Annotated in this window: 47 protein-coding genes, 2 tRNA genes and 3 pseudogenes; 28 read left to right on the top strand and 24 right to left on the bottom strand. The window is 66.7% G+C overall.

The features are described 5' to 3' along the window. Positions 1-184: 184 nt before the first annotated feature. Positions 185-1,219: an IS110 family RNA-guided transposase gene (locus MBELCI_RS08465; protein ID WP_021693779.1), complete on the top strand. Its 1,035-nt coding sequence runs from the start codon at positions 185-187 to the stop codon at positions 1,217-1,219. Positions 1,220-1,668: 449 nt separating this feature from the next. Here MBELCI_RS08465 and MBELCI_RS08460 read toward each other — a convergent pair whose 3' ends face one another. From MBELCI_RS08460 to MBELCI_RS08450, 4 genes are all read right to left on the bottom strand, one after another. Then, positions 1,669-2,472 carry a TRAP transporter large permease subunit gene (locus tag MBELCI_RS08460; RefSeq protein WP_021693778.1) on the bottom strand — a complete coding sequence of 268 codons (804 nt, stop codon included), beginning with the start codon at positions 2,470-2,472 and terminating at the stop codon, positions 1,669-1,671. Between the two features lie 62 nt (positions 2,473-2,534). Then, positions 2,535-2,852 carry an NAD-dependent epimerase/dehydratase family protein gene (locus MBELCI_RS20380; RefSeq protein WP_021693777.1) on the bottom strand — a complete coding sequence of 106 codons (318 nt, stop codon included), beginning with the start codon at positions 2,850-2,852 and terminating at the stop codon, positions 2,535-2,537. 191 nt (positions 2,853-3,043) lie between these two features. Further along, positions 3,044-3,982, bottom strand: coding sequence for an MYG1 family protein (locus MBELCI_RS08455; protein WP_021693776.1), 939 nt, complete (start codon positions 3,980-3,982; stop codon positions 3,044-3,046). A gap of 152 nt (positions 3,983-4,134) precedes the next feature. Further along, complete coding sequence (locus MBELCI_RS08450; protein ID WP_021693775.1) at positions 4,135-4,446, bottom strand: ETC complex I subunit; 312 nt, start codon at positions 4,444-4,446, stop codon at positions 4,135-4,137. A 132-nt stretch (positions 4,447-4,578) separates the two neighbouring features. Here MBELCI_RS08450 and uvrB point away from each other — a divergent pair, with 132 nt between their 5' ends. Continuing rightward, entirely contained in the window at positions 4,579-6,786 is a 2,208-nt protein-coding gene (uvrB, locus tag MBELCI_RS08445; protein WP_021693774.1) for an excinuclease ABC subunit UvrB, read from the top strand. Between the two features lie 13 nt (positions 6,787-6,799). Here the strand turns inward: uvrB and MBELCI_RS08440 are convergent, their stop codons facing one another. Further along, positions 6,800-7,072 carry a hypothetical protein gene (locus tag MBELCI_RS08440; protein ID WP_045319887.1) on the bottom strand — a complete coding sequence of 91 codons (273 nt, stop codon included), beginning with the start codon at positions 7,070-7,072 and terminating at the stop codon, positions 6,800-6,802. Positions 7,073-7,188: 116 nt separating this feature from the next. Between MBELCI_RS08440 and MBELCI_RS08435 the strand changes: the two genes are divergently transcribed. The 4 genes from MBELCI_RS08435 (at position 7,189) to MBELCI_RS08420 (ending at position 9,043) form a co-directional block, all read left to right on the top strand. Next, positions 7,189-7,704 carry a YdcF family protein gene (locus MBELCI_RS08435; RefSeq protein WP_021693772.1) on the top strand — a complete coding sequence of 172 codons (516 nt, stop codon included), beginning with the start codon at positions 7,189-7,191 and terminating at the stop codon, positions 7,702-7,704. 45 nt (positions 7,705-7,749) lie between these two features. Next, entirely contained in the window at positions 7,750-8,424 is a 675-nt protein-coding gene (locus MBELCI_RS08430; protein WP_021693771.1) for a hypothetical protein, read from the top strand. A 37-nt stretch (positions 8,425-8,461) separates the two neighbouring features. After that, positions 8,462-8,932, top strand: a complete 471-nt coding sequence (locus MBELCI_RS08425) for a pyridoxamine 5'-phosphate oxidase family protein (protein WP_021693770.1) — start codon at positions 8,462-8,464, stop codon at positions 8,930-8,932. A gap of 35 nt (positions 8,933-8,967) precedes the next feature. Beyond that, positions 8,968-9,043: transfer RNA gene (locus MBELCI_RS08420), tRNA-Ala, on the top strand. Positions 9,044-9,121: 78 nt separating this feature from the next. On the opposite strand, the gene MBELCI_RS08415 is transcribed toward MBELCI_RS08420, so the two are convergent. The 5 genes from MBELCI_RS08415 to MBELCI_RS08395 all read right to left on the bottom strand — a co-directional run bounded on the left by MBELCI_RS08415 (position 9,122) and on the right by MBELCI_RS08395 (position 14,500). Continuing rightward, on the bottom strand, positions 9,122-9,370 hold the full coding sequence (locus MBELCI_RS08415) for a hypothetical protein (protein ID WP_021693769.1): 249 nt from the start codon (positions 9,368-9,370) through the stop codon (positions 9,122-9,124). Positions 9,371-9,462: 92 nt separating this feature from the next. After that, positions 9,463-9,789 (bottom strand): hypothetical protein, encoded by a 327-nt coding sequence (locus MBELCI_RS08410; RefSeq protein WP_045319884.1) that lies wholly within the window; start codon positions 9,787-9,789, stop codon positions 9,463-9,465. 86 nt (positions 9,790-9,875) lie between these two features. Continuing rightward, on the bottom strand, positions 9,876-12,152 hold the full coding sequence (locus MBELCI_RS08405) for a glycosyl hydrolase family 28-related protein (protein WP_021693767.1): 2,277 nt from the start codon (positions 12,150-12,152) through the stop codon (positions 9,876-9,878). 215 nt (positions 12,153-12,367) lie between these two features. Continuing rightward, positions 12,368-12,778 (bottom strand): DUF4864 domain-containing protein, encoded by a 411-nt coding sequence (locus MBELCI_RS08400; RefSeq protein ID WP_021693766.1) that lies wholly within the window; start codon positions 12,776-12,778, stop codon positions 12,368-12,370. A 141-nt stretch (positions 12,779-12,919) separates the two neighbouring features. Then, on the bottom strand, positions 12,920-14,500 hold the full coding sequence (locus MBELCI_RS08395; RefSeq protein WP_045319883.1) for a lysine--tRNA ligase: 1,581 nt from the start codon (positions 14,498-14,500) through the stop codon (positions 12,920-12,922). 89 nt (positions 14,501-14,589) lie between these two features. Here MBELCI_RS08395 and MBELCI_RS08390 point away from each other — a divergent pair, with 89 nt between their 5' ends. Both MBELCI_RS08390 and MBELCI_RS08385 read left to right on the top strand, forming a co-directional pair. Continuing rightward, complete coding sequence (locus MBELCI_RS08390; protein WP_045319882.1) at positions 14,590-15,006, top strand: tellurite resistance TerB family protein; 417 nt, start codon at positions 14,590-14,592, stop codon at positions 15,004-15,006. Positions 15,007-15,086: 80 nt separating this feature from the next. After that, positions 15,087-15,266 (top strand): PLDc N-terminal domain-containing protein, encoded by a 180-nt coding sequence (locus MBELCI_RS08385; protein ID WP_021693764.1) that lies wholly within the window; start codon positions 15,087-15,089, stop codon positions 15,264-15,266. Between the two features lie 2 nt (positions 15,267-15,268). Here the strand turns inward: MBELCI_RS08385 and dacB are convergent, their stop codons facing one another. Genes dacB through MBELCI_RS08370 form a run of 3 tightly spaced genes read right to left on the bottom strand, consistent with a single transcriptional unit; the run spans position 15,269 to position 18,293 of the window. Next, complete coding sequence (dacB, locus tag MBELCI_RS08380) at positions 15,269-16,840, bottom strand: D-alanyl-D-alanine carboxypeptidase/D-alanyl-D-alanine endopeptidase (protein WP_235047597.1); 1,572 nt, start codon at positions 16,838-16,840, stop codon at positions 15,269-15,271. An 11-nt stretch (positions 16,841-16,851) separates the two neighbouring features. Then, positions 16,852-17,478, bottom strand: coding sequence for a nicotinate-nucleotide adenylyltransferase (locus MBELCI_RS08375; RefSeq protein ID WP_021693762.1), 627 nt, complete (start codon positions 17,476-17,478; stop codon positions 16,852-16,854). Continuing rightward, positions 17,475-18,293, bottom strand: a complete 819-nt coding sequence (locus MBELCI_RS08370) for a TolB family protein (RefSeq protein ID WP_021693761.1) — start codon at positions 18,291-18,293, stop codon at positions 17,475-17,477. The genes MBELCI_RS08375 and MBELCI_RS08370 overlap by 4 nt, the downstream gene beginning before the upstream one ends. Before the next feature lie 240 nt (positions 18,294-18,533). Here MBELCI_RS08370 and MBELCI_RS08365 point away from each other — a divergent pair, with 240 nt between their 5' ends. Next, on the top strand, positions 18,534-18,740 hold the full coding sequence (locus MBELCI_RS08365) for a cold-shock protein (RefSeq protein WP_021693760.1): 207 nt from the start codon (positions 18,534-18,536) through the stop codon (positions 18,738-18,740). 102 nt (positions 18,741-18,842) lie between these two features. On the opposite strand, the gene MBELCI_RS08360 is transcribed toward MBELCI_RS08365, so the two are convergent. Together MBELCI_RS08360 and MBELCI_RS08355 are read right to left on the bottom strand one after the other, a co-directional pair. Continuing rightward, positions 18,843-19,046, bottom strand: coding sequence for a dodecin family protein (locus tag MBELCI_RS08360; protein ID WP_021693759.1), 204 nt, complete (start codon positions 19,044-19,046; stop codon positions 18,843-18,845). Positions 19,047-19,079: 33 nt separating this feature from the next. Next, positions 19,080-19,769, bottom strand: a complete 690-nt coding sequence (locus MBELCI_RS08355) for an arylesterase (RefSeq protein WP_021693758.1) — start codon at positions 19,767-19,769, stop codon at positions 19,080-19,082. A gap of 52 nt (positions 19,770-19,821) precedes the next feature. Between MBELCI_RS08355 and MBELCI_RS08350 the strand changes: the two genes are divergently transcribed. Continuing rightward, positions 19,822-20,493, top strand: a complete 672-nt coding sequence (locus tag MBELCI_RS08350) for an ABC transporter ATP-binding protein (RefSeq protein ID WP_021693757.1) — start codon at positions 19,822-19,824, stop codon at positions 20,491-20,493. After that, positions 20,490-23,012 (top strand): annotated as a pseudogene (locus tag MBELCI_RS08345) (ABC transporter permease). Before MBELCI_RS08350 ends, MBELCI_RS08345 begins: the two are co-directional and overlap by 4 nt. A gap of 32 nt (positions 23,013-23,044) precedes the next feature. Here the strand turns inward: MBELCI_RS08345 and MBELCI_RS08340 are convergent. Both MBELCI_RS08340 and gltX read right to left on the bottom strand, forming a co-directional pair. After that, a complete protein-coding gene (locus tag MBELCI_RS08340) occupies positions 23,045-23,935 on the bottom strand; it encodes an NAD(P)/FAD-dependent oxidoreductase (protein WP_021693755.1) in 891 nt (296 codons plus the stop codon). 88 nt (positions 23,936-24,023) lie between these two features. Next, a complete protein-coding gene (gene gltX, locus MBELCI_RS08335) occupies positions 24,024-25,343 on the bottom strand; it encodes a glutamate--tRNA ligase (protein WP_021693754.1) in 1,320 nt (439 codons plus the stop codon). A gap of 61 nt (positions 25,344-25,404) precedes the next feature. Here gltX and MBELCI_RS08330 point away from each other — a divergent pair, with 61 nt between their 5' ends. Further along, the gene (locus MBELCI_RS08330) at positions 25,405-25,824 is read left to right on the top strand and encodes a metallopeptidase family protein (protein ID WP_021693753.1); all 420 of its coding nucleotides are present in this window, start codon (positions 25,405-25,407) and stop codon (positions 25,822-25,824) included. Between the two features lie 85 nt (positions 25,825-25,909). Further along, positions 25,910-26,839, top strand: a complete 930-nt coding sequence (locus MBELCI_RS08325) for an MBL fold metallo-hydrolase (RefSeq protein WP_021693752.1) — start codon at positions 25,910-25,912, stop codon at positions 26,837-26,839. Here the strand turns inward: MBELCI_RS08325 and MBELCI_RS08320 are convergent. Both MBELCI_RS08320 and MBELCI_RS08315 read right to left on the bottom strand, forming a co-directional pair. Then, complete coding sequence (locus tag MBELCI_RS08320; protein WP_021693751.1) at positions 26,821-28,302, bottom strand: MFS transporter; 1,482 nt, start codon at positions 28,300-28,302, stop codon at positions 26,821-26,823. The genes MBELCI_RS08325 and MBELCI_RS08320 overlap by 19 nt on opposite strands. Before the next feature lie 26 nt (positions 28,303-28,328). Beyond that, a complete protein-coding gene (locus MBELCI_RS08315; protein WP_045319880.1) occupies positions 28,329-28,757 on the bottom strand; it encodes a DUF1801 domain-containing protein in 429 nt (142 codons plus the stop codon). 248 nt (positions 28,758-29,005) lie between these two features. Between MBELCI_RS08315 and MBELCI_RS08310 the strand changes: the two genes are divergently transcribed. Continuing rightward, positions 29,006-30,715: an MORN repeat-containing protein gene (locus tag MBELCI_RS08310; RefSeq protein ID WP_021693748.1), complete on the top strand. Its 1,710-nt coding sequence runs from the start codon at positions 29,006-29,008 to the stop codon at positions 30,713-30,715. Between the two features lie 4 nt (positions 30,716-30,719). Here MBELCI_RS08310 and MBELCI_RS08305 read toward each other — a convergent pair whose 3' ends face one another. Beyond that, the gene (locus MBELCI_RS08305; RefSeq protein ID WP_045319879.1) at positions 30,720-31,385 is read right to left on the bottom strand and encodes an SDR family NAD(P)-dependent oxidoreductase; all 666 of its coding nucleotides are present in this window, start codon (positions 31,383-31,385) and stop codon (positions 30,720-30,722) included. After that, a complete protein-coding gene (locus MBELCI_RS08300) occupies positions 31,375-32,088 on the bottom strand; it encodes an SDR family oxidoreductase (protein WP_021693746.1) in 714 nt (237 codons plus the stop codon). Before MBELCI_RS08300 ends, MBELCI_RS08305 begins: the two co-directional genes overlap by 11 nt. Positions 32,089-32,179: 91 nt before the next feature. Here MBELCI_RS08300 and MBELCI_RS08295 point away from each other — a divergent pair, with 91 nt between their 5' ends. The 8 genes and pseudogenes from MBELCI_RS08295 (at position 32,180) to MBELCI_RS08260 (ending at position 41,541) form a co-directional block, all read left to right on the top strand. Next, the gene (locus MBELCI_RS08295) at positions 32,180-32,980 is read left to right on the top strand and encodes a glutathione S-transferase family protein (protein WP_021693745.1); all 801 of its coding nucleotides are present in this window, start codon (positions 32,180-32,182) and stop codon (positions 32,978-32,980) included. Positions 32,981-33,172: 192 nt separating this feature from the next. Continuing rightward, a complete protein-coding gene (locus tag MBELCI_RS08290; protein ID WP_021693744.1) occupies positions 33,173-34,756 on the top strand; it encodes a 2-isopropylmalate synthase in 1,584 nt (527 codons plus the stop codon). A gap of 188 nt (positions 34,757-34,944) precedes the next feature. Continuing rightward, on the top strand, positions 34,945-35,982 hold the full coding sequence (locus tag MBELCI_RS08285; protein WP_021693743.1) for a rod shape-determining protein: 1,038 nt from the start codon (positions 34,945-34,947) through the stop codon (positions 35,980-35,982). Positions 35,983-36,056: 74 nt separating this feature from the next. Continuing rightward, entirely contained in the window at positions 36,057-37,010 is a 954-nt protein-coding gene (gene mreC / locus MBELCI_RS08280; RefSeq protein WP_021693742.1) for a rod shape-determining protein MreC, read from the top strand. Next, positions 37,003-37,536 carry a hypothetical protein gene (locus MBELCI_RS08275; RefSeq protein WP_045319878.1) on the top strand — a complete coding sequence of 178 codons (534 nt, stop codon included), beginning with the start codon at positions 37,003-37,005 and terminating at the stop codon, positions 37,534-37,536. The genes mreC and MBELCI_RS08275 overlap by 8 nt, the downstream gene beginning before the upstream one ends. Then, positions 37,533-39,472, top strand: a pseudogene (mrdA, locus tag MBELCI_RS08270) (penicillin-binding protein 2). The gene MBELCI_RS08275 and the pseudogene mrdA overlap by 4 nt, the downstream one beginning before the upstream one ends. Before the next feature lies 1 nt (position 39,473). Then, positions 39,474-40,613 carry a rod shape-determining protein RodA gene (gene rodA / locus MBELCI_RS08265; protein ID WP_021693738.1) on the top strand — a complete coding sequence of 380 codons (1,140 nt, stop codon included), beginning with the start codon at positions 39,474-39,476 and terminating at the stop codon, positions 40,611-40,613. Then, positions 40,594-41,541 (top strand): 2-hydroxyacid dehydrogenase, encoded by a 948-nt coding sequence (locus MBELCI_RS08260; RefSeq protein ID WP_235047596.1) that lies wholly within the window; start codon positions 40,594-40,596, stop codon positions 41,539-41,541. Before rodA ends, MBELCI_RS08260 begins: the two co-directional genes overlap by 20 nt. Before the next feature lie 553 nt (positions 41,542-42,094). Here the strand turns inward: MBELCI_RS08260 and MBELCI_RS21555 are convergent. After that, positions 42,095-42,343, bottom strand: a pseudogene (locus MBELCI_RS21555) (SseB family protein); the annotation flags it as partial. 36 nt (positions 42,344-42,379) lie between these two features. Beyond that, entirely contained in the window at positions 42,380-42,967 is a 588-nt protein-coding gene (locus MBELCI_RS08255; RefSeq protein WP_045319877.1) for a uracil-DNA glycosylase family protein, read from the bottom strand. Positions 42,968-43,308: 341 nt separating this feature from the next. Here MBELCI_RS08255 and MBELCI_RS08250 point away from each other — a divergent pair, with 341 nt between their 5' ends. The 6 genes from MBELCI_RS08250 (at position 43,309) to MBELCI_RS08225 (ending at position 50,343) form a co-directional block, all read left to right on the top strand. After that, positions 43,309-43,962: an ABC transporter ATP-binding protein gene (locus MBELCI_RS08250; protein ID WP_021693735.1), complete on the top strand. Its 654-nt coding sequence runs from the start codon at positions 43,309-43,311 to the stop codon at positions 43,960-43,962. Next, a complete protein-coding gene (locus MBELCI_RS08245) occupies positions 43,946-45,697 on the top strand; it encodes a KpsE/RkpR family capsule polysaccharide export protein (protein ID WP_235047595.1) in 1,752 nt (583 codons plus the stop codon). Before MBELCI_RS08250 ends, MBELCI_RS08245 begins: the two co-directional genes overlap by 17 nt. A 77-nt stretch (positions 45,698-45,774) precedes the next feature. Beyond that, positions 45,775-46,608: a 3-deoxy-8-phosphooctulonate synthase gene (kdsA, locus tag MBELCI_RS08240; protein ID WP_021693733.1), complete on the top strand. Its 834-nt coding sequence runs from the start codon at positions 45,775-45,777 to the stop codon at positions 46,606-46,608. Between the two features lie 141 nt (positions 46,609-46,749). Further along, positions 46,750-46,824: transfer RNA gene (locus MBELCI_RS08235), tRNA-Gln, on the top strand. 131 nt (positions 46,825-46,955) lie between these two features. Then, entirely contained in the window at positions 46,956-48,905 is a 1,950-nt protein-coding gene (locus tag MBELCI_RS08230) for a site-specific integrase (protein ID WP_021693732.1), read from the top strand. A 370-nt stretch (positions 48,906-49,275) separates the two neighbouring features. Then, positions 49,276-50,343: a DUF262 domain-containing protein gene (locus MBELCI_RS08225; protein ID WP_045319875.1), complete on the top strand. Its 1,068-nt coding sequence runs from the start codon at positions 49,276-49,278 to the stop codon at positions 50,341-50,343. A 777-nt stretch (positions 50,344-51,120) separates the two neighbouring features. Here MBELCI_RS08225 and MBELCI_RS08220 read toward each other — a convergent pair. Continuing rightward, positions 51,121-51,600, bottom strand: coding sequence for a VOC family protein (locus tag MBELCI_RS08220; RefSeq protein WP_021693731.1), 480 nt, complete (start codon positions 51,598-51,600; stop codon positions 51,121-51,123). Between the last annotated feature and the right edge of the window lie 86 nt (positions 51,601-51,686).

Here is a 51,686-nt window from a genome sequence, read left to right as displayed (position 1 = left end):
CCATTTTCAGCCATAGCTCCGTTGAATGTCTACCAAACAGAACTGGCAGCTAGACTTGGCCCGGTTTCCCAAATTTTCCGAAAGACTGACTGGCATTCGGCCCAGAGCATCGGTAATTGGGCTGCCTCACCGGCGAGGTTGAGCTCCCGTTAGGATCGAAAGATCCGAATGAAGGGAGTGACTGATGGATTACTATGCTGGACTGGACGTGTCGCTGCGCAGCTGCGCGCTGTGCATCGTCGACGAGAAGGGATCGGTCCGCCTCGAGCGTGAGCTGCCCTGTGAAATTGAAGCGATTGCCGGCGCCTTGGCGGATTTCCCCAATCCGGTGGCCAGGGTCGGTTTCGAAGCGGGGACGATGAGCCAGCACCTCTACTTCGGACTTCGGGACCGGGGTTTCGATGTTGTCTGCATGGAAGCGCGGCAGGTCAATGCGGCCCTCTCGGCCATGCGCAACAAGACGGATCGCAACGACGCGCGAGGCATCGCCCAGGTCCTGCGGACCGGCTGGTTCAGCCCGGTCCATATGAAGAGCCGGGAGTCGCACGGTGTCCGCGCCCTCCTGAGCACGCGGCGCGCGTTGCTCTCCAAGACCATCGACCTTGCAAACGAGGTCCGGGGGCTGCTGAAGATCTTCGGCATCCGCCTGCCGTCCAGCGTCAGCCACGGGCGCTTCGACGAGGTCGCACGCGGCCTGGTGGAGATGGACGAGGTCCTGGCCCATGCGATGCTGCCTTTGCTCGACGCCCGCCGGGCGCTCTACGACCAGTTCCTTGAACTGGACCGCCGGGTGAAGCGGGCGGCGAGCCGCGACGAGGTCTGCCTGCGAATGATGACGGTGCCCGGGGTCGGGCCGATCGCGGCTCTGACGTTCAAGGCGGCGGTCGACGATCCGGCACGGTTCAGGAAGTCGCGGACCGTTGCCGCACACTTCGGATTGACGCCGAGGCGATATCAGTCCGGAGAAACAGACAACCCGGGCCGCATCTCGAAGGCTGGTGATCGCGACGTCCGATCGACGCTCTATGCGGCCGCCAATGCGCTCCTCATGCGGACCATGGCCGGTTCCCGGATCAAGTCATGGGGCATGCGCCTGATGCGCACCAAGGGCCGGCGCCGCGCTGTCGTCGCCGTGGCTCGCAAGCTTGCGGTCATCCTCCATCGCCTCTGGATCGATGGGACCCAGTTCCGTCCGACCGTCGAGGAGGCTGCAACATGATCTGACACCCTCTCGATGGACCGACGGGATCGTCCTCACCGGACGAGGTTCGTGGATGAAGCCGAAAATGTCTGCTGCGCCAACAAAGCGCGTCTCAAAGCAAGGCTCTCCACTGCCGATCCGACGAATGCTTGCAGCGGCGCTCGAGCGACCAGACTGCGAAGAGAAGCGTGACCCGGATGAGCGACATCGATCCCAGGATGCAAGGAAGAGGAGCTTGACCCACACGCCCAATTAGAGAAGCGACATCGATCCCAGGATGCAAGGAAGAGGAGCTTGACCCACACGCCCAATTAGAGAAGCTGACCTTCGGCTGATCGCAAATGCCGCGGAGCGGCATTCGCAAAGCGGACCTCCACGCCTTGCGGCATCGGGCCGCGCAACCCCCAGGGACCCATTCAGAACAACCAGAGGCGCCGGCAGGACCGAACCAGCCGACGCCGAGGTCTTCAACCCTTGCCGTGGGCGAGGTCCGTGAGCTTCAGCACGTTGCGCTGGAACAGGAACAGCCCGCCACCAATGCTCAGCCCGATGAGATCGGTGACCAGCCCGGCATCGAGCATTCCGAGCGCCCCGCAGGTCAGCAGTGCCCGTGCTATCCAGCCGATCCGGCCGAAGAACCAGCCGATGATCCCGGACGACAGCAGGTAGATGCCGAACAGCGCCGAGATCGTCACATGGATGGTGTCGAGCCAACCGCCCTGCATCAGCAGAGCGTCCGAGAAGAAGAACATGTAGGGCACCACGAAAGCCGCGAGGCCAATGCGGAAGCTCTCGACGCTGGTCTTCATCGGGTCCGACTGTGCAAGCGCCGCGCCGGCATAGGCGGCGAGCGCCACCGGCGGCGTGATCGCCGACATCACCGCGAAGTAGAAGATGAAGAAATGCGCGGTCAGCGGCTCCACCCCGAGGTTGATGAGGCCCGGCGCAATGACCGAGGCCGCCACCGCGTAGGCGGCGGTGGTGGGCATGCCCATGCCGAGGATGATCGCGACAATCATCGAGAACATCATCGCCAGAAGCTGCGATTGATCGGCGATTCCGAGGAGCAGCGCTGAGAAGCGCGTGCCGATGCCGGTCAGCGCGATGACCCCGACGATGATCCCGGACGCCGCGCAGACCGCGACGAGCTGGAGCACCATGCGCGCGCCGATGTCGAGTGCGTGAAAGAGCTGCTTCGGCCCCATGCGGTTCGGCGTGAGCCAGAACACCACGGCGGCGGTGATCATCGCCAGCGTGCCGCAGCGGATCACCTAGTAGCCGAGAAAGAGCGCCCAGATCAGCACCACAATCGGCGCGAAGAGATAGGCCTGCTTCAACAGCGCGTCGAGCTTGGGCAGCGCCGACGGTAGGTCTCGCAGTCCGGCTCGATCAGGATGCGCGGCAGGGCAGCGAAATGCACGATAGCATCGTAGCGCGGCACCGTTGCGAGTTCGAGTTCGTCGAGCCCGGCCAGCGCGCTCAGAGCGTTGAACACCTGCCCGCTATCGGTCAGCTCGACGCGCAAATTATCGACATCAGGCAAGTCGAGCGGCACGCGGTCGGCGTTGACCACCCGATGCCCGCGCTCGAGCAGGTAGGGGATGACGTGACGCCCGGCCTTGCCGGAGCCGCCCGTAAAGAAGATCCGCATGCCAGTCTCTTATCTGTTGCACCTGCGCGCAGAATAAAGAGCCGCCCCGATGAAACAAGCACACAGAGACGTTTGAGGTAGACCGGAAACAAGCCTGATCTGGCGCCGAAGCGGCCGTTCGTGTTGCGCGCAGCGAGCGGCCGCTTACCGACCTTCTTGGCCAAACCCCAGTTGCAGCCCCGTCCGCGCCACTATGGCGCCGCGTTGGCTTTCGAAACCTCAGCCACCGCCAGTTCCGCCATCGCCACGATCGCATCGCGGCTGTTGGCCACGGCGATGAAACGGCCATTGTGGCAGAACTTCGCGCCCGGCACACCCGATGCGGCTTCCAGCGCCTCATCGGTCAGCCCAGCCCAAGCGGCAGGCAGGTCGGCGCGGGTCGCGAAGGTGTCGTCGCCGGTGCGGATCGTGGTCAGGGCCCAGTCGCTGCCGCGCGGGTGAACCACGAAAAGCAAGTGATCGGCACCCGCCGCCTCGACCCCGGCGCGGAAGGGCATACCCATAGGCAGCTCCAGAATGCGTCCCTCACCTGCCGCCTTGATCGCGGCCAGCACCATCGCCTCGGCGCGGTATTTTGCAGCCGAGCGGCGGATACGGGCTTCGACGAAGGCCCGCGCGACCGGCACGGCGGCGGCGAAGGCGCGGTCGTCGGCCCCCTCTTCGCGGTCGTCAAAGGCGGGTTTCAGGCTTTCAAGCAGCGCCGGCAGCGTCAGTCCCGAGAACAGCGGCCCCGCGGCGGAGGCGTCCACCGCGCCGTTGTCGATCAGATCGACGGGCAGCACGAAACCCCGGTCAAACGAGGCGTGGATCTTCTCGGCATCATGCTCGGGGACATCGAGTGCGCGCAGGTAGTCGCGCCCGTATTGTGCCCAGATCAGGCCAAAGGAGCTGTAGGGCTGGCCGTCCTCGCGCAGCGGGTTGGGCTTCTGGTGGTGATCGAAGATCCGCGCCTCGGCGTCGTACTGACCGCCCACGTCGTAGATGATCCGCCCCTCGCCGGGGGTGATCCAGGCCTTGTCACGGCTGCGCACCAGTTCGGCATCAGCGAACAGACGGGTCAGGATGACCGAGGACAGGAGTTCATCGGCGTGAAAGCCGCCCGAATGGGTGACGAGGTGGGTGATGGTCATGGCTGATCCTTGAAACGAAACGGGCGGCCGTCAGGCCGCCCTTGCTAGAAGTCCATGGCATCCGATCCGATCGGACACTCGACATTGCGTCTAACGACCTCTTCGCCGGATCTCGACCGCGAAACCGCCTCAACTTGAGTCGAATTTACAAATCAGTGCGTCCACGCCCCGCGCCGGGTGGTCGAGAAGTTCTCGCCATAGCCGCCGGGGCGGATGTTGTGCTTGCGCACATGCGGCTCCTGCACGATCGCGTCGAGCCCGTGTTTTTCGGCATAGGCCAGCGCCGCCTCGCGGCTGTCGAAATACATCCGCACCTGGCTTTGGGTGTCGGTCGAGCTGGTCCAACCCATCAGCGGGTCGATCTCGCGCTTGGAGGCCGGCGCGAATTCGAGGATCCAGGCCTCGGTCTTGGCGGTGCCGGACTGGGTGGCTGTCCGGGCGGGTCGGTAGATCCGTGCGCGCATCTGATGGTCCCTTCTCATCTGCTCGGCGTTATCGGCAAAACGGCGTCGCCATGCAAGGCGGCAAAGACGCCGCACCCCTCTTGCACAGGAACGAAAAGAGGCCAGATTGGTTCGGTCCCGAGGAGTCCGCCGATGCACAACAACTCGCCCCAGCAGATGCCGATGCTGCACGCCCCCGCGCCGGATGTGAAGGCGCGCGACAAGCTTGAAGGCGGCAAGCGGTTCCGCATGCAGACCGACTTCTCGGCGGCGGGCGACCAGCCCACCGCCATCGTCGAGCTTGCGGGCGGCATCAGTTCGGGCGAGCGCGATCAGGTGCTTCTGGGCGCCACCGGCACCGGCAAGACCTTCACCATGGCCCGCGTGATCGAGGAGACGCAGCGCCCGGCGATCATCCTTGCGCCCAACAAGACCCTCGCGGCGCAGCTCTATGGCGAATTCAAGGGGTTCTTCCCCGACAACGCGGTCGAATATTTCGTCTCGTATTACGACTACTATCAGCCCGAAGCCTACGTGCCGCGATCGGACACCTTCATCGAGAAGGAAAGCCAGATCAACGAACAGATCGACCGGATGCGCCACTCGGCCACCCGCGCGCTTCTCGAGCGCGACGACGTGATCATCGTGGCCTCGGTCTCGTGCATCTACGGCATCGGGAGCGTCGAAACCTATGGCGCGATGACGGTCGACCTGCACAAGGGCAAGACTTACGAGCAGCGTGCCGTGATGGCCGATCTCGTGGCGCAGCAGTACCGGCGCAACGACGCGGCCTTCGCGCGCGGCTCGTTCCGGGTGCGAGGCGACAGCCTCGAGGTCTGGCCCGCCCACCTCGAGGATCGAGCGTGGCGGCTGTCCTTCTTTGGCGACGAGTTGGAGTGCATCACCGAGTTCGACCCTCTCACCGGGTCGAAAACCGACGAGTTCGACCGCATCCGCATCTATGCCAACAGCCACTACGTCACCCCGCGCCCGACGATGAATCAGGCGGTGAAGGGCATCAAGGAAGAGCTGCGCATCCGGCTCGAGCAGCTTCAGGGCGAGGGCAAGCTGCTGGAAGCCCAGCGGTTGGAGCAGCGCACGCATTTCGATCTCGAAATGCTGGAGGCCACCGGCGTGTGCAACGGCATCGAGAACTACTCGCGCTATCTCACGGGGCGCGCGCCGGGCGAGCCACCGCCCACCCTGTTCGAGTTCATCCCCGACAACGCCATCGTCTTCGCCGACGAAAGCCACGTCTCGGTCCCGCAGATCGGCGGCATGTACAAGGGTGACTTCCGGCGCAAGATGACGCTGGCCGAGCACGGCTTCCGCCTGCCGTCCTGCATGGACAACCGCCCCCTCAAGTTCGAGGAATGGGACGCGATGCGGCCGCAGTCGATCTTCGTGTCGGCCACGCCTTCGGCTTGGGAGCTCGATCAGGCGGGCGGCGTCTTCACCGAACAGGTGATCCGCCCCACCGGCCTGCTCGACCCGCAGATCGAGATCCGGCCGGTGAAGACGCAGGTGGACGACCTTCTGGACGAGATCCGGCGCGTCACGGCCAAGGGCTACCGCACGCTGTGCACCACGTTGACCAAGCGCATGGCCGAGGACCTGACCGAATACCTGCACGAGCAGGGCATCAAGGTGCGCTACATGCATTCCGACATCGACACGATAGAGCGGATCGAGATCCTGCGCGACCTGCGGCTCGGGGCCTTCGACGTGCTGATCGGGATCAACCTGCTGCGCGAGGGGCTCGACATCCCCGAATGCGGGCTGGTGGCGATCCTCGACGCCGACAAGGAGGGCTTCCTGCGCTCCGAAACCTCGCTCGTGCAGACGATCGGCCGAGCGGCGCGCAACGTCGACGGCCGGGTCATCATGTATGCCGACCGGATCACCGGCTCCATGGAGCGCGCCATGGCCGAGACCGAGCGGCGCCGCGAGAAGCAGATCGCCTACAACATCGAACACGGCATCACGCCCGAGACCGTGAAGAAGAACGTCGATGACATCCTCGCCGGTCTCTACAAGGGCGACGTCGACATGAACCGGGTCACCGCCAAGGTCGACAAGCCGATGGCGGGGGCGAACCTGCAAGCGGTGCTCGACGGTCTCAAGACCGACATGCGCAAGGCCGCCGAAAACCTCGAATTCGAGGAGGCGGCGCGCCTGCGCGACGAGGTGAAGCGGCTGGAGGCGGTGGATCTGATGGTGTCGGACGATCCCATGGCGCGCCAGCAGGCGGTCGAGCGGGCCTCGGAGGCGGCGGTGAAGTCGTCTGGACGCTCCACCGCCGGCAAGCCCGGTCAGCGCGGCGGCAACGTGGATCGCAAGAAGAACCGCAAGCCCCGCTAGGTGGCGCGTGAGCCTATTTGGCGATCGCGCGCACCAGCGCCAGCACCAGCGCCGCGCCGATCAACGCCACGAGGATGACCAGCAGCAGCCCCCCGGCGGCCAGAACGGTCACGCCCAGCGCGGCCAGAACGAAAGGCGTGGCCATCGCTGCCAATGCGCCGACGATCATGTAGAGCGCCCGCCTGCGCCCGCCCGAAAGCAGGCTTGCGAACCAGCCCACGGCGAGGCCCACAAGCGCCAGTATGACCAACGCCGCGATGCCGATGCCTTGCAGAAGTTCTGCCATCATCCGTCTCCAATTGTTGCGCCAAGCCTAGCGCGGCAACGCGCGTGGGAAAGGCCCGGTCTGCCGGGCGGGATCATGGCGCCGCTAGCTGGCCCGCAGGAACAGGACCGTCCCCGATGACCGACCCGACGACAACTAAGACCTCCGATGAAACCACCGCCGCGCTGATCCTCGGTGCCGCCGTCTGGGAGGGCGGACCTTCGCCGACGCTGTGGCGGCGCACGCTGCAGGGCGCTGCGCTATGGCACATGGGCGAGGTGTCGCATCTCGTGCCCTGCGGCGGGCTGGGGCGGCATCCGCCGAGCGAGGGCGAGGCGATGCGCCGACTGCTCGTCGAGGCGGGCGTGCCGGACGAGGCGATCCACCCCGAGACCGCCTCGCGCGACACGCTCGAAAACATCCGTCTCGCCCTGCCGATCCTTGCCCGGCTCGGCACGGACCGGGTCGTGGTGGTGACCGACGCGCCCCACCTGCCCCGCGCCCTGCTGGTGGCGCGCAGGCACGGGCTCGAGGCGCGCGGCAGCGCCCCGCAGGGCGGCGCACGTCGGGCGGCGCAGCTGCGCCTCGCTCTACGCGAGATCCCCGCCTATGCCGCCTATCTGTGGCGGCTGCGGTCGTTAACCCGCCGTTAACTGCCCACCCTCAGCCTTGGGAATGGCTGTTCGGGGGAAGGGCCGATGTCGCGCATCCTCGTCCTGTTGCTCTGCCTGCGGCTCGCCTTGGGCGCGGGACCGGTCTGGGCGGGGGCATGGCCGCGCGACGAGGGCGAGACATTCCTGTCCTTCGGCGGCAACGTGGCGCTCTTCGGCGGTGCGATGCGGCCTGTGCATTACGACCCGATGTTCTATGCCGAACACGGCCTGACCGCGCGGCTCACCCTGGGCATCGACGGCTACACCGCAGATGCGGGCACCGCCGGAAGTCTCTTTGCATGGCTGCGCCTGCCTTGGCGCCCGGGCGATGGCGACGATGTCTGGGCGGTGTCGACCGGGCTCGGCGCGACGCTGCTGCCCGACGGCACCCACGAGGCGACGACGCGGCTCGGGCTGCATTGGGGACGCGGGCTCGAAAGCGGCTGGCTGGCGCTCGACGCCCAAGGGCAGCTCGGCGTGACCCGGCTGTCGCATCAGGCCAAGATCGAAGCCACGTGGGGCCACAAGATCACCCCGCTCTGGACCGGCCTGTTTCAGGGGCAGGCAGGCTACGGGCTGTCTGGCGACCTTTACGCCAAGCTCGGCGCATCGGTCATATGGCACACGACCGAGACGTTCGACCTGCGGCTCGGCCTCACCCGCGCGATGACCGGCGACCGCGGCGGCGGGCTGACGCTCGAAAGCTGGTGGCGCTTCTGATCTTGCCTGCGCCGCCGCGCCGCGACAGGCTGGTACCATGAACGATCCGATCCGACCCACCGATGACGGCGCCCGCAAGCAGGCGGCGCGGCTCTTGGCGCAGGCGCGCCACGGCGTGCTCGGCGTGCAGGGTGACGGGCCGCCGAGGCTGAGCCGGGTGGCGCTCTTGCCCGATGGCGCGGACCTGCTCATGCTGGTGTCGGATCTGTCGCGGCACACGCGGGCTCTCGCTACCGACCCCCGCTGCGCCCTGCTGATCGGTGAGCCGGGCCCCGGCGATCCGCTCGCCGCCGCGCGGCTGTCGCTGGAGCTTCGGGCCGAGGCGGCCGACAAGGCGGCGCATCGCGCGGCGTGGATCGCATGGCATCCGCAGGCAGCGCTCTATTACGATTTCACCGATTTCCGGCTGCTGCGGCTGAAGGTGCAGGGCGGGTTTCTGGTCGGCGGGTTCGGCCGGGCTTTCGCCCTGTCGCGCGCCGATCTCGAAAATCCCCGCCCCACCGCTTGACACATGCGCGACGAAAGGCCAGATACGCGCGCAGTGGGGTCGTAGCTCAGTTGGGAGAGCGCGTCGTTCGCAATGACGAGGTCAGGGGTTCGATCCCCCTCGACTCCACCAACTTTCTTCCCTCAGGCAAACGAAACCGGCGCCGCAGCTTGCGCCACGACGCCGATGCGTTCGCACGGCCCGATCGGATCAGACCGGCATCGCCTTGTCCCGGGCACCGGAATTGGCGATACTCTGCGCCGCCTTGCGGGCAAAGTCGTTGCCGACCATCGCCGCGTCGCCTGCCTCATTGGCGAGATCGGCGCCCTCTTCGGCCATTTCGCGGGCCTTGGGGAGAAGCGCGTTCATTGCCGACATCTGCATGTCGAACGCGGCGCTCCACATCTTGAAGCCTGCCTGCCACATCTGGAGCGGCATGGTGATATAGCGGTTGTCCATCGCTTGGACCTTTCCAGGGGTGAGTGTGCCGCCACAACCCCCGGATGCGGCGCCGCGTTCCGGCGCGGACGCCGTCCCGGCGGAAACCAGCGTCAGCCGCCCATCTTCAGGAAATTTGGGCCACGCTTCGCCAGACGCTTGTTGTTCAAGGCGGTGCGGCGCTGCAGCGGCAGCATCGTGGCCATCGCGACCTGATCGGGGCGCTTGCCCGACATCATGGCCCGGTTGCCCGCGACCATCGCCTCGGCGAAGGCCGGGCCCTTCTCGTCGACCATGCGGGTATTTTCGGTGCCGGTGACGGCCCACAGGCCCGCCATGCCCATGATGCGGTAGGCCATTACCGCTTGGGTTTCGGCCATCAGGGTCCAGAATGTCACGGATGTTCGAACGAGTTCGGCCGGTGTCGCGATCGAGTTCATCATCGTCTCCACAGGAGGGGGCCCGGGGTGGGAGGGCTACCTGCATGGACGCGCGAACCCCCTTTCGGGTTCCGCGCCGCTCTGCGTCATGCAGGCTGATCCATGCGCACGCGGCAGCGCATCCGTCCCGAAACCGGCCGGTCCCAGATGATGCGGAAGCTGCGCCTGTCGCCGCCATGCTCGGGGTCGATCCACGGGTTCGCATAGACCGCATTCCCTGACGCGTCCTCGACCTTGCCTTCGGGAAGCGCCGCCTCCACCACCCGCGCGCGCCCCTCGAACGGCAGATGCGGCGCGGTGCCGACGACCCAGATCCGGGTTGCCGAATTCTCGGCATGGCTCAGGCTCGCGGGATTGCGCGCCGGGGCGTTGATGCCATGAAAGGCGTTGGATTCGAAGGTGATGTCGCGCATCCGCCCGTAATCGAGGTCGGCAAAGCTGGTGTCGACATGCTCGACCCGGTCGATGTTGCCGTTGAAGGTCCGGAACACGTTGCCGGTCACGTGCAGCCCGTGGATGTAGTGGCCCGGCCCGCGCGGCTTGATCACCAGCCAGTTGAACCAGCGCGCCGCATCGGTGCAGATGAAGATGTTGCCGGTGATGGTGAGGCCGCCGAAGCTGAACTGCGCGCCGCGCGCGGGGCTCTCGTCGTGCTCGTTGCTCCATTCGATGAAATTGTTGTCGATGTAGTTGCCGACGATCAGCGAGGCCGGGTTGGGTCGGGTCAGGATGATGCCGCCCTTGCGCACCCCGTCGGATTCCGAATCGCCATGGAACCAGTGGTTGTTCGAGATCAGGTTGCCGGTGCCCGCCAGCACGCAGAAATGCTCGAACAGCACGATCCGGCTGTCGCGGATCTTCACGTCGTTGGCGTTGGCGTTGAAGCACAGGGTTTTCCGCTGCTCCACCGGCAGGCCCTGCTCGTTCGACAGGAACTGGCAGCGGTCGATCATCATCCCCTGACAGCCGCCGCCATGCGAGGTCAGGCCGCGGTCCCGCGGCTTGGTCACGAAGCAGTCGCGCAAATGAAAGGCGAGACCGGCGGGCGGCAGGATGATCCCCGAGGCGATGCCGTTGCACTGGAATTCGATGTCGTCGAAGACGAACTGGCTCAGATCCCTGAACCCCGAGAAGTCGATCAGGTAGCGAAACCGGGTAAAGGTGAAGGGCTGGACCCCTTCGGCGTCATAGAGCGGCTGGCTCAGAACGACCCGGCGGTTGGCGACATCGACCGATTTGACATAGACTTCGCGCCCGACCCCGTTTCCGGTCACGAGGCTGCCCGGCGCGATCGAACCCGCATTGCTCACATTGTCGAGCCGGTAGGGCGTGGCGGCGGCATAGCTGGCGTTCGACGTCACCTTCGCGGGCGTCCAAGCCGCGCCGTCGATGGGCTGGAACTGACCGTTGCGCACCACGCGGCGGGTGGCGAAGGTCTCGCGGTCGGGCACGGCGGCGGCCATGTCGAAGGGTTTCGTGAGGCCGATGCGCCGCCCCTCGAGATCGAGCGACTCGTGGTCCGAAAAACTCAAGAGTGCTTGAAACGCCTTGGTGAAGGCCAGCTCCTCGTTGCCGAGCGCGTCGAGATAGGCGCCAAAGCGGAAATCGCGCTGCAGGATCAGCTTGGTCCCGCCCACCGGCGCGACGGTGCCGACAAAGCGTACATGGCTGCGGAAGGTGACGTCGCTGGTGATGCGAAAGCGCCCCTCCGGCACCAGAACCATGCGCCCCTCCGCCGCCGCGTCGGCGGCCTCGAAGGCGGCGGCATCATTGCCGGTGCCGTCGCCGCGCGCGCCGTAATCGCGCACATCGACCACGCCCGCGAAATCGGCCGCGAAAAGATGCGTGACTTCCTCGACCGCGATGTCGTCGACGCGCACCACCCCGCCCGAGGGGCCGGTGAGATCGATCCCGACATGGCCGTAGCCCGCCCCCGGCCACACCAGATCGACCCCGTCGCGCAGCCCCGGCCCGATGATGGCGCGGACCTCGACCACATCGCCATAAGCGGTAAGCTCGGTGACGGGCGCGGTTTCGTCCACCCCGCCCAGATGCGCGCCCGTCTCGCGCCCGGCCCAGGCCGCGATCCGCACCCCCGGAAGCGGCCCCGACACCGCCTTCACCCTCGCGGTGACGCGGATGTAGAGGCCGGGCCGCACCGGCGTCTCGCCCATGTAGCGCAGCTTTTGCACCGAGGCGGTCTTGAGGATTTCGAGCGCGCCGCCGAAATCCTGATCGGCGGGCACGAAGACGCCGCTGCCCGATTGCGCATAGGTGTCGGAGCCGGGTGTTCCGTCGCCGCTCGACCAGACATCGAGACCTGCGGAAAACGATGTCGGCATCAAGCTTTCGGTGATCGGCATGGCATGGGCCCCTGTCGCTGTGGGGCGGACCGGGGGCGACGCGGCCCCCCCGCCCGTCACCGCCCCGGCCCGCCCGGTCCTTGTCCGGGCCATGGCTCCGGACTGGCGACATCAATAGCGGGCGGGCATGAAGAATCGGCCATTGCAGCGTGCGCAAGGCAGGGCCGCGCGCAACGCCCCCCGACGAGACCTCGCATCAGGTCCCGCGCAGGGCCTCAGACGCCGACCTGCGGCCCCGCGACGAGCGACACGCCGTCGATGCGCCAGCCCTGCGGCGTCTCGATCATCTTGTATTCAAGGACATGCGGCACGCCACGCGCGTCGCGCAGCATCACCCGCTGCCACCAGACATCGCCCTGTTCGCGCAGATCGAGATAGCGCGCGCCGGAATTGTCCCAGACCATCGGGTAGCCCTGTTCGACCATGGCGCCAAAGCTCGCGGCGTTGCCGAACATGCGCCGGATCGTCCGGCTGGCATGATCGAAGGCCCCGTCGAGATCGCGCGCGATGAAATCCGCAAGTTGATCGTCGATCACCGCCGCGATGGCGGGGCCTTCCCTCTCCTGCGCCCCGGCGCCCCCCGACAGCGCGGCCGACAGCAACAGGGCCGTGAATGCGATACGCATGATCCGTCCTCCTCGGTCTCTCCGGGAAGCTACGGCATCGCGGCCCGTTCGGTTTCACCCGCGCTCTCGCGGGATCGGCGCTTGGGGTGCAACCGGCGGGAAAGACGCCTCTTTCCCGCCATCACGTTGTGGAGAGCCGGTTCAGGCGACCAGATCGCCCGCCAGTGCCCGGTCGATCAGGGCCACCGTGTTCTCGACGCCGTAGAGCGCGATGAACCCGCCGAAGCGCGGGCCTTCGGAGGCACCGAGCAGCACCTCGTAGAGCGCCTTGAACCAGTCGCGCATCGGATCGAACTTGCGCTCGCGGGCAACTGCGAAGACCACCGATTGCAGCCCGTCGGCATCCGCTCCGCCCGCCCATGCGGCAAGCCGCGCGCGCAAGTCCTCGAGCGCCGCGCGCTCCTCCTCGGTGGGGGCGCGGTAGGTCTTGCCCGGCTTCACCCGATCCTCGTAGTAGCGGATCGCGAAGCCCGCCGCGTCGTCGAGGCCGGGATGCGTCTCGGGGCTGGCCTCTGGCGCGTAGCGGCGGATGAAGCCCCACAGCGTGTCCTTGTCTTCGGCGCCAGACACCGAGACCAGATTCAGAAGCATCTGGAACGGCACCACCATGTCCGAGGCAGGCACGTCGCCCTGATGGATGTGATAGACCGGGTTGGCAAGCTGCGCCTTGAGATCCTGACCGGGATAGGCGCGCAACTGCTGGTGGTATTCATCCACCATCTTGGGGATGACGTCGAAATGCATCCGCTTTGCGGTCTTGGGCTTGAGATACATGAAGTAGCTCAGGCTGTCGGTCGAGGCATAGCTCAGCCACTCGTCCATCGTGAGGCCGTTGCCCTTGGACTTGGAGATCTTCTGGCCCTGATCGTCGAGGAACAGCTCATAGGTGAAGTGATGCGGCGCGCGACCGCCCAGCACCTTGCAGATGCCGTCGTAGATCGGCGTGTTGGTCGAATGGTCCTTGCCATACATCTCGAAATCGACGCCGAGCGCGGCCCAGCGCGCACCGAAATCGGGCTTCCACTGCAGCTTCACGTTGCCGCCCGTCACCGGCAGCGTCCATTCGCGCCCCTCCTCGTCGTCGAAGGTGACGGTGTGCTCTTTCGCATCGACATGCTTCATCGGCACATAAAGCACGCGGCCCGTCTCGGGGTGGATCGGCAGGAAGCACGAATAGGTCTCGCGCCGCTCGTCGCGCAAGCTCTTCAGCATGATCGCCATGATGTCGTCATAGCGCTCGGTGGCGAGCTTGAGCGTGTCGTCGAACTTGCCCGCCCGGTAGAACTCGGTCGCCGAGACGAACTCGTAATCAAAGCCGAAGGTGTCGAGAAACCGGCGCAGCATGGCATTGTTGTGCCCGCCGAAACTATCATGCGTGCCGAAGGGATCGGGAACGCTCGTCAGCGGCCGCTGCAGGTTCTCGTGCATCATCTCCTGCTGCGGCACGTTTTCGGGCACCTTGCGCATGCCGTCGAGATCGTCCGAGAAGCAGACGAGCCGCGTCGGGATGTCCGAGATCACCTCGAAGGCACGGCGGATCATCGTGGTGCGCAGCACCTCGCCGAAGGTGCCGATATGCGGCAGGCCCGACGGCCCGTAGCCGGTTTCGAACAGCACGTGGCCCTTCTCGGGGTCCTTGCCGCCAAGACGTTTGAGCAGCGCGCGCGCCTCTTCGAAGGGCCAGGCCTTGCTCTGCATCGCCGCGTCGCGCATCTCGGACATCGTGTCACCTCTTGGGAATGATCCGGCTCTCCTATTGCGGGGGGGTCACGGCGTCAATAAATTGGCCCCGAATGCAAGGAGCCCGACCCATGAGCGACACCCCTTCCCTGACCGCGCAGGATGCGCTGGTGGCGCTGATGATCGCCGTCTCGGCCTCGGACGAAACCATCCGCACCTCCGAACTCGTTAAGATTTCGAACATGGTGAACCACCTGCCGGTGTTCTCCGATTACGGCGACGACCTGTCGGGCATCTCGAACACCGTGTTCGACCTGCTCGAACAGGAGGACGGTCTCGACGCACTGTTCGGCCTCATCCGCGCGGCACTGCCCGAGCGGTTGTTCGAGACAGCCTATGCGCTGGCCTGCGACGTGGCCGCCGCCGATGGCAACGTCACCGAGGGCGAGGGGCGGATGCTCGAGGAGATCCGCTACGAGTTGGCGATCGACCGGCTGCACGCAGCGGCAATCGAGCGCGGCGCGCGGGCGCGGCACCTCACCGTCTGAGCGCCGTCTTCGCACTCCACCCTTGGACCCCGAGGCCCCCGCCGGGCGTTCATGACGCATAGCCATGAAAGGGCCGCGTCATGCGCATCTTCGGACTGATCGTCTTCCTGCTCGATCTCTACGCCATCTGGAACGTCGTCACCTCCTCTGCCTCTACGGGCAAGAAGGTGATCTGGACCCTCGCCATCCTGATCCTGCCGGTGCTCGGCCTGATCGTGTGGTTCTTCATGGGGCCGCGGGGACGCAAGATCAGGACCTGAGCCTAGTTGGTGGCGTTCTGTTCCGCTTCATAGGCGATGCCCCAGCGCTGCAGCAGCCTCTGCTGCAGCCACTTGGCGCGGCCGTTGTAGCTGCGCGCGCCCTCGGGGCGCTCTTCCTCGTCATCCTGCGAATCGATGCGCCGCTCCACGTCGCCCGAGAAGATCGCGAAGGCGATGTCGCGCCCGCCCATCGTGCGCTCGTAACCCGCCAATGCGCTGACGAAGTTGAGCGTGCCGGTCTTGGCCACCACGACGCCCGGCGGTGTCGCCAGCGCCTCGCCGCGCGGGCCATAGAGGCGGATCGACTTCAGAAGCGGCCTGAGCGCCTCGCGCGCCTGCGGCGTGGCGAGGATCTTGCCCATCTGCATGGCGCTGATCCGGCTCCCGCCGCCCAGACCCGAATGATCCACGAGATAGGGCGCGGCCCCGAACCGCGCCTCGACCCAGTTCGACATCGCCCGCCCCGATCCCGGCAGGTCGGTGACGCTGGTGCCGCGCCTGACGCTGGCGGCAAGGCCGATCTGCTCGGCGGTGAGATTGGTCGAATAGAGAAGCATGTCACGGATGAGCCGGGTCAGGTCGGTGCTCTGGTGGCGCACCAGCACCGTGCCCTGCGGCGCGGCGACCGCCTCGGACACCGCGCCCAGATCGATCCCCTGCGCCTCGGCCAGCTTTGCGAAGACCTGCCCGGCATAAAGTGCGGGCCGCCGCACCGGCAGCCATCGCGACCCGCTGTCGCCGAGATAGCGCCGTCCCACGGTCCAGACGTCGACACCCTTCTCCTGCGCATAGGTGTAGACCGGCGTGCCGCGATCCACCGCCTCGATTCGCGCCATCGCGACCTCGGGGCGGCTGTCGGTGCCGCGCGCATCGAGCGTCAGCTCGTAGCCCGTGCCGCGCCGCACCCATGAGAAATAGATGCGGTTGTAGTTGAGATTGAGCCCGCCCACGGACGGGTTGTAGCCCAGATGCGCCATCTGCACCGGGTCGATCTGCGCCTGCTGCGGCACCGCCCCGCCCCAGACGACGAGACCGCCCGTGACGCCACGCACGCCCGCCGCCTTCAGCTCGAGCGCCATGCCGTCCAGCGCATCGGTATCGAGCGTCGGATCGCCCGACCCCGCGAGCACGAGGTCGCCCTGCACGATGCCGTTCTCGACGGGGCCCGTGGCCATGAGGGTCGTGTCGAAGCGGAAATCCCCGCCCAGCGCATCGAGCGCATAAAGCGCCGTGATCGACTTGGCCACGCTGGCGGGCGGCAGGCGGGTATAGGCGTCGTGCTGATCGAGGATCTCGCCCGAACGCGCATCGAGCGCAACAAAGGAGGTGCGCCCGCCGAGCCGGGCCTCCTCGACGAAGCGGGCGGTGGAATCGCGCAGCCGCGGGCGCATCCCCGAAGGGCGCGCATCAAGCGCCGCGGCCGCTCCGGGGCGGGCCTGCGGGCGCAGCGCGGTGAGCGGCGCCTGCGCCATCGCGGCGGAGGCGGTCAGGGAAAGGCCGCCCAGAAGCAGGCCGCGTCGGGTCAGTCGTGCATTCATACCCGATAGATAGAGCGCGCGGGCGGTTGGGGGCAACGCCCCGCGCCTTACGGTTTTGCAAGTTTTCGACCCGATGACGGCCAATCGCCCCCCGCGCGGATCGCCGTCGAGGAGACGGCCGACATCGGCAGGTTGACGAAGCACCACGCGGGCGCCTGCGAGCGGGCCAGCGCCTCGGCCGAGCCCATCGGCAGTTGCGCCGCACGGTAAACCCGCGCCGCACGTGACAGCCGCGCCGACAGCCGGTCGCCGGGCCGCGCGAAGACCCCCATCGGCACCGTCTCGACGATGCGGTGCCAATCCTGCCAGCGATGCAGCTGCACAAGATTGTCGGCGCCCATCAGCCAGATGAAATCGATGCCCGGATAGCGCGCGGTGAGCCGGGCTATGGTCTGGGCGGTATAGCGCGTGCCGAGCCGCGCCTCGATGTCGGTGACCTGTATCCGGGGATGCCGCGCCACGGCCTCGGCCTGCGCGATGCGCTGCGGCATCGGCGCGGGGCGGCGCGCCTTGAGCGGGTTGCCGGGGCTCACCATCCACCACACGCGGTCGAGCCGGAACCGGCGGATCGCCTCGAGCGTGATCGCCATGTGCCCTTCATGCGCCGGATCGAACGACCCGCCCAGAAGGCCGATGGCCTGCCCCGCCCGTGCCCGCGGCCATCCCGTGCTCATGCCGGGTAGCGGATGAAGGCAAAGCCCGAGCCGTCCGGCGCCCAGCACGGCACGTTCAGACTCCCCTGCCCGCCGCGAAACCGCGCGATCTCGCGCCCCGCGCCGCCCGTTTGCGGCATCAGCCACAGCGCCACGTCGCGATCGGCGGGATGGCCCTCGGTGCCCGGCGGATAGCGCAGATGCACGACATGGCGGCCATCGGGCGACGGATGCGGAAACCAGTCGACGCCCGGACCGTCGGTCATCCGCTCCTCACCCGTGCCGTCGGGCCGGATGCGCCAGATGTCCACCGCGCCGTCCCGCTCACCGTTGAACCAGATCCACGTGCCATCGCTCGAGAAATCCGGCCCGTCGGCGTGATCGAAGGCATCGGTCACGCAACGCTCCTCGCCGGTCTCGACATCGGTGAGGTAGATCCCCACCGGCCCGCCACCCCGCGCTCCGGCATGGACGACCTGCCGCCCGTCCGGGCTCCAGCCATGCATCCATGATGGCACGGCCCGGGTGACGCGGCGCGGCGTCCCGCCCGCGACCGGCACGAGATAGACGCAGGAGGCGCCGGTCTCGACCTTGTCGGAGATCGCGACATGCCCGCCATCGGGCGACGGCGCATGGTCGTTGTTGAGCTGCGTGGCAAAGCCGGTATCCACGGGCGCAAGCCGGTCCGCCTCCGGGCCGAGCCGCCACAGCCGCCCTTCGGCATTGAGCAAGAGCGCGCCGTCGGCGCACCAGTTCGGTGCCTCGACGCGGCCCTCGCAGGTCAGGCGCACGGATATCGCGCCATCATGCCGCCAGACGCAGATCTCACTCTTCATCGCGCTCCCCCCCCCGGTGCTGCCGGACGCGCCGCGCGGTTCAGGCAAGGAGCTGCCGAACCGCGTCCGACAGGCCCGAATGCGAATTGATTTTCTGGCTGATTCGGGTTAACTGGACAAGGCGACGTTACCTCTATCGACTACTGTCTCCTTTACCGGCCTCAGTCCCTCGATCAGCACTGACAGAGCCGCAGACCGCCGCAATTCCGCGCGCGGAGACTTGTTAAGGAAGACAGCACGATGGCTACCGGCACCGTGAAATGGTTCAACACCACCAAAGGCTTCGGCTTCATTGCCCCCGATGGCGGCAGCAAGGACGTGTTCGTCCACATTTCCGCCGTTGAGCGCTCGGGCCTGACCGGCCTGGCCGACAACCAGAAGGTCAGCTTCGACATCGAAGCCGGCCGCGATGGCCGTGAATCGGCCGTGAACCTCAAGCCGATGTAAAACGAAGGGGCGCGCCTCGCGCCCCGTCGCACAGGTTTCGGGACGGGCACGACCTCTGGCGGGTCGTGCCCGTTTTCGTCTCGGGCCGTTTTCGTGTCGGGTTCAGTCCGCGAGAATGAAGGTGACCCGCATCGCCACGCGATACTCGGTGATCCGCCCGTTCTCGACCGCCACCTTCTGTTCGGACACCCAAGCCCCGGTGATGCCCTGAAGCGTCTCCGAGGCCCGCGCGATCCCGTTCTTCACGGCCTCGTCGAAGCTGTTCGGCGATGCGGCGATGATTTCCGTGACCTTTGCGACAGACATGGCGTGATCCTCCCTGTTGCGATGACAGGGAATCTAGCGCGCGGCGGCCTGCGATCCATCGCCCCGCAGCGCGTCGGCCCTCACCTCTTCGGCCAGATCCAGCACCCAAGGCCCCAAGGCCTCGACGATCACCGCTACCCCTTCGGCGTTGGGATGGATGCCGTCGGATTGCAGATAGGCCCGCCGCGCCGCATCCACGCCCTGCCCGTCCTGCAGCGCCGAGAAGAAGTCGGGATAGAGCGGCACGTCATGCGTCTCGGCCAGCGTTTCATAAGCGCCGTCGAAGGCCTGCGCGTAATCCGCGCCATAGTTCGGCCCCGCCGCGATCCCGACCAGGAGCGCCTCGACCCCCGCCGCATCGGCCTTGTCGAGGATACCGTCGAGATTGTCGCGCAGCGCCTCAGGCGCCAGCCCACGCAGGAAATCATTGCCGCCCAGCGCCACGATCATCGCATCGACTTCGGGCGTCAGGGTCCAGTCGGTGCGTGCGAGCCCGCCCGCCGAGGTGTCGCCCGACACGCCGGCATTGATCAGCCGGATCTGCGCGCCTTCGGCGTCGAGCCATTCCTGAAGCTGCGGCACCAGCCCCTCGCCCTGCGGCAGCCCGTAGCCCGCCGTCAGGCTGTCGCCCAGCGCCGCGATGACGACTTCCTCCGTCTGGGCGGCGACCGGGGCGGCAAGCGCGGCTGCGGCGAAGAGCAGCGGCAGCAACGGGTTGCGCATCCCCGCTCTCAGGCCATATCGCTCGGAGCGTGTGCGAAGGAAGGCTCCCCCCATGACCGATCCCGTTCTCTCTCTGACCGATGCCGAGCTGACGCTCTCGGGCAATGCGGGGCCGGTGGAGATCCTGCACGGCATCACGCTCGACGTGACATCCGGCGAAACGCTGGGGCTGGTGGGTCCGAGTGGATCTGGCAAGTCGTCGCTCCTCATGCTCATGGGCGGTCTCGAGCGCGCCACCGGCGGCACCGTCGCGGCGCTGGGCCACGATCTCACCGCGCTGGACGAGGACGCTCTGGCCCGGTTCCGCCGTGACAATATGGGGGTGGTGTTCCAGTCCTTCCACCTGATCCCGACGATGACAGCGCTGGAAAATGTCGCGATCCCGCTGGAACTGGCGGGCGCGCGCGACGCGCATGAGCGCGCCGAGGCGCAATTGGTCGCCGTGGGCCTCGGCCACCGCGCCGGGCACTACCCCGGTCAGCTCTCGGGCGGCGAGCAGCAGCGCGTGGCGCTGGCGCGCGCCACCGCGCCGCATCCCAAGATCCTTCTGGCCGACGAGCCCACCGGCAACCTCGACGCCGCCAACGGCGCGCAGATCATGGACCTGCTGTTCGACCTGCGGGACCGGCATGGTGCGACGCTGGTCATGGTGACCCATGCGCCCGAACTGGCCGAGCGCTGCGACCGGGTGGTGCGTCTGACCGACGGGCGGATCTCGGCATGAGCGCGCGCCTCGCCGCCCGCCTCGCCCGGCGCGAGCTGCGCGGCGGCTTGCGCGGCTTCCGGATCTTTCTGGCCTGCCTCGCGCTGGGCGTCGCCGCCATCGCCGCCGTCGGCATGGTGCGCTCGGCGATCCAGTCGGGGCTGGAGCGCGAAAGCGCCGCGATGCTCGGAGGCGACGCCGAGATCGAACTGACCTACCGCTATGCCAATGACGAGGAGCGCGCATGGATGCGCGCCACCGCCTCGACCGTGTCGGAAGTCGTCGATTTCCGCGGCATGGCGGTGGTCGAGCGCAACGGCGAGACCGAGCGTGGCCTGACCCAGATCCGCGCCGTGGACGACGCCTACCCGCTGGTGGGTCAGGTCCGGCTGGAGCCAGAAATGCCGCTCGACCGGGCCTTTGCGGGGGCGGACGGCCTGCCCGGCATCGTCATGGAGCGCGCGCTGAGCGACCGATTGGCCCTCGCTCCGGGGGACCGGGTGCGGCTCGGCATGCAGGAATTCGTGCTGATGGCGGTGCTGGCGCGCTATCCCGACAGCGCGGCGGGCGGCTTCGGCCTCGGGCCGCGCAGCCTCGTTCTGGCGCGCGACCTCGAAGCTCGGGGCTCCTGGCCGAGGGCACGCTGTTTTCTTCGCATTACCGGCTCGACCTGCCCGGGGGCGCCGATCTGCAATCGCTTGAGGACGAGGCCGAGACGCGGTTCGAGGGCAGCGGCCTGCGCTGGCGCGACGCGCGGCGCGGCGCTGGCGGCACCGAGCGTTTCGTGGACCGGCTCGGCTCGTTTCTGGTGCTGATCGGTCTGTCCGGCCTCGCCGTGGGCGGTGTCGGCATTTCGGCGGCGGTGCGCGCCTATCTCGCGGGCAAGACCGAGACCATCGCGACGCTGCGCACGCTTGGGGCGGCGCGGGCGACGATCTTTCTGACCTACTTTCTCCAGATCGGCGCGCTGACGCTGCTGGGCCTCGCCATCGGCCTCGTGCTGGGGGTGCTCGCGCCGCTGGCGCTGGCGCCGCTGATCACCGCGCGGCTGCCGATCCCGGCAGAGTTCGCGGTCTATCCGCGCCCGCTGATCGAGGCGGCGCTCTACGGCGCGCTTGTCGCTATGATCTTCACGCTCTGGCCGCTGGCGCGGACCGAGAACGTGCGCGCGGCGACGCTGTTTCGCGACGCGATGGGGGCGGGGCGCGCCCTCCCCCGGCGGCGCTACATGGGCGCGATCGCGGCGCTTCTGGCGGTGCTTCTCGGGGCGGCGGTGCTGTTTTCGGGCACGTGGCGGCTGACGCTCTCGACGGCGGGCGGCATCGCGGGGGCGCTGGTGCTGCTGTCGCTGGCGGCCTTGGGCGTGCAGGCCCTCGCGCAGCGCTTCGGGCGTGGCCTGCGCGGGCGTCCGGGACTGCGCCTGGCGCTGGGCGCCATCGGCAAGCGCGGCGGCGAGACCGGATCGGTGGTGCTGTCTTTGGGCCTTGGCCTCTCGGTCCTCGCCTCCGTGGGGCAAATCGACGGCAACCTGCGCCGCGCCATCGCGGACGATCTGCCCGAGGTCGCGCCCGCCTATTTCTTTCTCGACATCCAGCCCGACCAGATCGAGGGATTCCGCGCGCGGCTCGATGGCGACGCGCAGGTCAGCCGCACCGACAGCGCGCCCATGCTGCGCGGCATCATCAGCGAGATCAACGGCCGCCCCGCGCGCGAGGTGGCCGACCACTGGGTGCTGCATGGCGACCGGGGCCTGACCTATTCCGCCGCGCCGCCCGATGGCGAGGATATCGTCGCGGGTGACTGGTGGGCCGAGGACTACACCGGACCGCCGCTCGTGAGCTTTGCCGAGGAAGGGGCGATGGAGATCGGTCTGGGCCTTGGCGACGAGATCACCGTCAACGTGCTGGGCCGCGACGTGACCGCGACCATCGCCAATCTGCGCCGCGTCGATTTCGGTTCGGCCGCCATCGCCTTCGTGATGTCGATGAACCCCGGCGCCCTCGCCGGTGCGCCGCATAGCTGGATCGCCACGGTCTATGCCGAGGAAGAGGCCGAGGCCGCGATCCTGCGCGATCTGGCCGACGCTATCCCAACATCACCGCGATCCGGGTGCGCGATGCCATCGATCAGGTGACGCGGGTGATCGACGGCATCGCGGCGGCCACCCGCTACGGCGCGGCGGCGACCCTTCTCACCGGGTTTCTGGTGCTGATCGGCGCGGCGGCGGCGGGCGAGCGGTCGCGCACCTACGAGGCGGCGATTCTCAAGACGCTGGGCGCCTCGCGCGCGCGTATCCTCGCGAGCTTTGCTTTGCGCGCAGCGCTTCTGGGCGCCGCCGCCGGGCTGGTGGCGCTGGGCGCGGGCATTCTGGGCGGCTGGGCCGTGTCGTATTTCGTGATGGAGACCGAGTTCTCGGTGATCTGGTCCTCGGCCATCGGCATCGTGCTGGGCGGCGCTTGGCGAGCCTTCTGGCGGGCCTCGGCTTTGCGTGGCGTCCGCTGAAGGTCCGTCCCGCGCAGGTGCTCAGGGCGCAGGACTAGGGCCCGGGGACCGGAATCCAAAGATTGGAGGCCTAGTCCGCAAGCAGCCTGTTGTGGATCGCCGTGGTCGCCACGGCGGCGTGGCCCATGCCATGGGCAATCTGGTCGAGGCCCGCCACCACGTCGCCGATGGCAAAGAGGCCTTTGACGTCGGTTTCGCAATGCGCATCCACCGGGATGCAGCCGGCGTCGGTCAGCGTCGCGCCGAGATCGCGGGCGAGGTCGGAATGCGGATCGGTGCCCAGCGCGACATAGAGCGTGTCGAAGCGCGCCACCTGCCCGTCTTCCATCTCGACCACGATATTATCGCCGTCGAGCCGGATGTCGCGGCGATGCGATGGCAGGATCTTGAGCCCGGTCCGCGACAGCGCCCGTTCACCATCATCGTCGAGCGGCGCGTGTTCGGGGCGCACCACGGTCACGTCCTCGGCGTAATGCCGCACGAAGCGTCCTTCGGCGACCGCATGCGGCCCCGAGCCGAGGATCGCCACCTTGCGGCCGCGCACCTCGTAGGCGTCGCAGATCGGACAATAGCGGATCAGCCCCCGTGCCACCCCTTCGTCATGGATCTCTTCGGGGATCCGGGGCGGGCGGTTGGTGACGCCGGTGGCGAGGATCAGCGTCCGGGCCTCGATCGCGCCGCCATCCGCTTCGACCCGAAAGCCGCCCTCGATGCGGCTGGCCGTCGTCGCGCGATCGCGGCGGATCTCGACGTCGTAATGGCCGAGCTGGCGGCGCATGTTGTCGAGAAGCTCCGGCCCCTCGATCCCGTCGGGGTATCCCGGCAGGTTGCGTGTGCGCGGGATGCGGTGCGCGCGGGGGCGGCCCGCGTCGAACAGCACCGTGTCGCGCAGGAACCTCGCCATGTAGATCCCGGCGGTGAGGCCCGCCGGGCCGCCGCCCACGATGATGCAATCGCGCATGATCCGTCTCCCGCCTGTCAAAGGCGGGAGATATGGCGCGTGCCGATCCGGTCCAGCCCGCCGGGGTGGGACCGGTCGTCGCGGCGGGTCAGACCTGCGGCTTGACCTGCATCAGCGCCATGACATCGGCCATTTCGGGGCCGTGATCCATGCCGGTGACGGCGCGGCGCAGCGGCAGGAACAGGCCGCGGCCCTTGCGCCCGGTCTCGGCCTTCACCGCGTCGGTCCACTGCTTCCAGGTCTCGGGGCCGTAAGGCGCGTCGCCCAGCAGTCCGAGCGCCTGTGCCACGAACTCCGCGTCCTCGGGCTCGGCGCGGCCGGCGCGGCCGTCGCGGAACACCGCCCACCATTCGGCGATGGTCGCGCGGGTCTTGAGGTTCTCGCGCACCACGGCCCAGAACGCCTCGGCCAGATCGTCGGGCACGCCCGCCGCGCGTACATCCTCGGCCACCTCCGACAGCGGCTGCTGCGACAGCCAGCGCGCGGTCAGCGGCTCCAGATCGGCGGGGTCGAACTTGGTCGGGGCCGAGCCGAAGGTGGCGATGTCGAAGCCCTCGATCACCTCCGCAGGCGTCTGGCGCAGCTCGACGGGCTGCGAGGAGCCCAAGCGCGCCATCAGGCTCAGGATCGCCATCGGCTCGATGCCAGCGGCCTTGAGATCGCGCAAGGACAGCGTGCCGAGCCGCTTGGACAGCGCCTCGCCCTGCGGGCCGGTGAGCAGGGAGTGATGCGCGAAGCGCGGCGGCTCATAGCCCAGCGCGCGGATGATCTGGATCTGCGTCGCAGTGTTGGTCACATGGTCCGAGCCGCGCACCACGTCGGTGATGCCCATCTCGGCGTCGTCGACCGAGGAGGCGAAGGTGTAGAGCACCTGCCCGCTTTCCTTGATCAGCACCGGGTCCGACACGCTAGCGGCGTCGATGGAAATGGGCCCGAGGATGCCGTCCTCCCACTCGATCCGCTCGCGGTCGAGCTTGAAGCGCCAATGGCTGCCGCGCTCGGCGCGCAGGCGGTCCTTTTCGGCGTCGCTGAGATCGAGCGCGGCGCGGTCATAGACCGGCGGCTTGCCCATGTTGAGCTGTTTCTTGCGCTTGAGATCGAGCTCGGTCGGGGTCTCGAAGCATTCATAGAGCCGCCCGTCGGCCACCAGCTTCTCGCGCGCCGCCGTGTAGCGCTCCATCCGGTCGGATTGCCGCTCCACCCGGTCATGGGTGATGCCGAGCCAGTCGAGCGCGTCGAGGATGCCGTCGACGTATTCGGGTTTCGAGCGTTCCTGATCGGTGTCGTCGATGCGCAGGATGAACTCGCCGCCCTGCTGGCGCGCGATGGCGTGGTTGAACAGCGCGGCGCGCAGGTTGCCGATATGCAGCCAACCGGTGGGGGACGGGGCGAAACGGGTCGTGGTCATGGGGCTCTCCTGTTCGTGACGGCTCTTTCACAGGCGGGCCGTTTTGTCCATATCGGGGGCCATGGACAGCACATCCGACCCCTTCGCGGGCAGCCCCCTCGCGCCCTCCCTCGACGAGATCGAGACCATCGCGCGCCATGTCATCGAGACCCTGCCCGAGCCGTTCCGGGCAGCGGCGCGCGAGGTGGCCCTCAGGGTCGTCGATTTCGCGCCCGACGACATCCTCGAACAGATGGAGATGGAGCCGTTCGAGCTGACCGGGCTCTATGACGGCACGCCGATGACCGAGAAGTCGAACTGGGACGTGCCGCACGGGCCCGACGTGGTCTGGCTGTTCCGGCGGCCGATCCTCGACGAATGGGCCGAACGCGGCGACGTCACCGTGGCCGAGATGGTGGCGCATGTGACGGTGCATGAATTCGCGCATCACTTCGGCTGGTCCGACGACGACATCGCCGCGATCGACCAATGGTGGCTATGACGCACAGCCCCTGTGCGCGCCACGGCTAGGCGAGGATGCCCTGCGCGCTATCCTCTGTTGGAACTCAACGCAGAGGAGACCTCAGATGTCCCATTCGATCAGCCGCCGTGCGGCACTCATGGCCGGCGCGGCGCTGCCTCTCGCGGCAAGCGCGGGCCTGCCCGGCACCGCCACCGCACAGGCCGCTCCGGGCGGTGGGGTCGAGCTTCCGACCCACCGCGCCTTCACGCTGGGCGACGTCACGGTGACCACCTTGCTGTCCGGCAGCCGCGTGGTGCCCGACCCGCATTCGATCTTCGGCCTCAACGTCGATGACGAGACCTTCGCGCAGGTCAGCGAGGAGAACTTCATCCCCTCCGACGAGGCGCGCTTCTTCTTCAACCCGGTTCTGGTCGAAGCGGGCGGAAACGTGATCCTCGTCGATACCGGCAACGACGCGGCGGGTATCACCGCAGCCCTTGAAGCCGCGGGCAAGCAGCCCTCCGACGTCACTCATGTGGTGCTGACCCACATGCATGGCGACCATATCGGCGGGCTGATGACCGAAGGTGGGGAGAAGACATTCGCCAACGCCTCGCACCATGCGGGCCGGGTCGAGTTCGACCATTGGGCCGAACAGGGCAACGAGGGGTTCAAGGCCAAGGTGCGCCCGCTGGAAGGAGAGCTGCAGTTCATCGAGGATGGCGACACGGTCGGCCCGCTCACCGCGATGGCGGCCTTCGGCCACACGCCGGGCCACCTCGTCTTCACCGTCACCGGGAGCGAGGGCGAGCTTTTGCTGATGGCCGATACCGCCAACCACTATGTCTGGTCGGTCGGCGAGCCCGACTGGCATGTGAGCTTCGATTCCGACAAGGAAATGGCTGTCGAGACGCGGCGGCGGGTGCTGTCGATGGCGGCCGAGCGCAAGATGCCGGTGATCGGTTATCACATGCCCTTCCCCGGTGCGGGCTATGTCATGGCGGTGGATGACGGCTTTGCCTGGGTGCCGCATAGCTACCAGCTGACGCTCTGATCACTCCGCCGGGGCGGGCTCGGGTCTGTCGCCGCCCCCCGCCCCGGCCTGATTTCCGGCACGAGGCGCGGCTCTGGCAGCCGCCAGACCAGAAGCGCCACGGCGAGAAAGGCGGCCGCGTTGAACCACAGCGCGGCCGTCATCGCGTCCGGATAGCCGCCCCCGCCGCGCAGCAATCCGAAGAAGAGCTGTCCCATCACCGCCACGCCCAACGCTCCGCCGACCTGCTGAAAGCTCTGCAACGCGCCCGAGCCCGCGCCGGTGTCGCGGTCGGCCACATTGGCGAGCACGGTCTGGAACAGCGGCGAGACGGCGGTGCCGAGGCCCAGCCCGGCGAGGCCCAGCGGAAGAATGAAGGCCGTGCGCGACAGGGCCCCGCCCTCTTCGGGCAGCACCATCCGCAGCGCGGTCATGCCGATCACCAGCAGCACCGCTCCCGCCGTGATCCGCTGACGCGGCCAGCGCGTGCCGAGGCGGCCCGACAGGATCGACGCGCCCAGAACGCCCAGCGAGAACGGCATGGTGGTGACGCCCGACTCGAGCGGGGTCAGGCCGTTGCCGATTTGAAGAAAGATTGCGAAAACGAGGAAAAAGCCCGGAATTCCGGCAAAGAGCAGCGTCGCCAGAACCGAGCCGGTGACATAGTCGCCATTGGCCAGAAGGCTTGCGGGGATGAGCTGCGGCGCGCCGCGCGCGGCCTGACGCCACTGCCACAGCACGAAGCCCAACCCCACGGGGACCGACACCCCCATCATCGCGAAGATCCAGACGGGCCAACCGAGCTGACGCCCCTCGATCAACGGGAACAGCAGCAGCATCAGCCCCGTCCCCGCCAGCGCCATGCCAACGAGATCGAGGCGCAGCGCCTTGTCGCCGGGGATCTTGGGCACGTAGCGCATGGCCCCCGCCACCGCGATCACGCCCACGGGAATGTTGACGAGGAAGATCGGCCGCCAGTCGAGACCCATGATGTCGGCGCCGATGAGAAACCCGCCCAGCACCGGGCCGGTCACGCTCGCCAGACCTGCCGAGAGGCCGAACAGCGCGAAGGCCGCGCCGCGTTCGCGCGGCGGGAACAGCGCGGGCACGAGGGCGAGGGTCTGTGGCGTCATCATCGCCCCGCCGATGCCCTGCAGCACGCGGGCGGCCACGAGGCTGCCGATGCCGGGCGAGAGGCCGCACAGCGCCGAGGCAATGGTGAAGACCACAACGCCGATCACGAACATGCGCCTGCGCCCGACCACGTCGCCCAGCCGGCCAGCGGGCAGCAAGAACAACGCGAAGCTCAGGATATATGCGGCGACGACCCATTCGATCTGGCTGTCGGTGGCATCGAAAGCCGCCTGCAGCGACGGGATGGCGACGTTGACGATGGTCACGTCGATCAGGTTCATGAAGCCCGCCACCAGCAGGGCCGCCATGGCGATCCAGCGGCCCCTGAGGGGCGTGTCGTCTTCGGTCATGGCGATCCTTGGCAGACGGGGCCGCCTCAGATCGGATGCACCGGCGAGAAGCCCTCCAGCCGGTCGAGCCCATGCCGGATCAGCTCCGCCAGAACGCCGCGATCCACATCGGCGAGCTTGTTGATGTAGAGGCACGATTTGCCGAGCCGATGTTTGCCCAAGCGGGCGAGGATCGGGTTGGCCGCGTCGTAGCCGGGCATGATGTAGAGCACCAGATGCGCCTTTCGAGGCGAAAACCCGGTGGCGAGAAAGCGCCCCGAGCGGCCGCTTTCGTAGAGATAGTCATACGAGCCGTAGCCGACGATCGATGCCCCCCACATCTGAGGCACGAAGCCCGTCGCTTCGCGAAACAGCGCATCGAGGGCGCGGCCTTCCTCGCGGCGGCGATCGGGCGTCACCGCGTTCAAAAACGCCTCGACGCTCTCGGTCGTGGGTCTGGTCTTGTTTTCGGGCATGGGACCTCCGCGGGTCTGGTGCATCGGGGCGAGAGTAATCGCAGCCCGTGTCTGCGCAAGCGTTGCCGTGCGGCATGCGCGCTCCGATCCATGGGCCGACCTGTGGCCCGGCAGGCCCGACCCGCCAAGGACATGCCGGGGCTGTTGTCTTGGCTTCGGGCGGCCGCTACTCTGGCACGAAATCGGAAACAGGGGCCGGTCGAACCGGGCCCGGCGATCGGGGGCAATCGGTCATGTCGGCAGGAGCCATGCGCGCGTTCACTCTCGCGGCGGCAATCGGACTCGCGCAGGCGCCCGGCGCCATCGCGCAGGACGTCACCACCAAGCAATACGAGGATGGCGGCGTCTACGAGGGCACCTTTCTCAACGGTCGCCAGCACGGTCAGGGCAGCTACCGGCTGCCCAACGGCTATGAATATGTGGGCGAGTGGTTCGAGGGCGAGATCCGCGGCGAGGGTCAGGCCACCTTTCCCAACGGCTCGGTCTATGAGGGGCAGTTCGCGCGCGGCAAGCCCGAGGGCGTGGGCCGGATCACATTCGCCGATGGCGGCAGCTACGAGGGCGAGTGGGAGGACGGCAAGATCACCGGCCGTGGCACCGCCGACTATGCAAACGGCACCCGCTACGAGGGCGAGTTCCGCAACGCCATGCATCACGGCACCGGCACGCTGACGAGCCCGGACGGCTATGTCTACGAGGGGCAGTTCATCAACGGGGTCAAGGAGGGTGAGGGCAAGATCACCTATCCCGACGGCTCCACCTATGAGGGCATGCTCAAGGCGGGCGAACGCGACGGCGAGGGCACGCTCACCATGGCCGACGGGCTGCGCTACACCGGCGGCTGGGTCGACGGGCAGATCGAGGGCGAGGGCCGGCTCGAACAGCCCGGCGGCGATGTCTATGAGGGCCAGTTCGTGGCGGGCAAGCGCGAGGGCACGGGCCGGGTCGAATACGTCAATGGCGATGTCTATGAAGGGGCCTTTCAGGCCGACCGCCGCCACGGTCAGGGCAGCTTTACCGGCACCGACGGCTACCGCTATGTCGGCGCCTGGGTCGAGGGCCGGATCGAGGGACAGGGCGAGGTCACCTATCCCGACGGATCGGTCTATGTCGGCCAGTTCGAGAACGACCTCGCGCATGGCACCGGCAAGATCACCTATCCCGACGGCTCGACCTATGAGGGCGACTGGAAGGAAGGCGTGATCGAGGGCGAGGGCGTCGCGACCTACGCCAACGGCCTCGTCTACGAGGGTCAGTTCCTCAACGCGCAGAACCACGGTCGCGGCAAGATGACCTATGCCGACGGCTACAGTTATGAAGGCGAATGGGCCGAGGGGCAGCGCGAGGGTCAGGGCACGGCTACCTATGCCGACGGCACCGTCTATGAGGGTGGGTTCGAGGACGGGCAGCGCCACGGCACCGGCCGGATCACCATGCCCGACGGCTTCGTCTATGAAGGCGACTGGGTCGATGGCGAGATCGAGGGACAGGGCCTCGCCACCTATGCCAATGGCGACACCTATGAGGGGCAGTTCCGCAACGGGCGGCGGCAGGGCGACGGCGTGATGCGCTATGCCACGGGCGAGGTCGAGGCAGGCGGCTGGCGCGACGGGGCCTATGTGGGCAACGCGCCGGTGACCGCCCCCGAGACGACCCTGGAGACGGCCCCGGCGGAAGACGGAGATGGATCCGAAGCGCCCGTCGTGGGAGACGCCCCCGAGGCCCCCGTGCCGGGTGACGGGTCGGACAGGCCCGCCTTGGGCGATGAACCCGATACGCCCGTTCCGGGCGATGAACCGGCCGGGACCGGCACGACGGACAGGGCCACGGAGGAGGAAGGGACCGCCGCCTCCGGCGAGACCGATGCTCCGCAGATCATCGAGGCCGATCCCGACGCTGGAGACGTGACCCTCGAAGGGGTGGAGCCTTCGCCGGACGAGACCGGCTCGGGCGGCTGAGGCGCTACCAGGGCACCTCCTCGCCGCGCCAGTCGTAGAACCCGCCCGATTGCGACGGGTCGAGCCCCTCGATCACCTGCAGCAGGTTCTGCGCCGCCTCCTGCGCGGGGACCATCCGGTGCCGCCCCGCATAGGCGGCGGTGAACGCCGTCTCGACCGTGCCGGGATGCAGCGCCACGAGGATCGCGTCGCGGTCATGGCGCGCCAGCTCGATCGCGGCGCCGTGCACGATCTGGTTCAGCGCCGCCTTGGAGGCGCGGTAGCCGTGCCAGCCGCCGATCGCGTTGTCGCCGATCGACCCCACCCGCGCCGACAGCACCCCCGCCCGGCCGCCGGGCGCGAGCAGGCGCGCGAGATGCCACAGGATCAGCGCCGGGCCGATGGCGTTCACCGCGAAAAGCCGCGCCATGGCGGCGGGGTCGATGGCCGAAAGGGATTTCTCCGGCCCCTGCCCTTCGGGTGCGAGAATGCCGATCGCCACGAGGATCGTGTCGAACGGGCCATCAATGCCGCCCATGACCCGCGCAACCACCTGCGCATCCGTCACCTCGAACCCGTCATCGCGGCGCGACAGGCGCGTGACCTCTGCGCCGCGCGCCTGCAGAGCCTCGGCCAGCGCCGCACCGATGCCGCCCGAGGCACCGATCACGAGGGCGCGTTCACTCGGCATAGATCATCTTGCGCGTCATGCCGCCATCAAGCACCACCTCCTGCCCGGTCATGAAGCCTGCGCCCGCGAGCCACAGCACCGCCTCGGCCACGTCCTCGGGGCGACCCGCCCGGCCCGCCGGGTGCTGGGCGTGGTCGATCTCGCGCAGATCGTCCCAGCCCTCCGTGACGATCCAGCCGGGGGCGATGGCGTTGACCCGGATATCGGGACCGAGCGACACCGCGAGCGCATGGGTCAGCGCCGTGAGCCCGCCCTTGGCGGCGGCATAGGGCTCGGTGTTGGGCTCGGACTGGTGCGCCCGGCTCGAGGTGACGTTGACGATGGCGCCGCGCCGCGCGCGCAAAAGCGACACGCAATGCTTGGTCATCAGCAGCGCCCCGGTGAGGTTGGTGTCGATCCAGCGCTGCCAGTCGCCGAGCGCCAGATCCTCGACCGGCCCGGCCTCGGGGCCCGCCAGCCCGGCATTGTTGACCAGAAGGTCCAGACCGTCCCAGCCGGTGGACGCCACGGCGGCGCGCACCGAAGCTTCGTCGGAGACGTCGCCGGTGACGGCGCGCACCCCCTCGGGCAGCCCCTCCAGCGCCCCGGCGTCGCGGTCCATCGCCGCGACCTGCCAGCCTTCCCGTGCCAGACGCGCCACGAGGCCGCGTCCGATTCCCTTGGCGCCGCCGGTGACGAGCGCGCGTTTGATATCCTGTGTCATGCGCCGCGACCTAGGCGACGCCGCGCCGTGGTCAATCCGTGACGGGTGCGGCGCGGCGTGGCATGATCGTTCCGCGCGAAGGAGGAACGCCATGGCCCGTGCGATCATCTATCACATCCCCGTCTGCCCGTTTTCGCAGCGGGTCGAGATCCTGCTCGCGCTCAAAGGGCTGACGGGCGCGGTCGAGTTCCGGGTGATCGACATCACCGAGCCACGCCCAGATTGGCTTCTGGAGAAGACCGGCGGCACCACGGCGCTGCCGCTGCTTGAGACCGAAACCGGTGGCATTCTCAAGGAGAGCCTCGTGATCCTGCGCTATGTCGAGGAGCGCTGGGCCGAGCCGCGCATCGCCAGCGCCGACCCGTTCGAACGCGGGATCGAGCGGCTCTTCATTACCCGCGAGGGGCCGTTCGGCATGGCGGGTTATCTCTACGTGATAAACACCGACTCCGCGAAGACCGACGAGAAGCGCGAGGCGCTGCTCGGGCATTACCGCTGGCTGAACGGGATGCTGGAGAGGCACAACCCGGATGGCATGTGGCTCTTTGACCGGTTCGGCTTGCCAGAGATTGTCTATACGCCACTGCTGATGCGGTTCTGGTTTCTGGAGCATTACGAGGGCTTCACGCTTCCCGACACGCCCGAATTCGCCCGCGTGGCCCGCTGGCGTGCGGCCTGCTTGGGTCACGAGGCGGCGCAGCAGGTCACGCCCGACCAGATCGTGAAGCTCTACTACGATTACGCCGTCGGCGCGGGCAATGGGGCGCTGCCCGAGGGGCGGCAGAGGTCGAGCTTCGCCTTCGAGCCGCATTGGCGCGACCGACCGATGCCGCCCGCCGACAAGTACGAGCGCATCGCCTCGGACGCCGAGTTGGGGCTTCTGACCGCTTAGGGGTTTTCATTGGCAAATCGGGCGATATAGTCCCGCCCATGAGCTGTAACGTCACTCTCTCGTCCCCCGCGGCCCTGCCCGCGCTCCGGACCCTTCTTCTCCTTACTCGCCTCTGAGCGTGCCATTCGGCGCGACCGCTCAGAGGGGACAATCGCGCCGGAGCAAGCACCCGGACCCGAGAGGATTTGAGAGATGACCACCACACCCGACACCCGCCCCGAGAACCGCGTCCTGATCTTCGACACGACGCTGCGCGACGGTGAGCAATCGCCCGGCGCCACCATGACCCATGCCGAGAAGCTCGAGATCGCCGATCTGCTCGACGAGATGAGCGTCGACATCATCGAGGCCGGTTTCCCGATCGCCTCCGAGGGCGACTTCAAGGCGGTGAGCGAGATCGCGAAGCAGTCGCGCAACGCCACGATCTGCGGGCTGGCGCGTGCCAACTACAAGGATATCGACCGCTGCTGGGAGGCGGTGAAACATGCCCGCTCGCCGCGCATCCATACCTTCATCGGCACCTCGCCGCTGCACCGCGCCATCCCGAACCTGACGCAGGACGAGATGGCCCAGCGCATCCACGACACGGTGACCCACGCGCGCAACCTGTGCGACAACGTGCAATGGTCGCCAATGGACGCGACCCGGACCGAGTGGGACTACCTCGCCCGGGTGGTCGAGATCGCGATCAAGGCCGGGGCCACGACGATCAACATCCCCGACACGGTGGGCTATACCGCGCCCGTCGAGAGCGCCGACCTGATCCGCCGGCTGATCGCCGAGGTGCCGGGCGCGGACGAGATCATCTTCGCGACCCACTGCCACAACGATCTGGGCATGGCGACGGCCAATTCACTGGCCGCCGTCGAGGGCGGCGCGCGGCAGATCGAATGCACGATCAACGGTCTGGGTGAGCGCGCGGGCAACACCGCGCTCGAGGAGGTCGTGATGGCGCTCAAGGTGCGCCACGACATCATGCCGTGGGACACCGGCGTCGACACCCGCAAGATCATGAACATCTCGCGCCGGGTCGCCACCGTCTCGGGCTTTCCGGTGCAGTTCAACAAGGCGATCGTCGGCAAGAACGCCTTCGCGCATGAAAGTGGCATCCATCAGGACGGGATGCTCAAGAACGCCGAGACCTTCGAGATCATGCGCCCCGAGGATGTCGGTCTCGCTGGCACTTCGCTGCCGCTGGGCAAGCATTCGGGCCGCGCGGCGCTGCGCTCCAAGCTCAAGGCGCTGGGCTTCGAGATGGCCGACAACCAGCTCAACGACACCTTCGTGCGGTTCAAGGATCTCGCCGACCGCAAGAAGGAGGTCTATGACGACGACCTGATCGCGCTGGTGCGCCAGAACGAGGCGGTCTCCGACCGGGTCCGGCTCAAGTCGCTCAAGGTGATCTGCGGCACCGAAGGGCCGCAGCACGCGGCGATGACGCTGACGATCGACGACGAGGAAAAATCGGTCGACGCCACCGGTGACGGTCCCGTGGACGCCACCTTCAACGCGATCAAGGCGCTGTTTCCGCACGAGGCGCGGCTGCAGCTCTATCAGGTGGCGGCCGTCACAGAAGGCACCGACGCGCAGGCCACGGTGTCGGTGCGCCTCAAGGAGGACGGGCGCATCGCGACCGGCCAGTCGGCCGATACCGACACCGTCGTGGCGAGCGCCAAGGCCTATATCAACGCCGTGAACCGGCTTCTGGTGCGGCGCGAACAGACCGCCCCCGGCGCCGACATGAAGGGCGTGGGTTACATGGACGCGAGCGAGTGACAACCAAGGGGACGCGGCGTGGCCCGCGTCCCTCCGGGTGCCGGATTGCGGCGGTGCGGCGAAAATGCGCTGACACGGGGGCGCCTCGGCCCTTTCCGCGACGCACCGCTATGCCTATAAGGCGCGAAGCCCGCAGGCGTTTCGGAGTCGCGGGGCATCACAGCACTGGGAACGGGATAGATCACGCCATGTTCGGATTGGGCAGCTTGTTTTCGTCTGACATGGCGATCGACCTGGGGACGGCGAACACGCTGGTCTACGTCAAGGGACGTGGCATCGTGCTCTCGGAGCCCTCGGTGGTGGCGTATCATGTCAAGGACGGGGTGAAGAAGGTTCTCGCCGTGGGCGAGGACGCCAAGCTGATGCTTGGCCGGACCCCCGGCTCGATCCAGGCGATCCGGCCGATGCGCGAAGGCGTCATCGCCGATTTCGACGTCGCCGAGGAGATGATCAAGTATTTCATCCGCAAGGTGCACAAGCGCACGACCTTCTCCAAGCCGAAGATCATCGTCTGTGTGCCGCACGGCGCGACCCCGGTGGAGAAGCGCGCGATCCGCCAGTCGGTGCTTTCGGCCGGCGCGCGGCGCGCGGGGCTGATCGCGGAACCCATCGCGGCGGCGATCGGATCGGGCATGCCGATCACCGATCCGACCGGCAACATGGTCGTCGACATCGGCGGCGGCACCACCGAGGTGGCGGTGCTGTCGCTTGGCGACATCGTCTATGCCCGCTCGGTGCGCGTGGGTGGCGACCGGATGGACGAGGCGATCGTCAGCTACCTGCGCCGCCAGCACAATCTTCTGGTGGGCGAGGCCACGGCCGAGCGGATCAAGACCCAGATCGGCACCGCCCGCATGCCCGATGACGGGCGCGGCCAGTCGATGCAGATCCGCGGCCGCGATCTTCTGAACGGCGTGCCCAAGGAGACCGAAATCTCCCAGGCGCAGATCGCCGAGGCACTGGCCGAGCCGGTGCAGCAGATCTGCGAGGCGGTGATGACCGCGCTCGAGGCGACGCCCCCCGATCTCGCCGCCGACATCGTCGATCGCGGCGTGATGCTGACCGGTGGCGGCGCGCTTCTGGGCCAGCTCGACCTCGCGCTACGCGAGCAGACCGGCCTCGCCATCTCGGTCGCCGACGAGTCACTCAACTGTGTGGCCTTGGGCACCGGCAAGGCGCTGGAATACGAAAAACAGCTGCGTCATGTGATAGACTACGACAGCTGATCGCGGCGCCCCCGAGGGGCGTCCTGCCCCATCCGCGGGGGCGACATGCCAAATCACGAGGGGGTGCGCGCTCCTTGGCGAGACCACGACACAGCGGCGAGGATTTTGCCCGCCCGATCCGCAGGTTGCTGGTCGGGCTGCTGATGCTTGCGCTGATCGCGCTGTTCGCGGTGTGGCGCATCGACAGCCCCCGCGTCGAGCGGATGCGCGCCGAGGTGATCGACCGGGTGCTGCCCTCCTTCGACTGGGCGCTGGCCCCGGTCACCGGCCTTTTCACCATGGCCTCCAATTTCCAGAGCTACGCGCATCTGCACGAGCAGAACCAGCAGCTCCGGCGCGAGCTTCAGCAGATGCGCGCGTGGCGCGAGGCGGCGCTGCAGCTCGAGCAGGAGAACGCCAAGCTTCTCGATCTCAACAATGTGCGGCTCGACCCGCGGCTGACCTACATCACCGGCGTGGTGATGGCCGATAGCGGCTCGCCGTTCCGGCAATCGGTGCTGCTCAATGTCGGCGCGCGCGACGGCGTGCTCGACGGCTGGCCCGCGATGGACGGGATCGGCCTCGTGGGCCGGATCTCGGGCGTGGGCCGCGCCACCAGCCGGGTCTTGCTGCTCACCGACACCTCGTCGCGCATCCCGGTGACGATCCAGCCCTCGGGACAGCGCGCGATCCTCGCGGGCGACAACACGGTCTATCCGCCGATCGATTTCCTCGAAAACCCCGACCTTGTGCGCCCCGGCGACCGGGTCGTGTCGTCGGGCGATGGCGGCATGTTCCCCGCCGACCTGCTGGTGGGTCAGGTGACGATGGGGGCCGACGGGCGTCTGCGCATCCGGCTTGCCGCCGATTACGAAAGGCTCGAATTCCTGCGGGTGCTGCGCAGCCATCAGGCCGAGACGCTCGACGAGACCGGCCGCCTGATCGTGCCCGAGCCACGGGAGGTCTTCGGTCCGCCCGCCCCTGCCCCCGAAAGCCTCGGGCAGGTGCAGGACGGCCCCGAGGCCGGCGCGGAGACCCCCGATGGCTAACCCGCGCCCCACGAGGCTCTGGCTGGGCCGACTGGGCGTCGCGGCCCTGGCGCTCGTGCTCATCATCGCCCGGCTACTGCCGCTCGACACGCTGCCGCCGCGTTGGGCGGGGCCGGACCTGCTGCTGGCGGTGCTGCTGTTATGGACGCTGCGGCGGCCGCGCCTGCTGCCGGTCTGGCTGGTCGCGGGGATCGTGCTTCTGGCTGATTTCCTGTTCCAGCGTCCGCCGGGGCTGGTCGCGGCTCTGACCGTGTTCGCCACCGAGATGCTGCGCCGCAGGCACCTGCGGCTGCGCGCCGGCGGCTTTCCCACCGAATGGCTCGCGGCGAGTCTCGCGGTGGCGGGCATCCTCGCGGCCGCGCAGGCGGTGATGCTGATCGCCGTGATCCCGACCCCGCCCGCCGCGCTGGTGGCGAGCCAGGCTCTCGCGACCGCGCTGGCCTATCCGATCGTCGCTTTCGCCGCGCGCTGGCTTCTGGGCGTCGCGCGCAACCCGACCGACAGCCGCCGGAGGATCTCGGCATGAAACGCCCGCCCAAGGAAACCGCCGAAAGCGCCCGCCGCATCGGACGGCGCAGCCTCGTCATCGGCGCCTCGCAGCTGGCCATGGTCGGCGTGCTGGGCTGGCGGATGCGCTCCATGCAGGTCGAAGAAGGCGAGATCTACCGCACGCTTGCCGAAGAGAACCGCATCAACATGCGGCTGATCCCCCCCTCGCGCGGCTGATTTTCGACCGCAACGGCGTGCCGCTCGCGGTGAACGAACAGAACTACCGCATCGTCATCACGCGCGAGGATGCGGGCGACGTGGACGACACGCTTGACCGGCTGGCGCGGCTGATCTCGCTGCCCGAGGGCGCGGTCGAAAGCGCCAAGACCGAGATGAAGCGCCGCCCCGGCTTCGTCCCCGTCACCGTGGCCGAGCGTGTGCCGTGGGACGACGTGGCCAAGGTCACGGTCAATACCCCCGCCCTGCCGGGCATCACCGCCGAGGTCGGCCTGTCGCGGCATTATCCGCGCGGCTCGGACACGGCGCATGTGGTGGGCTATGTCGGCCCGGTCTCGGATTACGACCTCTCGAAGATGGAGGACCCCGATCCGCTGATGCAGATCCCGCGCTTCCAGATCGGCAAAACCGGGGTCGAGGCCAAGTTCGAGGAGGAGCTGCGTGGCTCGGCCGGCACCAAGCGGATTGAGGTCAACGCCACCGGCCGGGTGATGCGCGAGCTCGACCGCGAGGAAGGCAAGTCGGGCGCCGACATGCAGCTCACCCTCGACAGCAAGCTGCAAAGCTACACCGAGGCCCGTCTCGAAGGCGAAAGCGCCTCCGTCGTGGTGATCGATCTCGAGACCGGCGATCTGCGCGCCGTGGCCTCGGCGCCGACCTTCGATCCGAACCTCTTCGTGCGCGGCATCTCGGGGCCGGACTGGCGCGGGCTCAACGAGAACAAATATCGCCCGCTCTCGGCCAAGACCGTGCAGGGCGCCTATCCGCCCGGCTCCACCTTCAAGATGGTGGTGGCGATGGCGGCGCTGGAATCGGGGCTCGTCGGGCCCGAAGACACCGAATACTGCCCCGGCTTTACCGAGGTCGGCGGCTCGCGCTTCCACTGCTGGAAGCGCGGCGGCCATGGCAACGTCAACATGCACCGCTCCCTGCAGGAGAGCTGCGACGTCTATTACTACGAGATCAGCCAGAAGATCGGCATCGACCGCATCGCCGAGATGGCGCGCCGCCTCGGGGTCGGCGTGCCGCTCGACGTGCCGATGTCGGCGGTAAGCGAGGGCGTGGCCCCCGACACCAAGTGGAAGCGCGACCGCTATGGCGAGGCCTGGCGCATCGGCGACACGGTCAACGCCTCGATCGGCCAGGGCTACGTGCTGGCGACGCCGCTGCAACTCGCGGTGATGTCGGCGCGGCTCGCCACCGGACGCGACGTGAGGCCGCGCCTCGTGCATTCGATCGGCGGCGTGGTCCAGCCCTCCGGTGCGGGCGAGCCCATGGGCCTCAACGAGAACTACCTGCGCCGGGTACGCGCGGCGATGAACGACGTGTCGAACGCCGCGCGCGGCACCGGTTACGGCGCGCGGATCGTGGCCGAGGGCATGCAGATGGCGGGCAAGTCCGGCACCAGTCAGGTGCGCCGCATCACCGCCGACGAGCGCGCGCGCGGCGTCACCTCGAACGCCGACCTCCCATGGGAACGGCGCGACCATGCGCTCTGGGTCAACTTCGCCCCCTATGAGAACCCGCGCTTCGCGGTGTCGGTGGTGGTCGAACATGGCGGCGGCGGCTCCTCGGTCGCGGCCCCGATCGCACGCGACGTGACGCTGCAGGCGCTCTATGACGGGGCGCCGCCGCTCGAGGCGTATCCGTCGAACCTGCGCGACACGATCGCCGAGCAGCAAAAGCGGATCGAGAACCATGTCGCGCGCGGCATGACCTCCTCCGACAGGGCCTGAGATGAGCTACCTCGAAGCGAACGCGAAGTTCGTCCCCAGCGGCTTTCGCAAGCTGCTCTACCTCAACTGGCCGGTGGTGCTTTTGCTCGCCGCCGTCTCGGGCTTCGGCTTTCTGATGCTCTACTCGGTGGCGGGCGGTTCGGCCACGCCGTGGATGGAGCCGCAGATGAAGCGCTTCGGCGTCGGCATGGTGGCGATGATCGTCGTCGCCATGGTGCCGATCTGGTTCTGGCGCAACATGGCGCTTCTGGCCTATGGCGTCTCGCTGGCGCTGCTGGTCGCGGTCGACATGTTCGGCGAAGTCGGCATGGGCGCGCAACGCTGGATCGACCTCGGGCCGATCCGCCTGCAGCCTTCGGAGCTGATGAAGGTCAGCCTCGTGATGCTTTTGGCGGCCTATTACGACTGGCTGCCGCTGAGACGCGTGTCGCATATCTTCTGGGTGCTGCTGCCGGTGGTGTTCATCTCGATCCCGACGCTGCTGACGCTGTCGCAGCCCGATCTCGGCACGGCGCTGCTCTTGCTGATCGGGGGTGCCACGGTGATGTTCGCCGCCGGGGTGCATTGGGCCTATTTCGCGACCGTGATCGCCGCCGGGGTGGGTGCGATCTATGCGGTCTTCGTGTCACGTGGAACAACTTGGCAGTTACTCAAGGATTACCAGTACCGCCGCATCGACACCTTTCTCGATCCGTCGAACGACCCGCTTGGCGCGGGCTACCACATCACACAGGCCAAGATCGCTTTGGGATCAGGCGGCTGGACCGGGCGCGGCTTCATGCAAGGCACGCAATCGCGGCTCAACTTCCTTCCCGAGAAGCACACCGACTTCATCTTCACGACGCTGGCCGAAGAGTTCGGCTTCGTCGGGGCCTCGACGCTGCTGGCTCTCTATGCGCTGATCATCTTTTTCTGCGTGGTTTCGGCAGTGAACAACCGCGACCGCTTCGCCTCTCTGGTCACGCTCGGCATCACCATGACCTTCTTCCTGTTCTTTGCGGTGAACATGTCGATGGTGATGGGCCTCGCCCCCGTGGTCGGCGTGCCGCTGCCATTGGTGAGCTATGGCGGCTCGGCGATGCTGGTGCTGCTGCTGGCCTTCGGGCTGGTGCAGAGCGCGCATGTTCACAAGCCGAGGTGAGATGAAGATCCTGTTCTCCGCGCCCGAGAAGGATTGGGCCGATTACCGCGAGGTGCTGCCCGCCGCCCTGTCCGAGGCGGGGATCGCGGCGGATCTGGTGCGCGAGGCCGCCCCGGGGACCGTCGATTACATCATCTATGCGCCGAACGACACACTGCGCGACTTCGGCCCCTATACCCGCACGCGCGCCGTGCTCAGCCTCTGGGCCGGGGTGGAACGTATCGTCGGCAACGCGACGCTGACCCAGCCGCTGACGCGGATGGTCGATGCCGGGCTGGAGCGTGGCATGGTCGAATACGTGACCGGTCACGTGCTGCGCCATCACCTCGGGCTGGACGCGCATGTGACGAACCCGGCGCGGCGCTGGCACCCCGCGCCGCCGCCGCTCGCCGCCGACCGGCCCGTCACCCTGCTCGGCCTCGGCGCGCTGGGACGGGCCTGTGCAGAGGCGCTGGCGGGTCTGGGGTTCCCGGTGACCGGGTGGAGCCGAACGGCCAAGGCGATCAACGGCATCCGCTGCCTCTCGGGAGAGGAGGGGCTGGCCAAGGCGCTGCGCGGGGCACAGATCGTCGTGGCACTGCTGCCGCTGACGCCACGGACCGAGAACCTGCTCGACGCCGACCGTCTCGCCCTGCCCGCCCGGGGGGCGGCGCTCATCAATCCGGGTCGCGGGGCGCTGATCGATGATGACGCGCTACTCTCGGCGCTCGATGCGGGCCGGATCGGTCATGCCACGCTCGACGTGTTCCGGACCGAGCCGCTGCCCCGCGATCACCCCTATTGGGCCCATGCGCGCGTCACCGTGACGCCGCATGTCGCCTCGGCCACGCGGCCCGCCACGGCGGCGCGGGTGATCGCCGAGAACATTCAGCGGTCGGAGGCGGGCGAGCCACTTTTGCATCTCGTGGACCGGGCGCGCGGGTATTGAGACCGGGCCCGCGTGGCGCGCCGGTCGTTTCGTGTATTTCGGGAGTGAAGTGGCCGTCAGTGCAGACGCGGCGGTTTGCCGGGGTCCATGCCGGGGGCCTTGGGGCCGGGCGCACATGCGGCTGCGGCAGTTTGAGGCGCAGGCCGATGCGGGCGATGCGGCGCGCGGTCTCGCTGTCCGAGGCGAGGAAGGTCACGTCGAGCGCGCCCTCTTCCAACCCCGAAAAGGTCAGCGCCTCGCCCACCGCGACAGCCAGACCGCGCTCGGCCACCGGGGCGGGGTCGAGAAAGGCCAGAAGCGGCGCCTCGCGCCCATCGGCGTATTCGACCCGAACCAGCCATGCCTCGCGGGCAAGACCGCGCGCGGAGGCCAGCTTTTCGTCGAGGGCGGCAAGCAGCTTCTCGGGGAAGTCCTTGGGCGGGTTTACCGCGACGGGGCGGTCGGCGGCCTCCTGCGGCGCATGGGTCAGCGTTTCGGCCAGCCAGGTCAGCGCCTCGGGCGGCAGCAGCCGCGCCGAAGGCGCGATGCGCGGGTTGAGCGCGAGGCCCAGGCCCTGCGCGCCGAGGATTTGCGCCAGCGCCCGGCCCGGCACGGCGGCGTGGAAAGCGGCGGCACCGGCATATTCCGACAGCCGCTCTTCGCGGTCGAAGGCCACGGCGTAGCTCTGGCCCGCCTCTTCGATGGTCTCGGGGGTGACGTTCTCGTCATCGGCCTCATCGGCGAGCAGCAGGTACAACTCGGCATCCGCGAGGCGCCCGTAATAGCGCAGCCGCGCCGCGTCGTCATCGGGGGCAGCGTCCATGGCCGCCGAGGCCACGTCGAGACCGGTTTCCATGGGCTAGTCCTCCATCACCTCGCGCACGCGGGCCTTCAGGGCGGGAAGCACCTCCTCGCCGAACCACGGGTTGCGTTTGAGCCATGCGGTATTGCGCCACGAGGGGTGAGGCAAGGGAAACACGTCGGGCGCATGGTCCCGCCAAGCACGCACCCGTTCGGTAACGCCGGGACCGCGCCCCAGATGCCAGTTCATCGCCGCCCCGCCAATCAGCACCGTGAGACGGATGTCGCTCAGCTGCGACAGCACACGGTCGCGCCAGACCCGCGCGCAGACGGGGGGCGGCGGCAGGTCGGAGCCTTTGGCGTCGTAGCCGGGAAAGCAGAAGGCCATCGGTACGATGGCAACCCGAGACCGGTCGTAGAACGTTTTTTCGTCGAGGCCGAGCCAATCGCGCAGCCTAGTGCCGGAGCGATCCCAAAACGGCGTGCCCGCCTCGTGCACGCGCAGGCCCGGCGCCTGACTCGCGATCAGCAAGCGGGCTCCGGGGCGGAACCAGACCACCGGACGCGGGCTATGCCGCGTCGCGGTGGCGGCGAAACGGTCGGCGCAGAGGCGGCAGGCGGACAGGTCGGCGCGAAGCTCTTCCATCACCGGCGACCCCTGCTGCTCCGGGTTCGACGCGGCAACCGGGATCAACCCCGGCGACGACCGCCCAGAAGCTTGCGGCCCAGCTTGTAGAGAGCGAAGTACTTGACGAACTTGCGCATGATGTTGTCCTTCCCGAGGTTGTCTTTCCTCACCAACGCGCAAACCGGGCCGAAGGTCCTTGGACGAAAGCGCCGTCAGGTCAGGATTGGGAAACATTCCACCGCCGTGCTAGGGATTCTGGCGTCCTTTTGCCACAAACCCCGACTAGAACGGATAGCGGGCCGACCCGATCCGGCGTCAGGGGGTTGGAGCGCAACGAGGAAAACCAAGGCGGAGCGCGGATGCTTGAGTTCGATCAGGTCAGCAAGTCCTTCTGGACCGGCACGCGGCGCAAGGTCATCCTCGACCGCGCCTCGTTCCGGGTCGAGCTGGGCCGTTCGCTGGGCATCCTCGCACCCAACGGCACCGGCAAGACGACACTGATCAACATGATGGCCGGGCTGGAAAAGCCCGACGAGGGCCGGATCGCCCGCGGCTGTCGGATCTCGTTCCCGCTGGGCTTCATGGGCGGCGTCGTGCCGCGCCACACCGCGCGCGAGAACGCGCGCTACATCGCGCGGCTCTACGGGCTCGATCCCGACTACGTGGAGGCCTTCTGCCGCTGGCTCTGCAGCATCGAGGAATATTTCGACCGGGCGGTCGGCACCTATAGTCAGGGCATGCGGGCGCGCTTCACCTTCTCGTTGATGCTGGCGCTTGATTTCGACATCTACCTGATCGACGAAGGCATGCCGCAGACCACGGATGCGGAATTCAACCGAAAGGCGGGCGAGATCCTGCGCGAGCGGCTCGAGACCACGACGGTGATCATCGTCTCGCACCAGCCGCAGACGCTGGAGCGGTTCGCCCGGCAGGCGGCGGTGCTGCGGCATGGCAAGCTGCATATGTTCGACAGCCTTGAGGAGGCGCGGGAGCTTTATGACTATCACTCCTAAAGTGACCCGCTACCGGCTGCGCCCCAAGGCCCCGCTTGCACCACGCCTGCCCGATCCGGCGCAGGCCGAGGCCATTCCCGAGGCCGCCCCGCGCGAACCGCGATCCGCCGACGCCGCCATGTCGATGCGCGTGACGCAGCAGCGCCTACCGCGTCCCGACGCAACCGAGCCCGACAGCCTCGCCGAAGGAGAGGCCGTCGCCCGCGACGCCTCGAACGCCCCGCCCGAGGCCCGGCCCTATCCCGCACCGCCGCCAACCGCGCAAGGCGCGCAGGACGCCCCCGCCGGCACGCAGGAGATCGACCGCATCCGCCGCGAGGGGCTGACCGGGCGGCAGCTGCGCATGGCGCGCCGCGTGGCGCAGAAGCATGGGCTTGAGGTGGCGTCGGATTTCGACGCGGTGCGCCAGCTGCGCGCGCTCGACATCGATCCATTCCAGCGCTCGAACATCATCGAACTCGTGGTGCCCGCGCAGGAGGAAGAAGAGCGGCAACTCGTCGCGCCCGAGCCGCGCGTGCAGCTGCCCTCGACCGTGTTCGATGGCGACCGGAAACTGCCCTCGACCGAGAAGATCGACCCGGCCGAGCGGCGCGGCTCCGAGATCCGCACCATCCAGCGCGACCTCGCCCGCCGCCGCCGTCGCCGGATGGCGCTGCTCGGGCTGCGCCTGATGCTGTTCGTGGTGCTGCCCACGGTGCTGGCGGGCTACTATTTCTTCGCCGTGGCGACGCCGATGTACGCCACCCGGTCGGAATTCGTGATCCAGCAGGCCGAACCGCAGAGCGGCGCGGGATTGGGCGGGCTGTTTCAAGGCACCTCGATGGCGACCCAGCAGGACAGCATCACGGTGCAATCCTACCTCACTTCGCGCGCCGCCATGGTCCGGCTCGACGAGGAGGAGGGATTCAAGGCGGTGTTCTCGGACCCGGCGATCGACCCGCTGCAGCGGCTGGCCGAACCCGCGACCAACGAGGCGGCCTACGCGATCTATCAAGACCATGTGAAGATCTCCTATGATCCGACCGAGGGAATCGTGAAGATGGAGGTCATCGCCCCCGACCCCGCGACCTCGCAGCGGTTTTCCGAGGCGCTTCTGAGCTATGCCGAGGACCAGGTCGACCAACTCACCGCGCGGTTGCGCAACGACCAGATGCAAGGTGCGCGCGACAGCTACGAGGCGGCCGAAACGCGCCGGGCCGAGGCGCTCGCCAATTGGCTGCGCATCCAGCAGGAGGTGCAGCAGATCGACCCGGTGGGCGAGACGGCGGCGCGCACCAGCCAGATCTCGGCGCTCGAAAGCCAGCGCCAGCAGCTCCAGCTCGAACTGCAGACCCGGCTCGCGGTGCGCCGCCCCAACGAGGCGCAGGTGAACTCGATCCGAAGCCAGATCACCGGCATCGAAGCGCTGATTTCGGATCTGCGACGCGAGATGACCGAGGCCTCGGAGGCGGGCTCGTCGCTCGCCGCGCGCAACACCGAACTGCGCCTCGCCGAAGAGGATTACGGCTTTCAGACGCTTCTGGTGCAGCAGGCGCTGCAGCAGATGGAGGCGGCGCAGATCGAGGCCAACCGGCAGGTGCGCTATCTCTCGCTCGGTGTGGAACCGGTGGCCCCCGACGAGGCCACCTATCCCAAGGCGCTTGAGAACACGGCGCTGGCCTTCCTAATCTTCGCGGGCATCTACCTGATGCTGTCGATCACCGTCTCGATCCTGCGCGAGCAGGTTTCAAGCTGAGGCGCGGGCGGCGCGTGACGCCGCCCGCCGCGCAGGCTAGACCGGGGCCTGTCAGCACCCCGAAAGGCCCCTGCCCCATGATCGACGTCTCCATCGGCTCACTCACGGTCGGCAACGACCGCCCTCTCACCCTGATCGCCGGGCCCTGCCAGCTCGAATCCTCGGACCACGCGCAGATGATCGCGGGCCGGATGGCCGAGGCCTGCGCGGCCCATGGCGCGCAATTCGTGTTCAAGGGCAGCTACGACAAGGCCAACCGCACCTCGCTCTCGGGCAAGCGCGGCCTCGGGATGGAAGCCGGGCTTCGCGTGCTCGAGGACGTGAAGCGCGCCATCGGCTGCCCGGTCCTCACCGACATCCACGGGGCGGACCACTGTGCGCCCGTGGCCGAGGTAGCCGACATCCTGCAGATCCCGGCCTTCCTGTGTCGCCAGACCGACCTGCTTCTGGCCGCGGGCGAGACGGGGGCCGTGATCAACGTCAAGAAGGGCCAGTTCCTCGCCCCGTGGGACATGGCCAACGTCGCCGAAAAGGTGGCCTCGACCGGCAACCACCGCATCCTGCTCACCGAGCGCGGCGTCTCCTTCGGCTACAACACGCTGGTGGCAGACATGCGCTCATTGCCGACGATGATGAAGACGGGCTACCCGGTGGTGATGGACGCGACCCACTCGGTGCAGCAGCCCGGCGGCCTGGGCGGTGCGTCGGGTGGCCAGCGCGAATTCGCCCCCGTGATGGCACGCGCCGCCGTCAGCCTGGGCATCGCGGCGGTGTTTATCGAGACGCACGAGACCCCCGACACCGCCCCCTCGGACGGCCCCAACATGGTGCCCCTGTCGCAGATGCCAAAGCTTGTCGAGACGCTGATAGGCTTCGATCGCCTCGCCAAGGCCGACCCGATCCGCGTCTGATCTTCTCCCGCGGCGGGCCGGCCTCGCGCCCGGCCCGCCTGCCCCGAAAATTTGGCCCAATTGCCCTTGCGGAAGATGAAAAAACCTTGAATTCAGATCTTGAACCCCCCGAGTGACAAGGTTAGACAGCGCCACACCTGCTGGGGTGTAGCCAAGTGGTAAGGCATCGGTTTTTGGTACCGTGTATCGTAGGTTCGAATCCTACCACCCCAGCCAGGTTTTCTCCAAGTCATTGATATTGTTGATGCCCCGAAACGTGACTGGGGCATGTCACACAGAGCTGTCACACCACGGTGCAGCACTGGATGACGGGGATCTCGGACGGCCTGCTCTCGATGGAGGGCGGCATGACCGCAATGAACCATGTCTTCCGAAGAGGCGCCGTCTATACGTGGCGCCGTCGACTGCCTCGCATGCTAGTCAGGCGTGGAGCGCCTGCCGTAATGCAGTTGAGCTTACAAACCTGTGGATTACCGGCCGCCAGGCGTCTCGCCGCTATTGTGACAGCGCAGAGCGAAGCTGTATTTTGGGCCATGGAACACGAAAATCTTTCCCCTGAAGAGGCCCGGCGTCTGCTGGAGCATAGCCTGCGCGACGCGCAGGCTCAGATTGCAAAGCATGAGCTTCTCGCTCTCGCAGATGGCGCGCCGAACGCGGTCGAGGCGGAACGGCGGGCCGATCTCGTATCAGGCCATGCGCATAGGCTGATGGCGACCCGCGGCCAGTCGGCGCGCCTCAGCGAACAGGACCGGCAGTCGCTTGCGGAAGAGGGACTGAGCGCGGAGGAATGCAACTCCGTCGTCGCCCATATGGACGTTTTGCGGGACGCGTACTTTTCTCAGTCATGGGTGGGCCTAATCGGTCGGAAGACCTCCAAGGCCATTGGCCGACGGAACCTGTCAGCCCTCGACCTGATCACCGCCCGCCAGGTCATTTTAAAGGGGCGCGCTGCGGCTTACCTCGAAAGCGCAGCCGCGAACGCTTCCGACGACATCAGCCCCGAGATCATCCTCGCTGCTGAAATCAGGAGGGAGACCATGACTGCGACCTATGCCCCTCCTAGTGCGGATCCTGCGATGGATCGCGGTACCAACCCGTTACCAGTCCAGCCCGCAGCAGGTAACGAGGCGTGCACGTCTGAACACTCGGACATTGCATTGACGATCACGGAAACCAAGGAAGACGTGCCTTCCGATGACCTCGAATACGATAGTCGGATCGACGCAGTCTGTGCTCGTTTGGTCGACGACAAAAGTCGTGACGGCGTCGACGAGAAGTTTCAAACGCAGATCATGACCGCGGCCAGGATCCTGCAGCAGGTCACAGGGATCAGCGATGTCCAAAACCTGAACCATAGGCATTGCGCGCGCTTCAGGGATTCCCACCACAAGCTTCCCAAAAGCTGGGGAAAAAGTCCGAAGGATCGTGACCTCACGGTGCCACAGATCATTGAGGCTGCAGCGCACTTGCCTACCGAGAAAAGAGGTTTGAGCGCGGCAACCATCAACCGAAATCTTGGCTTGCTGAAACAGTTGCTCGATAGAGCGGAAAGCGACGGCATTCCTGTCAGCTCAACCATCAAGCTCGACAAGCTGCGCGTGCGGTCCCACCGTCGAGCCCGGGACGACCGGAAGCCGTTTAGTATTAGTGAAGTCCGCAAGGTCTTCGAGCATCCCGTCTGGACGGGCTGCCACGGACTCACCCGCCGCCTGCGCCCTGGCGAGAAAATCATCAAGGACGGCCTGTTCTGGGTTCCCCTTATTGCCGCATATACCGGCGCCCGTCGTGCGGAGATCGCGGGCCTCGCGATCGAGGATCTCCGTCAGGACGAGAATGGCCTCTGGTTCTTCGATATCCGCTTTTCGAACCTCCGGCGTCTCAAGAACGAGGCCTCGATCCGCAAGGTACCGGTTCACAGTCACCTCATTGAGCTTGGCTTGATCGAGCACCTGAACGCCCAGAAAAAGTCAAAAATTGCAGAGCTATTCCCCGATATGCAGCCGAAGCATGCCAAAGGCACCTATGGTGATCGGCTCGACCGGAACTGGAGAATGATCGTGACGCAACAGCTAGGGAACGATGACAACGACAATTCGCCCGAACAGGTTTTCCACTCTCTTCGCCACTATGTGGTCAACCAGCTCAAGCGGGATCCTGAGCTCAAGGCAGGGTACGAAAAAGACATCGTCGGGCATGCGGGACGAGACGAGACCGAGGAGCGCTATGGGGATACGTTGCCTATCAGCATCCTCAAACCCGCCATCGAACGCCTTCCACGAGTGTTCGCACCCGATTGACAGCACTTAGATCCACATATCTGCCTACATTCGATCGAACACGCCTAGTTCGGCAGCAAGAAGTTGCACCTACGACCTGGATCGGCCGTTCGTGCTATGTGCAGCAAGGGACCGGAACAGCCCGAAGCGGACCTCCATGCTGCGTGCAGCGTGCAGTGCTCGGGTTAAATATCTCTGCGATTCTGCTGGCAGCGGTCCGACGGCCGCTCCGGCTCAGTAGCACATATTGTACTTTGGATAGTCTGAGGCTGGCGATCTGGTAAAAGCATGATAGACAAATGCAACACATGAGCGGGTACGGCCTTTCTTTACCTCGGTCGCGTTCGCTCAAAGCATTGTCTACAACCAAATGATAGAAAAAGGGTGACACGTGAAAGCCTTTGACGTTCGTGCATACTCCATCTCAGACTTCAACGAGTGGTATCTGGATGGCAAGTTGGACCTTTCTCCCGATTTCCAACGTCGGTCAGTTTGGTCATCATCTGCCAAGGCATTCTTGGCCGACACGATCATTAGAGGGAAGCCCTTTCCGAAGATCATTCTGATGCAAGAATATAAGGATGGTAAGCTTCTCCGGGTTGTGGTTGACGGGCAGCAAAGGCTCCGCGCTATCTTCGACTTCATCAACGATGGGATAAAGATTTCTAGAGCTCACAATAGAGATTTTGCAGGACTAACCTTTTCTCAACTCCCGGAAGAAATGCGGGACGACTTCATGCAGTATGAAGTCGGCTGCGACGTGCTCAACTCCGCTCCTCTGGAAGAGCTTCTCGACATTTTTGCGAGAATCAACAGGTACACCGTAAAACTGAACGGTCAAGAGATGAGGAATGCTTCATATAGTGGATTCTTCAAATCTGCGGCTTACGAAATTGGGTATGAGAACCTAGATCACTGGCTTTCATCCGGCATCCTATCCAAAACATCCATCAACAGGATGGCGGAGGCAGAACTCGCGTCCGATTTGCTTGGCTGCTTCTTGGTACAAATGCAGTCGTCAAAGGCCATTGAGACCACTTACAAGCGCTTTGAAGACGAAGAAGGCGAAATTCCTGAAGCGCGTGCGCGCCTTCGGAATGCCATCCATGCAGTCGCAAATGTGTATGCAGATGACGAGCTGGAGGCATCAGCTTGGTCGAGTAAGCATATGTATTTCTCTCTTGTGACTTCCTTCGGACACCTTCAACACGACATCCAAGGCCTGCCAGCGACGCCGCTTGGTGAGAATATTCTGGACGAAACTCAAAAGTTAAAGTCCGTTCTGAATGGAATTAGCGCAGACTACGCTTCCTACTCACCGCAAGCCAACCGCGCCATGGCGCCCGAGCATCTGAAGTCATTCATTCGGGCATCAACCTTAGCAACAACGGATGCACAGGCAAGAGTTGCGCGCTCCGCTTATATACTCTCGGTTCTAGAGGCGCACTTTGACAATTGAAGATGAAATTAGAGATTTCGATACGCATTGTGATCTACTTCTGACTTTTATTGACGGCTTGGCGGCTGTAAACAGCGCTGAACAAACCGAACAGCATAGATTTCTTGCAGAAGCTGTGACTTTTCGCCTCTATCGGGTTTACGAAAGATTGGTTCGGTCTGCATTTCTGCACTACTGTGTAGCAAGCGAGACATTGCAAGGAGCCCAAGTAATTTCCAAGCTAACTTGCCCAGACTGGGAAACTGCAGAAGCCATTCTTAAATCCGGGAACAAATTTCTAGACTGGGGAAACGTCGTATCTGTTCGAAAAATTGCTGACTTGGTCTTTCATGAGGGGTTTCCAATCGGAAACATGCTCGCCCCTTTGCACTCGGACTTGAGGGACTTGCAGAGATTGCGAAATTTCGTTGCGCACGACAGCCAAGAAGCTGAGGATGGCTTCAAGAGCGCAAGAACACAGTTTCTACGCATTGGCGATGCAGTGCCGGAAACGGTCGGGGAGCTAGCACTATACCGAAGAAGTGCGCGATCTGATGTTACCTTGAAAATAATCCACAGGAAGGTATCTGGACTGAGTGGCGTGCTTTCTTCCCTTTAGTGGGACCGCAAATAACAGCACCTGACTGCGCCATGCCGTCGACCAGAGCGGCGTAGTGACCGGCCGCTTCCTGCGCATTGCTGACGTCGGTCCCTAGTGCGGCGAAAGTCCGTTTTCCGTTGTCGCATCCTTCGGTTTCGCACATGCAGTTTGGTCTGTGGGTTGCCTTCGGGGATGGGTCAACCTCGTCGTGCGGCCTCGATCCGGGCGATATCAATCTTGCCCATTTCCATCATCGCCTCGAAGGCGCGCTTTGCTTCCTTGCCACCTGCGGCCAAGGTCTCGGTTAGCACGCGCGGCGTGATCTGCCAGGAGATGCCCCAGCGGTCGCGGCACCAACCGCAAGCGTTCTCCTCCCCGCAATTGCCGACGATCGCATTCCAGTATCTGTCGGTCTCCTCCTGATCGTCGGTAGCGATCTGAAACGAGAATGCCTCACCGTGCCGGAAGGCCGAGCCTCCGTTCAATCCGAGGCAAGGGATACCGCAGACCGTGAACTCCACTGTGAGCACATCGCCCGCCTGGCCCGATGGGAAGTCGCTCGGCGCATGCTGGATGGCGCCGACGTGGCTGTCGGGAAAGTTGGCGGCGTAAAAGCGCGCCGCGGCCTCGGCTTCCTTGTCATACCAGATGCAGATCGTGTTCTTCGCCATGACCATGGTTTGCCCTCTCAGGATGCGGTGTGATCGACAGGAACTGGCTCAGAAGACGGTCTGCTTCGCCCGGGGAGCTATGGCTGAAAATG

It is taken from the genome of Limimaricola cinnabarinus LL-001 (assembly GCF_000466965.1).
Classification (GTDB): domain Bacteria; phylum Pseudomonadota; class Alphaproteobacteria; order Rhodobacterales; family Rhodobacteraceae; genus Limimaricola; species Limimaricola cinnabarinus.
Note: the sequence above shows the minus strand (reverse complement) of the source record. Positions and strands in the feature narration are given on the sequence as shown.

What these genes read in the sequence shown, in the direction of transcription:
- MBELCI_RS08465 (WP_021693779.1), top strand. Translation starts at nt 185, where the DNA reads ATGGATTACTATGCTGGACTGGACGTGTCGCTGCGCAGCTGCGCGCTG.
- MBELCI_RS20380 (WP_021693777.1), bottom strand. Translation starts at nt 2,852, where the DNA reads ATGCGGATCTTCTTTACGGGCGGCTCCGGCAAGGCCGGGCGTCACGTC.
- MBELCI_RS08455 (WP_021693776.1), bottom strand. Translation starts at nt 3,982, where the DNA reads ATGACCATCACCCACCTCGTCACCCATTCGGGCGGCTTTCACGCCGAT.
- MBELCI_RS08450 (WP_021693775.1), bottom strand. Translation starts at nt 4,446, where the DNA reads ATGCGCGCACGGATCTACCGACCCGCCCGGACAGCCACCCAGTCCGGC.
- uvrB (WP_021693774.1), top strand. Translation starts at nt 4,579, where the DNA reads ATGCACAACAACTCGCCCCAGCAGATGCCGATGCTGCACGCCCCCGCG.
- MBELCI_RS08440 (WP_045319887.1), bottom strand. Translation starts at nt 7,072, where the DNA reads ATGGCAGAACTTCTGCAAGGCATCGGCATCGCGGCGTTGGTCATACTG.
- MBELCI_RS08435 (WP_021693772.1), top strand. Translation starts at nt 7,189, where the DNA reads ATGACCGACCCGACGACAACTAAGACCTCCGATGAAACCACCGCCGCG.
- MBELCI_RS08430 (WP_021693771.1), top strand. Translation starts at nt 7,750, where the DNA reads ATGTCGCGCATCCTCGTCCTGTTGCTCTGCCTGCGGCTCGCCTTGGGC.
- MBELCI_RS08425 (WP_021693770.1), top strand. Translation starts at nt 8,462, where the DNA reads ATGAACGATCCGATCCGACCCACCGATGACGGCGCCCGCAAGCAGGCG.
- MBELCI_RS08415 (WP_021693769.1), bottom strand. Translation starts at nt 9,370, where the DNA reads ATGGACAACCGCTATATCACCATGCCGCTCCAGATGTGGCAGGCAGGC.
- MBELCI_RS08410 (WP_045319884.1), bottom strand. Translation starts at nt 9,789, where the DNA reads ATGAACTCGATCGCGACACCGGCCGAACTCGTTCGAACATCCGTGACA.
- MBELCI_RS08405 (WP_021693767.1), bottom strand. Translation starts at nt 12,152, where the DNA reads ATGCCGATCACCGAAAGCTTGATGCCGACATCGTTTTCCGCAGGTCTC.
- MBELCI_RS08400 (WP_021693766.1), bottom strand. Translation starts at nt 12,778, where the DNA reads ATGCGTATCGCATTCACGGCCCTGTTGCTGTCGGCCGCGCTGTCGGGG.
- MBELCI_RS08395 (WP_045319883.1), bottom strand. Translation starts at nt 14,500, where the DNA reads ATGTCCGAGATGCGCGACGCGGCGATGCAGAGCAAGGCCTGGCCCTTC.
- MBELCI_RS08390 (WP_045319882.1), top strand. Translation starts at nt 14,590, where the DNA reads ATGAGCGACACCCCTTCCCTGACCGCGCAGGATGCGCTGGTGGCGCTG.
- MBELCI_RS08385 (WP_021693764.1), top strand. Translation starts at nt 15,087, where the DNA reads ATGCGCATCTTCGGACTGATCGTCTTCCTGCTCGATCTCTACGCCATC.
- MBELCI_RS08375 (WP_021693762.1), bottom strand. Translation starts at nt 17,478, where the DNA reads ATGAGCACGGGATGGCCGCGGGCACGGGCGGGGCAGGCCATCGGCCTT.
- MBELCI_RS08370 (WP_021693761.1), bottom strand. Translation starts at nt 18,293, where the DNA reads ATGAAGAGTGAGATCTGCGTCTGGCGGCATGATGGCGCGATATCCGTG.
- MBELCI_RS08365 (WP_021693760.1), top strand. Translation starts at nt 18,534, where the DNA reads ATGGCTACCGGCACCGTGAAATGGTTCAACACCACCAAAGGCTTCGGC.
- MBELCI_RS08360 (WP_021693759.1), bottom strand. Translation starts at nt 19,046, where the DNA reads ATGTCTGTCGCAAAGGTCACGGAAATCATCGCCGCATCGCCGAACAGC.
- MBELCI_RS08355 (WP_021693758.1), bottom strand. Translation starts at nt 19,769, where the DNA reads ATGCGCAACCCGTTGCTGCCGCTGCTCTTCGCCGCAGCCGCGCTTGCC.
- MBELCI_RS08350 (WP_021693757.1), top strand. Translation starts at nt 19,822, where the DNA reads ATGACCGATCCCGTTCTCTCTCTGACCGATGCCGAGCTGACGCTCTCG.
- MBELCI_RS08340 (WP_021693755.1), bottom strand. Translation starts at nt 23,935, where the DNA reads ATGCGCGATTGCATCATCGTGGGCGGCGGCCCGGCGGGCCTCACCGCC.
- gltX (WP_021693754.1), bottom strand. Translation starts at nt 25,343, where the DNA reads ATGACCACGACCCGTTTCGCCCCGTCCCCCACCGGTTGGCTGCATATC.
- MBELCI_RS08330 (WP_021693753.1), top strand. Translation starts at nt 25,405, where the DNA reads ATGGACAGCACATCCGACCCCTTCGCGGGCAGCCCCCTCGCGCCCTCC.
- MBELCI_RS08325 (WP_021693752.1), top strand. Translation starts at nt 25,910, where the DNA reads ATGTCCCATTCGATCAGCCGCCGTGCGGCACTCATGGCCGGCGCGGCG.
- MBELCI_RS08320 (WP_021693751.1), bottom strand. Translation starts at nt 28,302, where the DNA reads ATGACCGAAGACGACACGCCCCTCAGGGGCCGCTGGATCGCCATGGCG.
- MBELCI_RS08315 (WP_045319880.1), bottom strand. Translation starts at nt 28,757, where the DNA reads ATGCCCGAAAACAAGACCAGACCCACGACCGAGAGCGTCGAGGCGTTT.
- MBELCI_RS08310 (WP_021693748.1), top strand. Translation starts at nt 29,006, where the DNA reads ATGCGCGCGTTCACTCTCGCGGCGGCAATCGGACTCGCGCAGGCGCCC.
- MBELCI_RS08305 (WP_045319879.1), bottom strand. Translation starts at nt 31,385, where the DNA reads ATGCCGAGTGAACGCGCCCTCGTGATCGGTGCCTCGGGCGGCATCGGT.
- MBELCI_RS08300 (WP_021693746.1), bottom strand. Translation starts at nt 32,088, where the DNA reads ATGACACAGGATATCAAACGCGCGCTCGTCACCGGCGGCGCCAAGGGA.
- MBELCI_RS08295 (WP_021693745.1), top strand. Translation starts at nt 32,180, where the DNA reads ATGGCCCGTGCGATCATCTATCACATCCCCGTCTGCCCGTTTTCGCAG.
- MBELCI_RS08290 (WP_021693744.1), top strand. Translation starts at nt 33,173, where the DNA reads ATGACCACCACACCCGACACCCGCCCCGAGAACCGCGTCCTGATCTTC.
- MBELCI_RS08285 (WP_021693743.1), top strand. Translation starts at nt 34,945, where the DNA reads ATGTTCGGATTGGGCAGCTTGTTTTCGTCTGACATGGCGATCGACCTG.
- MBELCI_RS08275 (WP_045319878.1), top strand. Translation starts at nt 37,003, where the DNA reads ATGGCTAACCCGCGCCCCACGAGGCTCTGGCTGGGCCGACTGGGCGTC.
- rodA (WP_021693738.1), top strand. Translation starts at nt 39,474, where the DNA reads ATGAGCTACCTCGAAGCGAACGCGAAGTTCGTCCCCAGCGGCTTTCGC.
- MBELCI_RS08260 (WP_235047596.1), top strand. Translation starts at nt 40,594, where the DNA reads ATGTTCACAAGCCGAGGTGAGATGAAGATCCTGTTCTCCGCGCCCGAG.
- MBELCI_RS08255 (WP_045319877.1), bottom strand. Translation starts at nt 42,967, where the DNA reads ATGGAAGAGCTTCGCGCCGACCTGTCCGCCTGCCGCCTCTGCGCCGAC.
- MBELCI_RS08250 (WP_021693735.1), top strand. Translation starts at nt 43,309, where the DNA reads ATGCTTGAGTTCGATCAGGTCAGCAAGTCCTTCTGGACCGGCACGCGG.
- MBELCI_RS08245 (WP_235047595.1), top strand. Translation starts at nt 43,946, where the DNA reads ATGACTATCACTCCTAAAGTGACCCGCTACCGGCTGCGCCCCAAGGCC.
- kdsA (WP_021693733.1), top strand. Translation starts at nt 45,775, where the DNA reads ATGATCGACGTCTCCATCGGCTCACTCACGGTCGGCAACGACCGCCCT.
- MBELCI_RS08230 (WP_021693732.1), top strand. Translation starts at nt 46,956, where the DNA reads ATGACCGCAATGAACCATGTCTTCCGAAGAGGCGCCGTCTATACGTGG.
- MBELCI_RS08220 (WP_021693731.1), bottom strand. Translation starts at nt 51,600, where the DNA reads ATGGTCATGGCGAAGAACACGATCTGCATCTGGTATGACAAGGAAGCC.